This window comes from Ammonifex thiophilus (assembly GCF_003368535.1).
Classification (GTDB): domain Bacteria; phylum Bacillota; class Desulfotomaculia; order Desulfotomaculales; family Ammonificaceae; genus Ammonifex; species Ammonifex thiophilus.
Window position 1 is genome coordinate 56,434 of record NZ_QSLN01000004.1, and the last position, 55,404, is coordinate 111,837.

Genomic DNA, 55,404 nt, shown 5'->3' on the forward strand with positions numbered 1-55,404 from the left:
AGGAGCCCTGAAGGAGTATGTTTAACGCCGCGTTGGCGTCTGCGTGCCACACGCGGCCGCACTCCTCGCACACAGCTTTATGCCGGACGGGCCGCCTGACAGGATGCCCGCAGACGGCGCACCGGGAAGACGTCCCGCGCGGCTCCACGGGGACGACCTTTATCCCAGCCCGAGTCGAGACTGCCTCGATAAGGTTCCTTAACATGCGGAAGGCCCAGAAGTTGTGCACCAGCCAGTTCTTCGGCCCGAAGTCCATGTCCTCCCGGATGCCCGTCAGGTCCTCAAGGAACAGCGTGGTCACCCGGTGCCGCTTCAAGACACGGGCAATCTCTGCGGCCAGGGCTACAAAGGCGTGTCTCAGCCTGCGGGCGCGGAGCTGATAAAGCCTCCTCAACTTCCTGGAGGTTTCCCTTCCCGCCCGGTTGAGCCTCGACTGCTCCTCTGCAATCTGATTGGTCCAGTAGAGGAAGTCCTTGATGACTTCCCGGGCGGAGAAGAGGAGCTGGCGGTCGAGCCCTTCGACGGCCAGGGCGGCCAGGACCCTCGCACCCAGATCGCAGGCGGCATACTTTTCGGGCCGGGCTGGCCTTTTCGGCTCCGGCACCTCCACCACCTGGTGGGCGTACCAGCGCTTCTTTACAGGGTCGTACTTGAGTTCCAGGGTCTTAGGTCGGCCGTGGAAACGCAGGACACCCTTCGTGCGCAGGACCAAGCGGTCTCCCTGCCTTTTCCGGAGGTCCCGCGGCAGTGTGAGGGAGAGGCAACGAGCATCCAGGGAGTAGGACGTAGGCGCCTTAATAGGGATGACGCGGAATATACGCTTTCCCGTCCGGCGGTCCTTCCAGTAGCGGGGTACGCGCGGCGGCCTTGACATATCGCCCTTACGGTACAGTCTCAGGCAGGCGAAGTAGGAGTACCACGCCTTCCTTGCTTTCTTGATGACCTCCTGCCCGATGTGGGCGGGCAGGGCTTTGTACGCCGGGTGCTCCTTGAACTCGGAGCACAGGGCCTCATAGGAAGGCACGGGTTCTCCTTTGAAGAACGCCTGCCTGCACCTGTATGTCACGGCGTTGTAGAGGCTAGCCGAGCGGTCCCCGATGATCTCCAGGACTCGCTCCTGCTGTTTATCCGGAAGGATCCGGACGACGTTGGTGCGTTTCATGCTTCCATTGTAGCACAATCTGAGGGCACGATCTGAGGCCGCTTTCATCCCCAGGCTTAAAAGCCGGGGCCTTCAGCGGCGGACTTTTTGGTAAATTGCTTCTATCCTCTATTCTACCCGGATAGTGAAGGAATCGCTGGTGATCTTTTTCCAGCAGGTTAGGTAGCACCAACCGTTCTCATACTCGGCCCGCCAGCCCGGAGGGAGCCTGCGCAAGGAATGACCGGGGCCGAGGTAAAAGGCCAAGGTTAGGCCGTTAAGCCCCTCCGGATTGGCCAGTTCCACCTTGTAACCGTTCCGGCCCTGGCGGGTAAACCGCCAGGTGGTGAGGGCACGCCGGTTAAGAAAATCCGCCACTTCTTCCATGGTGGCCACCCGGAGCCTTCCCTCCTGGGAAAGTTCCAAGAGCCGGTCGTGAAGGTGCTGCAATACCTGATGGGCATAGGGGTAAGCGGCGGCGTGGGTGTATATGGTACGTATTACCCGGCGCCGGGCGCAGAAGGTAGTGAGCTCGTCTATCCACCCTTTAACTTCGTCCGCCGGCACGTGATGCCGGCTTAGTTCCTCCAGACAGGCCCACCGACCGCAGGGGGTAACAGGGAATTCCCAAAGCTTGCCTTCTAGGGGCTGGTCATCGAGCCAAGGGCGCTGGGGAGCGGAGCCGCCGTTACCCGGGCTGTAGAAGGCCACCACTCCGTGCTCCGCCAGCCAGCGGGTGACCCAGGGTGGATGGTTCCCTCCCGGGGCGCTGTACTCCCGAACCGGTCTTCCGGTGATGGACTGCAAGCAAGTGAAGTTCCGCTCCAGGTACTCCTTGGCCCTATCAGAAGGGGTATTGACCAGGTGGTAGGCAAAGTAGTCGTGAGCCCAGCCGCCGTGTGAGCCGACAGAAGCTCTGACAGCCACCTTCCGAACGAGCTCTGCCCTGTCCGGTCTTTCGGCGTGGAAGCCCAGGCCGTCGCCTGGCTGCCGGCAGTCGGGCCCGGCCGTTATGTGCACGGAGTAAGGAAGGCGCCGATCGAGCAATCCCTCTTCCACCAGGCGGGCTAAAGAAGAGGCCCAAGCGCTGCTGCAGACGTGTAAGTTCACCACCAGTGTGCCCTTGCCTTCGGGAGCATTAACCAGGTGGGGCAGGTGAGCATAGCTCGTAAGGAAGGTTTGCAAAACCGCTCTCAGCGGCAGGTCATCGGTACGCTTCTTGTGCCAGGCCAGGGGAACGTTCACATAGACCACCGCTCCCCCGGATTCGCACCGCCGCGCGGTTACCACCGGATTCCTTCCGTCCCAGGCCAGCACCGAAGCCGTGGTGGCGGTGGCCCGCAGGTGGCGATATTTAAGCCGCCCGTAGCCATATCCGGTCACGAACCCTCGCCCATCATACTTGCCCGGCGTAAAGCCCCAGAACCGGGCCCGCCCCGGACTGCCGAAGGACCAGTAGCCGTCGTAAGAAAGGTTCTGCAGCCGAACCCCTAGAAGCTCCCAGAAAGCAGGCTGCTGAAGGCCGGCGTCGTAAACAGCCAAGAGCTGCCCCCCCTTTTCCACGTAGCGGCTCAAAACTTCCACTTCGGAGACGGAAAGATCGGGGTTTTCGCCCTCCAGAAGGATTAAAGCGCCGCACCTTTGCCTCAGCGCTTCGGGGGACCACTTGGCTAGCTCCTGGCGTGTCAGCACCTCGTAGGCGAAACCCTCTTCCTTTAAAACGCCCGCATAAGCGGCCAAAACCGAAGGATCCCTTACCGGCAAGTCCACTACTAGACCTACGGAAGTTCCCGAAAGGGCAGCGTCCGTCCTGATGGGGGAGTAGGCTGTAGCGGCCAGGCCAGCCAGGAAGACCACCGTAAGGAGAGCCAGTCCTATCCCAAAAGTACGAGCACGCCAGCGCACTCAGATCACCTGAAAGATGCCACATTTTAGATAGTATGTCTCGGGAACGGTGGGAAGAATGGCGTGGTCACGGGCCTGGCGGCGGAATTCCACCAGGCGCAAAGTGCGGCGGGCATCTCGGGCGGCGGAAAGTACCACTTCCCAGAAAAGGGGCTCGGTGAGGTGGTAGGAGCAAGAGCAAGTGAAGAGTAGCCCGCCGGCACGCAAGAGTTTTAAAGCCCGCAGGTTTATCTCCTTGTAGCCGCGCATGGCAGAAGGCAGCGCCTCTTTGCTTTTGGTGAAGGCTGGTGGGTCGAGAATCACCAGGTCGAACTTCTCCCCCGCCTTCTCCAACCGGCGCAGCTCGTCAAAACAGTTGGCCTCCCGCCAGGAAATTTTCCCCTCCACGCCGTTCAGGACAGCATTTTCCCGCGCCAACTCCAGGGCCTGCTCCGACACGTCCACCGCCAGAACTTCTTCGGCTTTACCTTTAGCCGCTGCCACGGCAAAGCCGCCGGTGTAGCAGAAGCAGTCGAGTACCCGCATCCGGCGGTAAGGGTACTCAAGATCTGCCGGTTCTCCCGCTGGTCGAGGAAAAAGCCGGTCTTTTGCCCCTCGTAGATATCCACCAGGAAGGAGAACTCCCCTTCGGTAATGGTCACCCGGCGGGGAACTTCACCGTGAAGAAGGCCGGTAGCAAGAGGCAAACCCTCCTTCTCGCGGCTGGAGACGTCGCTGCGCTCGTAAATCCCCCTGGGAGAGAGGAGCTCCACCAGCAAAGGGAGGAGGAGGGGACGCAGTTTCTCCATACCCAGAGTGAGAATCTGAACCACCAGGTAATCGCCGTAGCGGTCCACTACCAGTCCCGGTAGGAGGTCCCCCTCTCCGTTTACCAGGCGATAGGCGCTGGCTCCCTTTACCACCCGCTGGCGGAAGGCAAGGGCCGCTTCCAATCTCCGGCGCAGAAAGCTTTCGTTTATCTCCTCATCCTCCCGGGTAAGCAGCCGGACGGTTATCTGGGAATAGGGATTGAAGTAGCCCCGGCCCAGAAATTTCCCCTTAGAACTACAAACGGAGACTATACCCCCCGGCTCGACTTCCCCTTCCACCTCTTTTATCTCTCCCTCATAAACCCAGAGGTGTCCGGCCAGCAGACGCTTTTCCTTCCCCGGTAGAAGGATTACGCGGGCCACCGGCATCCCTTCCCCTTTTAAAGCAAACTCCGGCGCGGAGGCTTGCCCACCAGGCGGCGGGCCGACTCACGGCAGCGCGCCATTATCTCCCCCAGATCCAGGGTGATGAGCCTCCCCCCTTCCACCACAATGCGGCCGTCCACAATGACCGTGTCCACGTCGGAAGCCCGGGCAGCATACACTAGATGAGAAATGGGGTCGTGCGGGGGCTGGAGGTGCGCCCGCGCCAGGTCCACCAGCACGATGTCGGCCCGTTTACCCACTTCCAAAGTGCCAATCTGATCAGCCAGCCCTAAAGCTTTAGCCCCGCCCAGGGTGGCCATCTCCAGCGCCTGGTAGGCGGGCAAGGCTTCGGGATCTTTGCAGCTCACCTTGGCCAGTAAAGCCGCCGTTCGCATCTCCTCCCACATGTCCAGGTTGTTGTTGCTGGCCGCGCCGTCGGTTCCTAGGGCCACCGTCACCCCGGCCGCCAGAAGCTCGGTCACGGGAGCAATACCGCTGGCCAGCTTCATGTTGCTCTCCGGATTGTGCACTACCGCTGCCTTATACCGCGCCAAAATCTCCATGTCCTCACGGGAGAGGTGTACGCCGTGGGCGGCCAAGACGGGAACCCGGAAGACTCCGGCTTTCTCCAGCATCTCTACCGGCGAGCAGCCGTACTGCCGCCGGATTTCCTCTACTTCATGAGCAGTTTCGGAAACGTGGATGTGAATGCCCACCCGAAGCTTTTCAGCAAGCCCAACTACTTCCTCCAGGTAAGCAGGAGGGCAGGTGTAAGGGGCGTGGGGTCCCAGCATACAGGTAACGCGCCCTCCTGCCCCGCCGTGCCAGCGCCGGACGAATTCTTCGCTTTCTTTAAGGGCTTTATCCGCGCCGGGCAGGGTACCGATGAGCCCCCGGGCTAAGGAGGCCCGCATGCCACTTTTATCCACGGCTTCCGCCACTTCGTCCATAAAGAAGTACATGTCGGCAAAGGTGGTAGTCCCGCCCAGCAGCATCTCGGCGCAGGCCAGGAGGGTACCCCAGTAAACGTCCTCCCCCCTAAGCTTGGCTTCCAGAGGCCAGATGGCTTCTTCCAGCCAGCGTTTGAGCGGCAGGTCGTCGGCGTAGCCCCGGAAGAGGGTCATGGCGGCGTGAGTATGGGCGTTTACTAGACCCGGAAGGGCCACGAAATTCGGCCCGCGTAGAACCCGGTTAGGCCGAAAATCTGAAGGTGCTTCTTCGGCCGGCCCCACGTAAGCGATTCGTCCGTCCTCCACCGCTATCGCTCCGTTCTTTATGATCTCTTCCGGGCCAGTCATGGGGATAACCGTGACCTCTTTAATCAGCAGCCGCATCCTTTATCCCCCCGCACCTTTCTGTCCGTAGTTACGAAGGAAATTTTCCCGCAAAGAGCGCACTTCCTCCTCAGAAAGCAGGACCGGACCGCCCAGAAGGCGTGCCCAGAGATAAATCTGGGCGCTTTTCTCCACCACCTGACAGGTAAGCAGGGCTTCCTCTACTGTCTTCCCCACCCCCACCAGGCCGTGGTTGGCCAGAAGAACCGCCTTCCCCTCCCCTAAAGTGGCGATGGCTGCCCGTGCCAGCTCCTCCGTACCCGGCGGAGCATAGGCGGCCACCGGCACTTCGCCGCCTATGAGCTGCGCCTGCTCCTCGGTGAAGGGGGGAAGAGGGTGGCGGCAGGCGGCTAAAGTCATGCTCCCTACGCTATGGGTGTGCACAATCCCGCCCACGTCGGAGCGCTTCCGGTAGATGGCCAGGTGCAAGGGCAGCTCGGTTGAGGGGCGCCATTTTCCTTCCACCGTTTTCCCTTCCAGATCCACTACCACGATGTCCTCCGGCGCCAAGGCCGAATACGGGAGGCCGCTAGGAGTTATGGCTACCAAGTCTCCTTCGCGGGCCGAGACATTGCCCCAGGTCCCCAGGACCAGTCCGGAGGCCGCCAGTTCCTTTCCCACCTGCACCACCGCCACGCGCAGCCCTTCCAGCAGCATTACTCCCCCTCCCAGGAGGCGAGGTAAGCTTCCTGCTCCGGTGTGAGGCGATCGATCTCGATACCCCAGGCGGCCAAACGGAGCTCTGCCACCTGCCGGTCTATTTCCGGCGGCACCGGGTGGACGCGGGGAGGGAGCTCCTTCCCCCGCTCTAAGACGTAACGAGCCGCCAGAGCCTGCAAGGAGAAAGAAAGGTCCATTATTTCTGCCGGATGCCCGTCCCCCGCCGCCAGGTTCACCAGCCTCCCTTGCCCCAGGAGATAAAGCCGGCGCCCGTCTTCCAGGTAGTAGGCGGTGATATTTTCTCTCACCTCTTCCTGACGCACGGAGAGCTGGGCCAGGTCTTTGAGGGAAATTTCCACGTTGAAGTGGCCGGCGTTGGCCAGCAGGGCCCCGTCCTTCATCTGCCGAAAGTGCTCCGCCCGCAGGACGTCCCGGCAGCCGGTAGTGGTGATGAAGATATCTCCCTTGGCGGCGGCCTCCAGGGAAGGCATAACCTCAAAACCGTCCATAACCGCCTCCACCGCCTTGATGGGGTCGACCTCGCAGACGATAACCCTGGCTCCCAAACCCCGCGCCCGGAGGCTCACCCCTTTGCCGCACCAACCATAGCCGCAAACCACCACCGTCTTACCCGCCACCACCAAGTTGGTGGTGCGCATGATGGCCGCCCAGACCGACTCCCCGGTCCCATAACGGTTATCGAAAAGGTACTTCATCTGGGCGTTGTTCACCGCCACCATGGGGAAAAGGAGCTTGCCCTCTCTCTCCAGGGCCTTAAGACGCAGGATCCCGGTGGTGGTCTCCTCGCACCCCCCGATAACCCCCTCCGCCACGCCCCGGAGTTCGGTGTGCAGAAGGTGGACCAGATCCCCGCCGTCGTCGATGACCAAATGAGGGCGGGTTTCCAAAGTCAGGCGCAAGTGCTCCCGGTATTCCTCTGGCGTGGGATTGTACCAGGCGAAGACCCGCACTCCCGAAGCCACCAGGGCGGCCGCGATGTCGTCTCGGGTGGAGAGGGGATTGGAGCCGGTGGCCACCACCTCGGCCCCCGCCGCCTTAAGGGTCAGGGCCAGGTTGGCCGTCTTGGCCTCCAGGTGAATGCACAAGGCCACCCTCACCCCGGCGAAAGGGCGCGTTTTCTCCATTTCCTGGCGGATGGCCGCCAGTACGGGCATGTGCGCCGCCACCCAGGCTATCTTTTTCTCCCCCGCCGGGCTCAAGTTCGGATCGCGGATAAGACTCTGCAAGACTCAATCACCTTCTTCTTTACGCTGGTGTTGGGCAAAGAGGCGGAGATTTTCCCCTAAGGGAGGATAGACTACCCCTCTTTCCGTAATGATGGCCGTAATAAGCTCGGCCGGGGTGACGTCGAAGGCGAAGTTGCGGGCCTTAACCCCTTCCGGCGCTATGCGAACCGCGCCACAGTGGGTGACCTCCTCCTCCCCTCGCTCCTCGATGGGAATGGCCTCCCCCGTAGCGGTTTCCAGATCTACGGTAGAAAAAGGAGCGGCCACGTAGAAGGGTATCCTGTGGTGCCGCGCCAGTACCGCTAAGGAGTAGGTGCCGATCTTGTTGGCCACATCGCCGTTGGCGGCTATCCGGTCGGCTCCCACTATCACGGCGTCGATCTCGCCTCGGGCCATGAGGTAGCCCGCCGTACTATCGGTTATAAGGGTCACTGGTATGCCTTCCTGCAGGAGCTCCCAGGTGGTGAGACGTGCCCCTTGAAGCAGAGGCCGGGTTTCGTCGGCGTAGACCATAGCGATCTTACCCGCCGCGTGCGCCGCCCTTATGACCCCCAGGGCCGTGCCGTAGCCGCAGGTGGCCAAGCTTCCGGCGTTGCAGTGGGTTAAAACCCGGGCCCGGAAGGGCAGAAGGGCAGCTCCATAAGCACCGATGGCCCAGTTGGTCCGGACATCCTCCTCTTGCATGGCCTGCGCTTCCCGCTCCAGGGCGGCCACCACCGCCTCCGGCCCCTTTTCCCGGTGACAAGCCGCCACTTTCATCTGCCGCCTGACCGCCCACTGGAGATTTACCGCCGTGGGCCGCGACCCCTCTATGTCACGTGCCGCTTCCTCCAGCTTGTCCCAGAAAACTTGCTGGGGGTTCGACGCGGCTTCCCGTGCTGCCAGCACCAGAGCGTAGGCCGCCGCTACCCCGATGGCCGGAGCTCCCCGGACGCTTAAGCGCTTAATGGCAGTAACCACCTCTCGGTAATCGGTCAGGCGCAGGTAATGGACTTTGTGGGGAAGGAGGGTCTGGTCGAGAAGGTAAAGGGCTCCTTCTTCCCAGTAAAGGGGCTTCACTTTTCCCCCTCCTTGACCTTCACCGGCCCGGTGACAGCCTGGTGGCAGACGGAGCAGGTACGCGTCTCCTCGATCCAGTAAACCGTCTGTAAAAGGAGCCTGCGCAGCTCCTCCTCTTTAGACTTCATCATGGCCACTACCTCTTCGTGGCTGAGACGGTAAGGAGCGATGCCGGCCGCGAAGTTGGTGACCAGTGCCACCGTTGCGTAGCAGATCTCGGCCTCTCGAGCCAGAACCACCTCCGGCACCCCGGTCATGCCCACCAGATCTCCCCCTAGGTGCTGGAACATCTTGATCTCCGCCGGCGTCTCAAAACGGGGACCTTCGGTGCAGACGTAGGTACCCTTGTCGTGTACCGGCAGGCGCAGGGTCCTGGCTGCCCGCACCAATAACTCCCGGAGCTCCGGACAGTAGGGCTGGGTAAAATCCACGTGCACTACTCCCTCCGGGCCCCCGTCGAAAAAGGTACTTTCCCGCCGCTTGGTGAAGTCCAAGAACTGATCCACCACCACAAACTCTCCAGGCTTGAGCTGGGGATTCAAAGAGCCTACCGCCGCCGTGGCCAAGATAAAGCGCACGCCTAGTTTCTTAAGGCCGGCTATGTTGGCCCGGTAGTTTATCCGGTGCGGCGGCACGCTGTGAGCGGTACCGTGGCGAGGAAGGAAGGCTACTTCTTTTCCCCGCCATTTGCCGCAGAAAACCCGGACCTCCCCGTAAGGAGTGACCACCATCTCCTCTCGGGGGTCCTCCAGCAGGTGCGGATCGTAAACCCCTGTACCCCCGATGACGGCAATGGCAGGCACCTCCTCACCCCCTTTAATCGAAAATGGCTTTCACGAATTCGGCCGGGTTGAAGGGGGCCAAATCTTCGATCTTCTCTCCGGTTCCGATGAACTTCACGGGTAGTCCTAACTCCTTCCTTATGGCGATCACCACGCCCCCTTTGGCCGTGCCGTCGAGCTTGGTGAGAACGATACCGGTGACTCCGGTGACTTCTTTGAAAAGACGGGCCTGGCTTAAGGCGTTCTGGCCCGTAGTGGCATCTAGCACCAGCAGGACTTCATGGGGCGCCCCCTCCACCTCCCGTGCCGCCACCCGCACGATCTTGCCGAGCTCCGCCATCAGGTGGCTTTTGGTATGCAGCCTGCCGGCGGTGTCGGCGATGACCACGTCCACCCCCCGCGCCTTGGCCGCCTGCAGGGCGTCAAAGACCACCGCCGCCGGGTCGGAGCCTTCCTTCTGCCGTACGAAGAGCGAGCCCGACTTCTCGGCCCAAATCTCCAGCTGGTCGATGGCCGCCGCGCGAAAAGTGTCGGCAGCCGCCAGTAGCACCTTCTTCCCTTGCTGACGGAAGAAGTAGGCCAGCTTTCCCGCCGTGGTGGTCTTGCCGGTGCCGTTGACTCCCACCAGCAGGATCACCGCCGGCGGCGAAGGGGGCAGAAGGAGAGGAACCGGCTCACCTAAAAGGCGAAGGATTTCCTCCTGCAAAAGGCGGCGCAAGTCCTCTGCTTCCTCCACGCGCTCGGTCTTCACGCGCGCCCTGAGCCTTTCCAAAAGTTCCTCGGTGGCCGGCACACCCACATCGGCCAGGATGAGGGTGTCTTCCAGCTCCTCGTAGAGTTCCTCGTCTATTTTCCGGCGCCTAAGGACGTTGTCGATCTTGGCCGTAAAGGTCTCCCTAACCTTCCCCAGACTGGCCTTCAGCCGGTCGAAAAGCCCCATTGACACCCTCCTCTCCGCCTAAAAGCTTAAGCCAGGCTTCGCGCGCTGCCCGCTGCTCGGCCTCCTTTTTGGAACGCCCTTCGCCGCGCCCCAGGCACTTCCCCCGGTAGTAAACCCCCACCAGGAAGCGCTTGGCGTGGTCCGGCCCTTCTTCCTGCAAGACCTCGTAGATTATCTTATCCGGCGAGCCCTTTTGCAGGAGCTCCTGCAATTCGGTTTTGTAATCCCGCTCTATCCGCCCCTCCAGGACGTCCTGCAGCACCGGCTGGAGAAAGCGGAGGGCGAAGACAGAAGCTACCTCCAACCCCTGGTCGAGGTAAATGGCCCCCAGAAGGGCCTCGAAAGCATCGGCCAGCAAAGAAGGCCTTTTTCTTCCTCCAGTTTTTTCCTCTCCCCGCCCCAGAAGCAGAGCTTCCCCGATTCCCAGCTCCTCGGCCGCCCGAGCCAGGCTGGCCTCGCAGACCACCGCAGCCCGCAACCGAGTGAGTTCTCCCTCGCTCTTTTCGGGAAAGGTGCGGTAAAGATAATCGCTTACTACCAAGGAAAGGACGGCGTCGCCTAAAAACTCCAAACGCTGGTTATGCTCCACCCCCGGGTGCTCGTAGGCGTAGGAGGGATGGGTTAAAGCTAGACGAAGGAGTCTCTCCTCCTTCCAGCTTATCCCCAGCTTGTCCTTCAACTTGGCAAGTTCCACCAACGGTTCGACCCCCGAAATATTACTTTGGGGCCAGCGACCGGGTTCTCGTCCGGTCGTGCCCCTTTTAAAAGGCCGGAAGATAAATTCCTCAACCGGAATAACGCTTAAAAATCAGGGTGGCGTTATGTCCCCCGAAACCAAAACCGTTGGAAAGGGCCACTTCTACCCGCATCGACCGGGCTCGGTTGGGCACGTAATCTAAATCGCACTCGGGATCGGGGTGCTCGTAGTTGATGGTGGGGGGAACGATACCGTGCGTTATGCTTAGCACGCAGGCCGCCGCCTCCACTCCTCCGGCCGCCCCTAGCAAGTGGCCGGTCATGGACTTGGTGGAACTCACCGGTATACGGTAGGCTGCCTTGCCGAAGACCTTCTTTATGGCCAGTGTTTCCACCTTGTCGTTGAGCGGGGTGGAAGTGCCGTGGGCGTTGATATAGCTTACCTCTTCCGGCTTAATCCCGGCATCGGCCAAAGCCCGACGCATAGCCTTGGCCGCTCCCTCCCCCTCCGGGTCGGGAGCGGTCACGTGGTATCCGTCACAGCTCTGCCCATAGCCCACCAGCTCGGCGTAGATGCGGGCCCCCCGCGCCAGAGCGTGCTCCAGTCGCTCCAGCACCAGGATACCCGCGCCTTCACCGATAACGAAGCCGTCCCGGGCGGCGTCGAAAGGGCGGCAAGCGCGCTCGGGCTCTTCGTTACGCGTGGACATGGCCCGCATAGCGCAGAAGCCGGCTATGGCCAGCGGGGTGATGGCCGCCTCGGTACCCCCGGTCAGCATGACGTCGGCCTCCCCCCGCTGCAAGACGCGGAAGGCTTCCCCGATGGCGTGGTTGGAAGAAGCACAGGCCGTTACCACCGTGCTGTTGGGCCCGTAGAAGCGGTGGGCAATGGCGATCTGCCCCGCCGCCATATTGGCTATCATCATGGGAACGAAAAAGGGACTTACGCGCGCAGGACCTTTTTGGAAAAGGATCTGCGCCTGCTCCTCGAAGGTGGCGATGCCCCCAATACCGCAGCCCAAAATTACCCCTACCCGGTCGGGATCCACGTCGCCGGGCTTTATCCCCGCGTCCTCTAAAGCCATACGGGCTGCCACCAGGGCGAACTGCGAGTAGCGATCCAAGTGCCGTATCTCCCGCCTGTCCAGGTAAAGGCCAGGGTCAAAGCCTCGCACCTCGGCCGCTATCTGGGTCCGGTAAGCCGAAGGATCGAAGTGGGTTATGCGCCCTACGCCCGATTTGCCTTGTACCAAAGCTTCCCAGAAGGCGTCTTTGCCGATGCCTACAGGGGAAACCACCCCAAGACCAGTAATCACTACCCGCGCTGACAAAGTTCTAAAGACCTCCTGAACTTCTTTTACAGGCGCTCCTGAATGTAGCGGACGGCATCCCCCACCGTCTTGATCTTCTCCGCCTCTTCATCGGGGATCTCCATCTCGAACTCTTCTTCCAGCGCCATCATGAGCTCCACCAGGTCGAGTGAGTCCGCCCCCAGATCGTCCACGAAGGAGGCGTCCATGGTGACTTCTTCTTCGTCCACACCCAACTGCTGGACGATGATCTGCTTCACTTTCTCGAAGATGGCTGCCGTCGACGACATGCGCTTCCTCACCTCCTTCCCAAGATTATGATTTTATTAGAGGGAAAGCCCGCCGTCTATACTTATGACCTGGCCGGTGATATATCCGGCTTCCTCGCTGGCCAGGAAAGCAACCAGCGCCGCCACTTCCTCCGGCCGCCCGAACCTGCCCAGAGCGCAGCGGCGCAGGAGCTCCTGCTTGATCTCCTCGGGCAAGGAGGCCGTCATGTCGGTGAGGATGAAGCCGGGAGCAACCGCATTTACCGTGATGTTGCGGGGTCCCAGCTCCTTGGCTAGGGCCTTGGTGAAGCCTATGAGCCCTGCCTTGGCTGCCGCATAGTTGGCCTGGCCCGCGTTGCCGCTGAGCCCCACTACCGAGCTTATGTTTATGATGCGCCCCCAGCGAGACTTGACCATGAAACGCGCCGCCGCCCGGGTGGTGAGGAAAGCCCCTTTGAGGTTTACCTCCAGCACCTTGTCCCAGTCATCGTCCTTCATGCGCAAGAGAAGGTTATCGCGTGTTACCCCGGCGTTGTTCACCAGAATATCTATTTTGCCGTAATGCTTTACGGTGAACTCCACCAACTCCTGTGCCTCCGGTGCTCGGGCCACATCGGCCCGGCGGGCCACCGCTTCCCCGCCTGCGCTCTTAATGCCATTCACCACCTGCAGCGCTTCTTCCTCCCGGGCAAGATAATTAACCACCACTTTAGCCCCGGAAGCAGCCAAAGCTTCGGCTATTGCCCGCCCGATACCTCGCGAAGCCCCGGTCACTAGGGCTACTTTACCCTCCAGCTTCATCCTTCCCCCTCCGTCAACACCCGCAAGGTATGGCGCAGAGAAGCCTCGTCCTCCACATTAAGGCAGGTGGCCGAGGCGTGAATGCGCCGGATGAGACCCGTCAGCACTTTGCCCGGCCCTATTTCCACGAAAGTCTTTACTCCATCCTTCACCAGGCGTCGCACGCTCTCCTCCCAGCGCACGGGACTGGTCATCTGCCTCATGAGCGCCTTCTTTATCTCGCTTGCGCGGTAAGCGTAATCGGCGGTGCAGTTCAGCACCACCGGCAAAACCGGCTTCTTTATCGTCACCTGCTCCAGCTCCTGGGCGAAAAGCTCCGCCGCCCGCCGCATCAAGGAGGAGTGAAAAGGGCCGCTCACGGCCAACAAAACGGTCTTTTTGGCTCCCTCTGCCCGTGCCGCCTGAGCCGCCGCCTCCAAGGCCGAGATGTGGCCCGAAAGCACTATCTGACCGGGGCAGTTATAGTTGGCCACTTCCACCACCCCGGCCTTCTTCCCGGCCTCCAAAACCCGCTCCAGCTTTTCGGCGGGCAACCCTAGCAGGGCTAGCATACCTCCTTCCCCCAGAGGAACGGCCTCTTGCATGAGCTCTCCCCGCCGCCTCACCAGGCGAAGGGCGGTGGGGAAGTCCAAAGCGCCCGCTGCCACCAGGGCAGAAAACTCCCCCAAGCTGTGCCCCGCCACCGCACTAGGTTTCCTCCCCCCCTGGTTGAGATACACCTGCCAGCAGGCCACGCTCACCGTCAAGACGGCTGGCTGGGTGTTCATGGTCTGGGAAAGGAGGCTGGCTGGCCCCTCGAAGCAGAGCCGACTTAAGGGAAAACCCAGAATGGCGTCGGCTTCGGCGAAGACCTCGCGGGCGACCTTGTAGCGCTCGTAGAGGTCTTTGCCCATGCCGACATACTGCGAACCCTGTCCCGGAAAAACACAAGCCAAAGTCATAAGACCACCTCAGTAGCGCATTAATACCGAGCCCCAGGTGAGGCCAGCCCCGAAGGCCACCATGAGCACGGTGCTTTCTCCCGGTTTTATCTTGCCTTGAGCCACCGCCTCATACAGGGCTATGGGGATGGAAGCGGCCGAGGTGTTGCCGTAGCGGTCGATGTTCACCATTACCTTCTCCGGCGGGAGGTCGAGCCGCTTGGCCGTTGCGTCGATTATGCGAATGTTGGCTTGGTGAGGTATAAAACAGTCGATTTCCCGGCTGGAGACCCCCGCCCGGTTAAGCGCTTCCAGAGCGGCTTCTTCCATAGCCCGCACGGCAAACTTGAATACTTCTCGTCCGTTCATGGCGATGAAATGGAGCTTTTTCTCCACCGTTTCTCGGGAGGCAGGAAGGCGAGCCGCGCCGGCGGGCAACTTGAGCAGCTCCCCTCCGCTCCCGTCCGAACGCAGGTAAAAAGAAAGAAGGCCACGCGGGGGAGAAACGGGGCTGAGCACGGCCGCCCCTGCCCCGTCGCCGAAGAGAACACAGGTAGAACGGTCCTCCCAGTTCGTGAGCCGCGAAAGGGTCTCGGCCCCTATCACCAGCACGTGGCGGCAGCTGCCGGTAGCTATGAACTGCGCTCCCACTGCCAGACCGTAGATGAAGCCGCTGCAGCCCGCCTCAAGGTCAAAAGCCGCCGCTCGCGATGCCCCCAGGTTGGCTTGGACCAGGCAGGCGGTAGCCGGAAAGAGCATGTCCGGAGAGGCGGTGGCCACTATGATGAGGTCGATCTCCTCCGGAGAAAGATTGGCCGCTTGCAAAGCCTCTTGGGCCGCCCGGGTGGCCAAATCGGAGGTGCTCTCCTCCGGGGCGGCGATACGCCTTTCTCTTATGCCCGTCCGCTCCCGGATCCAGGCGTCGCTGGTATCCACCATTTTTTCTAAGTCGAAATTGGTCAGTACCCTTTCTGGAACGTATATTCCCAGCCCCGCAATTCCCACCCTTAAAGGCCAGCCGCTCAACTAACCTCTACCCCTTTCTCCTGCTTAAGCAAGGTCATTCCTTTGGCAATGGTGGCTATCAGGTTGCAACGCACCGCTTCCGCAGCCACCCGCAAGGCGTTCTTTATGGCGTTTCCCCGAGAACAGCCGTGGGCCGCCACCACTACTCCGTTCACCCCCAACAGGGGGGCACCGCCGTATTCGGCGTAGTCCAAGCGCTTTCGAAAATTGCGCAGGAAAAAGAAAGTGGCCAGGGCCAGAATCCTGGCCGGTAGGTTGCGGGCCAACTCCTGTTTCAGCATGACCTCCAGCGCCTGCACCAACCCCTCCCCGGCTTTCAAAAGCACGTTGCCCACGAAGCCGTCGCAGACCACCACATCTGCCCGGCCATTGAAAACATCCCTTCCTTCTACATTGCCTATGAAATTTAGAGGGAGCTCGCGCAGGAGAGGGAGGGTGGCTAAGGTGAGCTCATTGCCTTTGGTCTCCTCTTCACCGATGCTCAAAAGACCTACGCGGGGGGAAGCTATTCCCAGCATATCGCGCGCATAAATGGAACCCATAACGGCAAACTGCGCCAGGTGATGAGGCTTCACGTCCACATTGGCTCCCACGTCTAAAAGCACGGTGCGTCCCACCGGGTTGGGGAGCTGGGCCATCAGGGCCGGTCTTTCCACGCCGGGGATGCGTCCCAGGTAAAGAGAAGCCGCCGCCAGCAAAGCGCCGGTGTTGCCGGCCGATACGGCAGCATCCACCTGCCCCTCCTTGAGCAACTCCACCGTCTTAACCAGAGAAGAGGCCCTTTTGCGCCTGACCGCTTGAACTGGCGACTCTCCCATCCCGATGACTTCCGAAGCGGCAACGAGCTTTATTTTTTCTCCAAGGTTGGCGGGAATTAAGGGCCGCAAGCGCTCCTCCGGCCCCACCAGGTAGACTTCTATTCCTTCAAAGCTTTTAACGGCCGCCACGGCTCCTTCCACCGTGGCCTCCGGAGCGTAGTCTCCTCCCATGGCGTCAAGTGCTACCCGCAAACCTTTAACCTCCACTGAGGAAGAGTCTTTACGGCAATCTGGTTGCATTATACAATCATTATCCTCCGATGCAAAGTACCATTCCCCCGCCCGGCGCGACTAAAAATATTTCTTCGCCTGGCCACTCCTCTCCTGCAAAAACAACAAGGCCACTGGAAGTGGCCTTGCAACTCGAAAACAGGAATACAAGTTCCAAAACTTTTTGACTAGGCTTGCTCCTCCGCCAGGACCTGCCGCCCTTTGTAGTAGCCGCAGTTCGAACACACGGCATGGGGGCGCTTGAGAGCCTTGCAGCGGGGGCAGGCCACCAGAGTGGGCGCCTCCGCCTTGTAGTGCATGCGGCGCAAACGCTTCCTCTGCTTAGAAGATCTACTCTTCGGTACCCCCATCTTTGCCACCTCCTTCTTGGGAGTTCAGCAACTTGGTCAGCTCCGCCCAGCGGAGGTCAATAGGCGTCCGGGAGCAGGAGCAGGGACCTCGGTTCAAATCCTGACCGCAGTGGGGGCAAAGGCCGGGACAATCCTCCCGACAAAGCGGCTTCATCGGGAGAGCCAGCAAAAGGCTTTCCAGCACGTAGGGAGTAAAATCTATTTCCTCCTCCACCGGAGGCATCTCTTCCCCTTCCTCTGCCTCAGCCGTCAGGCGGAATTTTTCCTCAAACCGGCCCCGCAAAAGAAAGGGAAATTTTTTGAGACAGCGGCTGCAGACGAGCTCCACCGTGGCCGCCACCTCGCCCACGGCCCAGAGGTAGCTGCGGGCGTTGGTCAGCGTCAGATCGAGCTCTACCGGGGAAAGGAGGGGCAGTTCCTCTCCCCCTTCGCCCGGAAGGGAATCCAGCCGCTCCCGGAGCACATAGCGGCGGCTCTCCGCCGGTGTTTTCTTGAGCTGCGCGACGTTAACCGTGAACAAGGCCTTCTCACCTCAATCAGGAGTTCATTATAACCCCCCATCCCGCTCCCGTCAACGAAGGCTTTAATTTTTCTCTTTGGGCTCGGCCAGCTCAATGAGTTCCTGCAGCTCCTCGCGGCTGAAACGGTACACCCGGTTACAAAAGCCGCATCTGGCTTCCACCTCACCCTGTTCGGCTAGCAAAGTTTCCAGTTCTTCCCGCCCCAGCGCCAGCAGGACTTCGGTCAAGCGCTCCCGGGAGCAGTCACAGATGAAAGCGAAGGTTTGCCGGGCAAGAACGGTGGGGGTAAAGCCCCTCAAGAGCAAAGCCAAAACGTCCTCGGGCGTGCAACCCTCGGCGAAAAGGCGCGACACCGGGCCGGTGGCCTCCACATTGGCCTCCAGTTGCGCCACTACTTCTTCGCTGGCTCCGGGTAAAAGCTGGAGGATGTAGCCTCCTGCCGCCTGCACCTCCCCGTCCGGATCGAGTAGAACCCCCAGTCCCACCGCTGCCGGTACCTGCTCCGAGACGGCGAAGTAGTAGGCCAGATCCTTCCCTATCTCGCCGGAAACCAGCGGAACGCAGCCGTTGTAAGGCTCCCGCAGCCCTAGATCCTTGGTGACGTAAAGCATCCCCTTACCTATGGCTTGCGCCACGTCGAGCTTACCCGCCGCATTCAGGGGAAGATAAATGTGAGGCTCACGAATATAGCCCTTCACCCGCATATCTCTGACCGTGGCCACTATCCAGCCCGCAGGGCCATCTCCCACTACCCGGAGGGTAAGGGTCTGTCCTTCTTTGAGGGTAGCTCCCATAAGCGCCGCGGCCGTTAACACCCGCCCCAGAGCTGCCGTGGCGGTGGGAGAAGTGCCGTGCAGGCGGCGGGCTTCTCGTACGAGCTCCGTGCTCCGGGCCACCAAGGCCAGAATCTGACCCCCGTTGGCCACAGCTCGCACCAGGTAGTCTCCCTCAAAACTGGTATCCGTCAAAGCAGGATCACCTTCCTTTCCGATAAGCCCATTTTAGCACGAAGAATCCGCTCTCAAAGAGTACGTCGGGAACGGAAAATTTTCTTTGGGAAGAAGGAAAAAGCAGGGGAAAGAAAGAATATAGAGTGCAAAGTTAAAATCAGTTCAATTTAAGGGGGCAAAGAGAATGACCGAGTTGTATCAGGTCTACAAGTGCAACGTCTGCGGGAACATAGTGGAAGTCCTACACACCGGGCGGGGACAACTGGTGTGTTGCGGCAAACCCATGGAGCTCATGGCGGAAAAGAAGGAGGATGTGGGTCAGGAGAAGCATGTGCCCGTAATCGAGCCGCGCAACGGCAAAATTAAGGTGCGCGTGGGCGAGGTGCCTCACCCTATGGAAGAAGCTCACTACATCGAGTGGATCGAGCTACACACGGGGGAACATGTGGAGCGCGTACACCTTAAGCCGGGAGATCAGCCCGAGGCCACCTTCCTCTGCCCTTTCGGCACCCCGCTTTACGCGCGGGCCTACTGTAACATCCACGGCCTCTGGCGGCAGGACACCTTCCCCAAGAAGTAGGGGGGAAGCGCATGAAGTGGCGCTGCCAGGTTTGCGGCTACATTTACGATCCGGAAGAAGGCGACCCACCCGATATCCCGCCCGGTATCGAGTTCGAAGATCTGCCGGAAGACTGGGTCTGCCCTATGTGCGGTGCCGACAAAAGTTACTTCGAGCCCCTGCGCTAAAGCTCGAGAAAAGAAGGCTTCTCTACTCGGAGAAGCCTTCTTTTATAGCGGCGTTGAGCTTGGCCAGCATCTCTTCCAGAGGGAGGTCTAGGCGCCGGGCCACCGCCTCCAAGGTCTCAAAAAGAGCGGTGCAGCAGATGCAAACTCCTGTTTTGGCCTCGTACTCTCGGAAAATCTTTATCGTTTGTGGAAAATTGGCCACTACGTCGAACACGGTCTCTTGTGGTCCGATGACGACCATCGTTTATCCCCACCCGGCTTTTTAGCCTTTTTGAAAAAGTATAATCTTACAATTACGAGAGTGTTTCCGTTTTTCCTTCTTTTTGCGTCCCCATGAGATGCACCAAGGGGCGTAGCATTTCAAGTGGCAACGGGAAAACGATGGTGCTGGCGTTTTCCGCCGCTATTTCCCTCAGCGTCTGCAGGTAACGCAGCTGGATGGCGGCTGGCTCGGACTGGATGATGCGGGCCGCCTCCGCCAGCTTCTGCGCCGCCTGCAACTCGCCCTCGGCGTGAATTATCTTGGCCCGGCGCTCGCGCTCCGCTTCGGCCTGGGCCGCCATAGCCCGCTGCAACGAGGCGGGGAGCTCTACATCCCGCACCTCGACCAGACTCACTTTTACCCCCCAGGGCTCGGTCCCCTCGTCTATAATCCGCTGCAGGCGCTGATTTATCGCCTCCCTGTGGGCTAAAAGTTCGTCCAACTCCGACTGCCCCAGCACCGAGCGCAGGGTGGTCTGGGCGAGCTGAGAGGTGGCGTAAACCGGATCGAGCACTTTGATCACCGCGTCTACCGGGTTGATTACCCGGAAGTAGACCACGGCGTTCACTTTCACGGTGACGTTGTCTCGGGTGATGACCTCCTGAGTAGGAACCTCCATGGTGACCACGCGCAGGTCTACCTTGCGCATCTTTTCAATAAAGGGTATCAACAGGAAAAGCCCAGGGCCACGCGCTCCCACGCAGCGCCCCAGCCGAAAGATAACCCCGCGCTCGTACTCTTGGACTACGCGTACTGAGGCGGCCAGGAGCATGAGGGCCAGCACAAAAAGGGTAGCTAGGAAAGAAAACATTTTCTTACCTCCTTTTTACTTTAAGCTTTAATCCTTCCTTGCCTACCACTATTACTTTCTCTCCCACCTCGGCTTCACCTTCATCTATCTCCGCTTGCCATAGCTCCCCCTCCAGAAAGACGATGCCGGTGGGGTTCAAGGGAGAGCGGACTTCCGCCAGCTTGCCGATCAGTTCCTCTTCTCCGGTCTGCACCCGTCGCTTCTGCCCCCGCACCACCGCGGTAACCAGGAGGGTCATCAGGCCCGCCAGCGTGACGCTCATGGCAGCAATAAGGCCCGTGCTTACCTTTACTCCCTGGGGGCGGGTGCTGAAGAGGAGGAGCGAGCCCAAGATAAAACCTATTACCCCGCCGGTGGCCAGGATGCCGTGCGTAGGGGCAAAAACTTCGGCTACGAAAAAGCCGAAGGATAGTAGCAGGAGCAGAAGTCCTCCCCAGTAAGCATCGAGCGTCCCCAGGCTGTAGAGGGCCACCAACAAGGCGATTCCGCCGATCACCCCGGGGATTATAAGCCCAGGATGGTAAATCTCCACCAGCAAGCCGATCATGCCGATGGTCAGAAGGAGATAAGCCACATCCGGGGTGAGAATGGCGGAAAGGATCTCTTCGGAACGGGTGAGGGAGACCTCCTGCAAGGTAGCCCCCACCAAAGCAAGCTTGACCTTCTGCCCGGAAGCCAGGATTATTTCCTTACCCTCCAGCTCCCGGAAAAGAGTTGCCTCGTCGGGAGCTATGAGATCTACGAGCTTCTCCCTTAGCGCCTCGGAGGCCGAGAAGGAACAGCTTTCGGTGACCATCTTTTCGGCCAACTCGGCGTTGCGCCCCCGCATCTGGGCCAGGGAGCGCATCCAGGCCGCTGCGTCCGCAGCCGCCTTCTTCAGAGCCACCTCGTCCCGGTCCTGCCCTCCCGCTACCGGGTGGGCTGCTCCGATGCGTGTCCCCGGTGCCATGGCCGCCACGTGCCCGCCCATGGTGATGAAAGCCCCTGCCGATGCGGCCCAGCCCCCAGCCGGGGTGACGTAGACAATCACCGGTACGCGGGCGTTGACTTCCCGCGCTACGATCTTCTGGGTAGCGCTGTAAAGCCCGCCTGGAGTATTGAGCTTTATAAGGCAGGCCGCTGCACCCTCGCGCTCGGCCAGTTCGATCCCCCGATCTATGTAGTGGGCGGTCACCGGCATGATCGGGCCGTCCACCGTGAGCACCACCACCTTGTGGCCGGAAGCCGCCCCCACACTGGGAAGCAAGAAGAGAAGCAAAGCCAGTAAGAGCCACTTACGCATCCGTCTTCATACCCCCTAGGTATTGCTTCGCCCTCAAAGGGGTAAAACCCTGCGGAGAGAGCAAGGGAAAAAAGCTTCGATAGGAGAAAACATCTACCGGTGGGAGGGGAAAGCATGGCGACGCCCAAGATCTTGCTCACCGGTCCGCCTGGCATAGGAAAGACCACAGTGATAAAGCGGCTGGCCTCTTCCCTAGGGGAGCGGGCGCGGGGATTTTACACCGAGGAGCAGAGGGAGGGAGGGAAGCGGGTCGGCTTTGTCGCCGTCACTCTGAGAGGGAGAAGGGCGGTTTTGGCCCATATCGGCTTCCCTTCACCGCTCAAAGTGGGGAAATACCACGTAAACCCCCAGGGGCTGGACGAGGCTTTGGAGGAACTGGAGGAAGCCCTGGTCGAGGGGGGAAAGATTCTGCTGGTGGACGAGATAGGCAAAATGGAACTCCTCATCCCCCGCTTCCGGGAGGTGATCGAGAGGGTTTTGTCTTCCCCCTGGCCGGTCGTGGCCACCGTCCCCGCCAAACCGGTACCTTATACCGATGAAGTGAAAAAACGGCCCGGATTCACACTCATAGAGGTGAACCGGGACAACCGCGACCTTTTACCTTCAAAACTCCTTAACCTTCTTGTAGTTCCCCCTGAGCTAGAGAAACAAGGGCGTTGACTACAGCAGCCGCCACTGGGCTTCCTCCGCGCGTCCCGCCCAGCACCACAGCTGGTAGGTCGGTGAACCAGAGGGCTTCCTTGGCCTCCGCCGCTCCCACCAGCCCCACCGGCACGCCCACTACCAGTGCCGGCCTTATCCCTTCCCGGTAGGCCTCCAGCACCCCCAGAAGAGCCGTGGGGGCATTGCCTACCGCTACCAGGCTTCCCGCCAGCTCCCCCTTCAGCAGGCGCATCCCCGCCAGGGAACGGGTAACACCATCTTTATCGGCGAGCTCCGCCGCTCCCGGGAGGCTAACCGCCACCTTTACCGGCCCGGGGTAGCGGTTCCTCACTCCCGCCGCCACCATCTCCACATCGCATATAAGTTTGGTGCCTTTGCTCACCGCCTCTATCCCGGCCGCCACCGCCCCCGGCCGGAAGAAGAGCTCTTCTACCAGCGACACGTCACCGGTAGCGTGGATCACCCGCTTGACTACCTCTAGCTCTTCCTTGGTGAAGCGGTGGCGGTAAGGAGCGAGCGCCGCCTCCACGCGGTGAAAACTCTCGGCTTCTATGGTTCGAGGATCGAGCAAGAAATTCATCCTCTGACCTCCGCCAGGCGATCGGCCAGGATGTCTACCAGGCGCGGATCGAACCCTATGGGCCGGGCCAGCGTAAAGGAGATCCCGGGATACTTTTGGCTGAGTTCAACCAGCATTTCCGGGATATCTTCTTTGAGGTGCAGACCCGCCGTGAGAAAGACCGGTAGCACGATTATCCTTTCCACCCCTTGAGCCGCCAGCTTGGCTACCGCCTCTGGTAGCTTCTGGCGGGGGGTGCGGGGGTTCATCCAAGCCGGCTCCAACGAACTCTCCGGGTGAATAGCCTTTAAAGCTTCGGTTACCTCTACCAGAAACTGATTGGCCTCGTCCACCGCTCCCCGGCTCCCATGTCCCAAAACCACGATCCCTTCCTTCACCCTATCTCTCCTTTCCCCAGTTTTTCTACAGCCTGCAGAAGGTCTTCGAGACGATAAAAAGCCCCTTCCGGCTCCGGTGGCCGTCTCACCAGCACCACCGGCAGGCCGAGTGTCCAGGCGGCCTTTAACTTCTCTTCCACTCCCCCCGGAAAACCGCTCTCTTTGGTCACCACCACGGTGGCACCGTAGGCCCGGAAGAGAGCCCGGTTCAGCTCTTCGGTAAAGGGGCCGGTGAGGGCCACGATATCCCGGTGGGAAAGCCCAGCTGCCAGGCAGGCGGCCACCGCCTCTGGATCGGGCAGGCAGCGCACCACCACCCGGCATCCTGCCATCTTTGCCCGGGTGGTGAAGAGAGGAAGGGTTCTGGTGCCGGTGGTGAGGAAAAGCACCGGACCCCTCCGCACCGCCTCCTCAGCCGCCGAGGTGAAGTCGGGGCAAAGTACGAGCAGCGGGTGCTCGGGCAAAGGAGGGGAAGGACGCGCCAGGCGAAGGTAAGGAAGGCCGGCCAGGGAACAGGCCTTTCGGATCTGTCGGCGCAGCTCGGTGGCGAAGGGGTGGGCAGCATCTACTACCAGCCTCACCTTCTTTTCCTGGAAAAGGGCTAAGAAGCCAGCCACGTCCCGGCGCCCCACCACCGTCTCCACCTCCCCGGCAAAGGCTTCCCCCACCGGCGTGGCCAGGCTTACCAGCACCGACCAGCCGGCCGCTTTGAGCCGGGCCGCCACCTCCCTCCCCTCGCTCGTCCCCCCTAGCACCAGGATCATTTGCGCTCGTACCCCCGGGGAGTTATCATCAAACCGCCGGCCACGTAGGTCTGAGAGTTGCCTACGATGACCAAAGAGCGCATGTCCACCGGGAATTTCTCCATCTCCCCCACCGTGGTAAGCACCTTCCTTTCGCCGGGGCGGGTGGCCTCCCAGACGATGCCCACCGGCGTGTTAGGGTCCCGCCCCTCCTTTATGACCTCCACCGCCTCTTTCCACCTTCCCTGCCGGCGGGAGCTGGAGGGGTTGTAGAGGACCAGCACAAAGTCGGCGGCCAAAGCCCCTCTCAGCCGCTTTAAAATGAGGGGCCAGGGGGTGAGGAGATCGCTGAGACTCATAACGGCGAAGTCGTGTCCCAGCGGAGCCCCTAGGCAAGCGGCCGCGGCTGTGGCCGCTGTGACCCCCGGTATTACCTCCACTGCCAACCCCTTCTCCAGTGCCGCCTGCAAAACCGGCACGGCCATACCATAAACCCCCGGATCACCGCCGGAGACTACCGCCACCCTTTTCCCTTTCTGCGCCTGAAGCACCGCCTCGCGCGCCCGCTCTAGCTCCTCCCGCATCCGCCCGGCGAACACTTCTTTTCCCTTAAGATAGGCAACTATGCTCTCCAGATAAGGGCGGTAGCCTATGATTACTTCCGCCTCCTCTAGGCAAGTAGCAGCGCGGAAGGTGAGGTCAGATAAACTTCCGGGGCCGATCCCCACTACGGCCAGTCGAGCTCGGCCAGGGCCACCGTCACCGCGGGGAACACCCTCTTGGGCACCAGTAATCTCCTTCCGCCCGCCGCCAGGGCCGAAGCCGTGCATACATTTCCCACCCCTACTTTTTCTTTAACGAAGGCGCTTGCGGGCAAAGGATCGGGCCAGGATTTTTCTACCTCCGCCAGCTCCTCCGTTGAGAAGTAGCGCAGTTTAAGACCCATAGAAGCCGCCGCCTCCTCCAGGCCCTTCTCGCCCTGCTTTAAGGTCACCGTGGCCAGCGCTTTTAGGGCCAGCAGAGAAAAGCCCGCTTCTTTTACCGTCTCTTCAAGGGCCAGCATTACCTGCTCCGCCTTCACTCCCCGGCGGCAGCCCACCCCCGCCACCAACTTGCGCGGGCAAAGAACGAGGAAAGGGGGCGGTTCGGGCAAAATCCTGGCCGAAACCCAGACGGTGAGGGGATATTTCTGAGGGAAGGTGGTTCCGGGACGCCAGGGGTACACCTTAACCGAAGGAGGCCAGGGGAGGGGTAAGCGGGGGAGATCTTCATCCCAATAAAGCCAGACCTCCTCCCCCTCCAGCAAGGCCCGGGTGGCGCGGGCAAGGTGCTCGCGGGGATAAAAAGCGAGGTCGTGCCGCCGGGCAAAGACGTCCCAGGAGGTGACACCGAGGGAGTCACTGGCGGTAGTGATCACCGGCACGGCCCCTAAGACACCCGCCACCTTCTCTGCCAGTTCGTTGGCCCCGCGGTGCCCCCCCAGGAGGCTCACCGCGAACCGACCCCCCTCGTCCACCACTACCACCGGCGGATCGGAAATCTTGTCCCGCAAAAGGGGGGCCAGGAGCCTCACCGCCGCCCCCACCGCTCCCACCCAGATTATTCCTTGCGCCTTGGGGAAGAGGTCCGCCAAAAGCTCGCCCAATGAGTCGTAGGCTTCCTCTCCCTCCGCCAGTCGCCGGGGAAGGCAAACCTTTACCGGAAAGGGCAAACCTTCTTTTAAACTCCGGGCCAACTCTTTTCCCCTTCTGCCCAGGACCACCACGGCCAGCTCTTTCATTTCTTCCCCCGACGATAGCTGTGGCTAAAGTGGGGATCGTAGAGACAAGAAGGGGCACCCTCCCCTTTAAGAAAATCTCCCACCAGCACAAGCGCGGTGCGGGTCACTCCCTCCCGCCTGGCTACCTGGGCCAGCTCCGCCAGCGGGCAGGTGAAGATTCGCTCCTCCGGCCAGGTAACCCTCTCCACCAGAGCCGCCGGTGTATCCGGCGGGTAGCCTGCCAGCAAAGCGGACACCGCCTCCTCGGCCAAGGAAGCACTGAGAAAAAGACACAGGCTAGCCCGGTGCTGGGAGAGAGCGCGCAAATCTTCCGGAACCGGCGTCCTCCCCGCCACCCGGGTGAGGATCAGGGTCTGGGTAACACCAGGCAACGTGTACTCCCTTTTAAGCCGGGCAGCCGCCGCCAAGAAAGAGCTCACCCCCGGCACCACCTCACAAGGGATTCCCCTTTTCTCTAGCTCCGACACCAACTCTGCCAGCGCTCCGTAAAGGCTGGGATCGCCGGAGGAAAGGCGCACCACCGTTTTGTCCGCCCGCGCCCCTTCCTCCAGCAGGCGCACTATTTCTTCCCGGTCGAGTTCGGCGCTGTTGTAAAGGGCAGCCTGCGGAGAGACGTACTGCAAAAGCGCCGAAGGAATGAGCGAACCGGCGTATACCACGAGATCAGCTTCTCTTAAAAGCCGCGCCCCCTTCACCGTAATGAGTTCCGGATCTCCTGGCCCCGCCCCCACGATGTAAACCGGCCGCAAAAAAGCCACCTCCTAAAAGCGCGACCTGTGCACTATCACCTGCGAAAGGTAAGGCGCCTTCTCCACCTCGGCCGCCAGACGGACCTTTTCTTCCGGCGTGCTGCAGCGCTCCACCAGCCGCGCCTGGGCAAGGAAACCCCGCGCGGCCAGGAACTCCCGCAGCCTTCCCCAGTGCCTTCCCCCTTTGAGGAAAACCAGACAGTCAAACTCATTAAGCCAGCTGTCGAAGGAGAAATCACCCGTTACCGGGATCACCGCCAGGCGCTCGTCTTCCTGCACCCAGACCCCTCCCAGCGCCATGCAAGACGAAAGGGAGCTCACTCCCGGCACCACCGCTACCCTGGTCTCCGGAGCCAAAGCCAGTACCGCTTGGCGCAAGTAAGGAAAGGTGCTGTAAAAAGAAGGATCTCCCAGGGTGACGAAGGCCACATCCTTTCCTCGCCGCAGCCGAGCCACCACCTGAGAAGCTGCCTCCCGCCAAGCTTCCTCCAGAACCTTCCGGTCCCGGGTCATAGGGAAATAGAGCAGCAGGAGCTCCTTTGACCGAAGCTTTTCCCCTAGCAAGGAGGCCACCACCTCTCCGGCCAGGCTTTCCCCTTCCTCCCGTGAGCGGGGAGCGCAGATGACCGGCACTTCCTCCAAAAGCCTTAGCGCCTTGAGGGTAACGAGCTCCGGATCACCCGGTCCTACCCCCACGCCGTAAAGAGTGGCCATTCATCTCCCCTCCCCCGGTTTTTCGGCCACCACCAGAAAGATGGGGTTTCCTCCCTTGAGAAGGCAGCGGGATCCCACTTTTTCTCCTCGGACAAGCATCATCCCCAAGAGCTCCGCTTCCCAGCCCAAAGCATCGGTCCAGCGGTAGGCCTCCCAGAGAGTATCCAGGGTAACTCCGGTTATTGCCACCCGCCCCCCGGGTAAAAGTCTTTCCCCCACCACTTTCAGGATGGCTCCCAGCTTGCCCCCACTCCCCCCCACGAAAACCCGGTGGGGCGAAGGAAGGGAAAGCAGAGCCTCCGGCGCCTCCCCTTCCAGTATCGCCAGGTTGTCGAGTTCCCAGGAAGATGCGTTGGCCCTGGCCACGGCTACCCGCTCCGGATCCCGCTCCACCGCGTAAACTTTCCCTTCGGGCCGGATCAGGCGCGCCGCCTCCACTGCCACCGCTCCCGTCCCCGTCCCCACATCCCAAAAGACCTGCCCCGGTGCCAAGCGCAGCTTGGCCAAGGCTACCACCCGGACCTCCTGCCGGGTAAGGGGAATCGCTTGGCGCCGGAAGCAAGAATCGGGCAGGCCAGGAGTGATAAAAGGGAAATCAGGCAAAGATGACCACCACCGCGTTCGACCAGTCTCCCTCAAGTTTCGCCAGCTGCCCGGCCTCTCCCTGCTCAAGAAGCTTTTCCTCCGCAAGCGTGAGGTCCGCTCCCACCGCCACCGGCAAATCACCGTAGCCGGCAGCCGCCAGCACCTCCCCTATTCGCTGGGGAGGGAAAGCGGGGCCGGTGAGGACCACCACCGTCCCCCCTCTTTTCACCTCGGCCAGCAACTCTTCCTCCGTGCCCCGCCCGTGTAGGCTCAGAAAACGGGCCTCCTCGTAACCCTTACCCAGGCGGGCGAAAAGGGTAGAAACCGCGCTTATGCCCGGCACCACTCGGAGAGGGAGCTGAGGAAGCTCGCGCCTGAGCGTCTGAAGTATGCTAAAGAGCCCCGGATCGCCCGAAACCAGCACCGCTACGGGGGAGGTGGAGCTTTCTCTTTCGAGCAAGGTGAAAAGGGAGGCGAAAGGGGGAAGCAAGGGCTCGCCGGTAAGGCCCAGGCGCTTCAAAACCTTGGGAGCTCCTACCACCAGCTTAGCCCCACGGATCACCCGCCAGGCTGCCGGGGTAAGATAGGCCGGGTCGCCCGGCCCCACCCCCACCAGGTAAACGCCGGGAGAAAGAGAAGAAAAGGGAAAAGCAAGATCTACTCCCAGCTGAGAAGCCAGAGTACAGGCCTCCTCACTGCAGCCCAAGATCTTTCCTTCCCGGTCGAAAAGGACCGCTCCCACCTGCAGCTTTCCCTCCGTGTATTCCCGGGCTTTTAAGGCCGCCCGCGCAGCCACCCGGTGCCACGTACGCTCCAGGTTTTCTTTAGCCAGCCATTCCGCCGCCTCCTCTACCGTGGCCGCCTCCAGCACCCGTCCTACCAGGAAAGGCGAAGCCCCCTCCGCCGCCGCCAACGCCGCCAGCACCTCCAGGCGGGCATCGGCCACCCGGCTGTGGGTGTTAAAAATCCCTCCCGCCACTTTTAAAAGCTTTCCCGCTTGCCCCCAGAGGAGCACCCCCTCCACTCCCGCCTCGGCGCAGTGCTGCAAGAGAAAGCCCACGTAATTAGCCATGGGCACCACCGCCGCTGCCGGGAAGCCGTAACCTAGGGCCAGCCTCTCAGCAGAACGCCCCGGAACCAGGACTAAGATACGCTGCCCCTCCGCCACCGCCACGTTTACCGCCGCCTTGAGGCTTTCCCGGTAGGCCTCTTCGGAGAAAGGAACCACTATTCCGGTGGTGCCCAAGATGGAAATTCCTCCTACTATACCCAGCCGGGGATTAAAGGTGCGGGCCGCCACCTCCTCCCCGCCCGGAACGCTTACGGTGATGACCGCCCCTTGCCCGGGAGGCAATACTTCTCTTACCGCCTCCAGGATCATCTGCCGCGGTCCCGGGTTTATGGCCGGCTCTCCTGGGGGCACGGGCAGACCGGGGCGCGTCACCACCCCTACCCCCGGCCCTCCTTCCAACCGGAGCTCAGGAGCAGGAGCCACGGTGGCGTAGACGGTAAGCCCGTGAGTGACATCAGGATCGTCTCCCGCGTCTTTCACCACTCCGCAGCGCGCCCATCCTTCCCCCTTCTCCGCCGAGGCTACGGGCAGCACGAGCTCTTTGCCCTGAGGGGTTTTTATTCTTACCTCCTGCACCAAAACGCCGTGGAAGAGAAGGAGAGCCGCCGCTTTGGCCGCTGCCGCAGCACAGGCGCCGGTGGTGTAGCCGTGACGCCAGGACTTCTTCAACTCTATCCCTCCAGAAGCGCTACTAGCTCCTCCCAGCGGGTGGGAGGCGAACCGCCGGAGTTTATCTTGCCTCTTTCTTTAAGCGCCTGGTATAGGCGCAGGACCACTGGCACAGCAAGCCCCACCTCTTCCATAGAGGCACCACTTAGGAGGAAGAAATCCCTCCATGATATGCATGGCGTAGGCCGGTGAAGCCGCACCCAGCAAAAAGAAGAGGACGAGGCTGCCGGCCATCTTTTTCTTCGCCAAAGAGCACCACTCCTTCTAAGAAATTTTAAAACCCCGGTGCATCCCCTGCAGGCCAACCGGGGTTTAAAGCCAAGAGGCACAAAGACCCTTCTCCCGGCCTCCTTCCCGCGAAGGATGCCACAGGACGCCACCGGGGCAGGTCTCCTGGCTTCCGTTCCTCGCCGCCGCCCGGCCTTCCCAGGCAGTCATCGCCCAGTGGCTTGGCAATTGGGCGGCAGCTCCCGGTTACAGTGGCGGGGCCGCGCAGGATTTGCACCTGCTTCCCTATTCTCCCCTCAAAAATAGGGGCACCCCGGTGGAACCTATGAACTTCTAGCTCGCCCGCACCCGGCGCTTCTTGGAAGGAAGCGACCGGGCCACCAGATGGCAGAGGGTCAAATTCACCCTTTCGTGCTCCGCTGTCACCTCCCTCTCGGTGAAGGTGGGCCAGGGATGGCGGGGAACCGGCTCCCCGCAGACATCCATGCCTACCAGTTGGTAACGCCGCAGGAGCCAGCGTAGGAAAGAGAAAAAGAAGGAAACCGGCACCTTTCCCTTCCCCCAGCTACCACCTCCCAACTCCAGCACGTCCTTGTCCAAGCTGAGGTAAACCCTGGTGGTCGGAATAAGGGCGGCAATTAGGCGGGGGTCGTGTCGAAACCAGTATTGCCAGGCGGCAGGGGAAAGGGAGACTATTGACTCAGGCCTTTCCGGCGGCTTCTCCTCACAGCCTAACACTATTATTTTTCTAACCCCCGGTAAGCGCAGAGCAGAGTTCAGCCAAGAACCACAGGTGATATACCCCTCCGGTGCTGGAAAGCTATCGAGATGCCGGTCGCACACCAGCAAGCAAAGAGGGCCCTCACCGGCCCGGCGGGCCAAGAGAGCTAAGGAAAGGTGATGATAAGAGCCCTCCCCTAAGAAGAAAAGCTTGCCTGGGAAAGAACGCACAAGCTTTTCCCAGCGCCGCAGGGTGAAGGGGGTGGACAGGTACTTAAGGCCGGAGAAATGGGGCACCAGCCGGAAGGACGCCAGCTTCCGGAATTGCGGCTGCCAAGTATAAGTCTCTTCCAGGTCCAGGTACCCGACCATCCTGCTTTAGTCCTCCTCTCCCCCCGCCAGGATCGTGTTCTCCAGCCGGTAAATGCGCCCCTTGCAGTCTATAAGGGTCCAGGTGATGTGCCGCTTCCCCAGGCGGGGTATGAGCTCCGCCGGTATAGGGGCCAGCTGGTACTGCACCTGGGTGACGATCGCCTGGCGGGGGCAGAAAATGGTACAGGTCATGCAGTCCCAGCACTCCCCCGGATCGCGGCAAAGCGCTTTCGAGGTCACCGGGTCGATCACGAAGAGATTCCCCGGGCAAACTGCCACGCACCAGGGGTCAGCTTCGTTTTTGCAGCCGTCGCACTTGTCGGGCAGGACATAGGGGGGCAAGAAAACTCACCTCTGTTTCAGATGGTCTCTTTGGTGCGATCCCCGGGCACGATCTGCTCGTAAGGGTACTTTTTAAAGACCAGGGTATCGGTCTCCGGATGCCAGACGGAGCAGATGAAGCAGTCGTACTCGGCGTCGTTGCGCTCGGGATAGTCGGTGCGGGTGACAAAGCCCAGGTAGCGCGTTTCCTTGCGGTAGCTTATGTGCTCGATCACCAACTGGCAGCAATCGAGCCGGTTGATCACGTCCCAGGCCCGCTCCAGTTCGAAAAGATCACGGGCCACCAGATAGCGAAGCTGATCCCGGCGCAGCCGGTCGATGCGCCGTCTGGCTATCTCCAGGTAGGGTTCGCTCACGGTGAAGTAGTGGATGCGCCCGCCGCAGTAGTCCTCCATGACGTTCTGCATATGGGCTTCCATTTCCCGGGGAAGGACGCCCCGCACGGGCTTGCCGTTGGTGAAGAACTCTTGCTTGCTCCAGCGCTCCAAGGGAGCAAAAGTTCGCGTCTCGAGCTGGGCCACCAAGCCCGGATCGAGTTCCGGTACCTCCGTTCCCTCTCCCTCCAGCCACTGCACCATGTGGCGCCCCGCTATGCGCCCGCAGGTCCAGCAGCCGGAAATGTAGCGGGAAGGGGCCTGCCCTAGCGCTTCTCCGCTGGCGAAAAGTCCAGGGATGGTGGTCATGCGGGTAATACCGATGGTCCAAGCTCCACAGCAGGCGGCGTGTGCCCCTACCAGGAAGGGAGAGTCCGCCTCAATCTCAATGGGCTCACGGGCCGGGTCTATGTCGTGAGCTGCCCAGTAAAGCACGGTGGTGGGGGACATATCGAGATACTGCTCTCGCAGGCCGGCCACCTTCTCCGGATCCCCTCTGGTCGTGTCCATGAAAATGGGCCCTCTGCCGGCAGCAATTTCCCGGTAGCAGGCCCAGACCCGCACCGGAGTGGGAGCCGTGTGCCCGCCCATCCGCACATACTCCTCCTTCTCCAGCATGAATACCTCGCCCAGAGCGTTTACCATAGGAGCGTTTACCCCTATGGCCAGTGTTCCAGCCGGGGCGTAAGTGTCCTTGATCCGCAGGGGGATCATGCGGGTGTCAAAACCGGTCATCTCCGCTCCTATCCGCTTCATCATGGCGTAGCTGGCCCCGTTGTTGAAGGGAACATACCACATGCGGTGGTGAGCGTCTCCCTCGTAACGGGAACGCCAGATCCCGGCTGCGCCGCCGGCGGCCATGAGCACGGCCCGGGCCTTTATGACGTAAAAGCGCCCGTCCCGTACCCCAAAGCCCACCGCCCCTACACAGCGCCCGTCCTGCTTGATGAGCTCGGTGACGTAAACCCAGTTGAGGATTTGGGCCCCTGCCTTCTCCGCCATCTTGGCCGTTATGGGTTTTAGCCAGCGGCCGTTCACCTCGATGTTCCACTTGCCCCGGCGGAGGTAGCGTCCCTGAGCATCCTTCTTTATGGGCAGCCCTTCTTTTTCCATGAGGGCCACCGTCTCATTGAGCTCGTAGCCCACGCTTAAGAGGATGTCCTCCCGCACCGGTGCCCCCAGTAGGTCGTAGCGCACGTAGGCCACCCAGTCTTCCGGCGTCCCCTGGTTTATATAAGCGTTAAGCGCGTTTTGCCCAGCGGCCAGCGAGCCGCTGTGGCGGATGTTGGCCCGATCCACCACGGTAATCCTGAGTTTGGGCCCGCCTACCTTTCGTGCCTCCCAGGCGGCCAGGCAGCCCGCCGTACCTCCGCCGACGATGAGGATGTCGGTATCGATATGCACCCTCTCGCGCATTCCGTTTTTCTCCTCACCTTTTTGCCCGAAGCTTAGTAGAAAGTAGGCTAAAAGGCAAGGGTTTCTGGCTTAAACGCCTGATTTCCCCCCTAAGCGGCGCCGCAAGACCAACCAGATCACAAGAGTCAACCCCAGCAATATAAGACTTGCCACCTGACCTAGGTTAAGCCAGGAACCCGCCGGTGGAGTAACGCGGAAAAACTCAATGAAAAAGCGATAAATGCAGTAAAGGACGAGGTAAAAGAGAGCCAGCTCCCCAGGAAAGCTCTCCTTTGAGCGCCAGCGCCAGAGGATGAGGAAAATGATGAGCCCGGCCAGAGAGGAATAAAGTTGGGTAGGGTGGCGGGGAATGCCGTCGAAGGGAAAGGCCACCGCCCAAGGAAGATTGGTAGGCTTACCGTAGCAGCACCCGTTGAGAAAGCAACCGATCCTGGCTATGGGGTAGCCGGCCGCCGCCGCTATGGCCACCAGATCGGCTACCGTGCCGAAGGGCAGATGGTGGCGGCGGGCAAGCCACAAAACTACAGGGACGGCCAGAATGACTGCCCCGTAAAAGGTCAGCCCCCCGTCCCAGATGAACAAAATCTCTATCGGATTAGAAGCGAAGTGGGGCCAATCGACCACTACGTAAGCCAGACGCGCGCCAATAAGCCCTGCCAAAACCACCCAGAAGGCCAGGGTTGGCATAAAGTCGGGATCGATCCGGCGCCTCAAAGCCTCCTTCTGCGCCACCCATAAACCCACCAGCACTGCCAGAGCCAGCATAACGCCGTAGCTATAGATGGTAAAGGGGCCAAAGCGAAAAAGTATCGGATGCATTAGCGTTCACCACACTCCCCCGCCCGCCCGGTCAGAACGTCCAGACCATGCCCCAGAACGGGCAAGATGACTCCCAGGCACTCGCGTACCCCCTTGGGGCTTCCCGGCAAATTGACGATAAGGGTTCGGCCCCTGATGCCAGCCCTACCCCGGCTTAGCAAGGAACGGGGAGTTTTGATGGCGGTCAAAAGGCGCATTCCCTCGGCCAACCCCGGTACTTCCCTCTCGATGACTGCCAGGGTAGCTTCGGGGGTGTTGTCGCGGGGAGAAAAGCCCGTTCCGCCGGTGGTGAGAATGAGGTCGGCTGAAGAGCTAAGCTCGATCAAAGCCTGCTTTATCTCCTCCAGGTCGTCGGAGACCACCCGGTTCTCCACCACCTGCCAGCCCTGGGCTTCCACCATCTCTTTAATCGTCTTGCCGCTCAAATCTTCCCTCTCGCCACGGAAACCCTTATCACTAACCGTCAAGACAGCTACTCGGTACAAGCCTCTTCCTCTCCTTCCCTGACAAAATCACCGCTTCGGCCGCCGCTTTTGGCCACCAGGCGGATATCGGCGATGATCGCCCGGCGGTCCACCCCCTTTATCATGTCGTAAACCGTCAGGGCCGCTACCGCCACCGCCGTCAGGGCTTCCATCTCCACCCCTGTGCGGTCTACCGCCGTGGCCCGGGCTTCGATCTCCACCCGGCTCTTCTGCTGGTCAAGCTTTAGCTCCACCTCCACCGAAGTCAACCGTACCGGGTGGCAGAGGGGCAAAAGCCGAGGGGTAAGCTTGGCCGCCATAATGCCTGCCACCCGGGCTACGGTAAGAACGTCTCCCTTGGGTAGAGCTCCCCGCTCAATGAGCCTTAAGGTGGCCGGGCTTACCACCACCGCTCCCCGGGCCACCGCCTGACGCACGGTTTCCCCTTTCTCTCCCACCTCTACCATGTGTACCTCGCCCAAGCGTTTTCAGCCCTCCTGCACGTAGAGTACCCGGCCGCAGTCCCGCAGGTCGTAGCCTCCCCGCGCCTCTACCGCCTGCCGGAACTCCGGGTGGTCCAGCACCGCCCGCAGCCACTCTCCCACTTTCCCTTCCCAGTAGGGGCGCAGAAAACAGAGGTCGTAGCGCTCTTCTGCCACCGGGACAAAGTCGCACCCCAGAGCCAGAGCCGCCGCCCTTATGCCTAACCCCACGTCCGCCACCCCGGAAGCTACGGCGGCAGCCACCGCCATGTGGGTGTACTCCTCCCGCTCATAGCCCTGAATCCGCCGAGGATCTATTCCCCGCTGGCGCAGGTGGTAATCGAGTAGGACCCGCGTGCCCGCCCCTTTCTGCCGGTTGACTAAGCGCACGTCTTCGCGTACCAGATCTTCAAAATCCTTTATCCCCTTAGGGTTGCCCGGGGCTACGATGAAGCCTTGCTCCCGGTAGGCCAGGTTGACCAGAACCACCGGCACGCCGGCCAAGTAGCGCTTAATGTGGGGCACGTTGTATTCCCCGGTCTCCTCGTCCAGAAGATGGGTCCCCGCCAGGTGGGCCTCACCGCGCTTCAAAGCCATAAGCCCTCCCAGGCTCCCCACGTGGGCGGAGGAGAGGGAGGCGCGGGGGAACAGAAGGCGCAGGAAGTTGGCGATGATGTCCAGCGCCAGGTCGTGGCTGCCGATCACCACCACCGTGTTCTCTATCTCTTCCAGACGCCGTAAAAGCTCTACCTCCACCTGGCTCCCCGCCTCAAAACCTTCGGAGAAACGGGGCACGCGCAAGATACCGTCCGCCCGCACCAGGGTAAGCAGCATCCCCGCTCCTCGCCCCAAAGGTGTGGCCACTATGCGCTCTCCTATCCGTCCCAGTTTCACCCTCACGAACTCCTCCACTCCTGCCGGCGAGACTACCCGGCGGGAGAGCACCGCCCGCACCTTGTCACGCGCCGGAACCTCCTGCCCGGTTAAGGCCGCCAGCACGGGGCGGAGAAAGAGCTCGGCCGCCAGCACCGCCGAGACGGGGTAGCCGGGAATCCCCAGAACCGGCTTTCCGGCCGCCTCCCCCAGAACCACCGGCTTCCCGGGCTTTATAGCCACCCCGTGGGCAAAGACCTCTCCCAACCTCCGCAGTACCGGTGCCGTAAAGTCCTCCCGCCCCGCCGAAGACCCGGCGTTCAGCACCACCACGTCCCCCTCCTCTAGGCCCCGGCGCACCGCCTCCTCCAGTTGGGCTATATCGTCGGGGACGATAGAGTAGCGTACCGGCTCCCCTCCCCACTCCCGCACCAACTCCGCCAGCATAGGAGAGTTAAAGTCAATTATCCTTCCTGGTGCGGGATCGGGCGTCCCGGAAGGAACCAACTCGTCCCCCGTGGGGATGATCACCACCCGGGGACGAGGATAAACCAGCACTTCGTTTACTCCCCCGGCCAAAAGCGCTCCTATGTCCACCGGCCGGAGAAGATGGTTGGCGGGAACGATCATCTCGGTAGCCACAATATCCTCCCCCACCACACGCACGTTCTGGTAGGGGAAAATGGGCTTGATGATCTCGATTTCGTCTGGCCCAAGCTGGTGCACATCCTCCACCATGATCACGGCGTCGGTCCCTTCCGGCAGAACGTCACCGGTATCCACCGGGAAGGCCTCCACCCCCAGCTTTAGCCGACGGGGAGCGAGCTCCGAAGCCCCGAAGGTCAAAGCCGCTTTCACCGCGTAACCATCCATGGCCGCCTGGTGAAAATGGGGGTGAGAAAGGCGGGCAAAAACCGGGGCAGCCGTCACCCGGCCGCAGGCGGCCTCTGCGCTAACCTTCTCCGGCAAACGCTTGAGCTTGAGCGCTCCCTTTTCCCGAAGGAAATCGAGGTAGCCTTCTTGAGCCTCGGGCAACGGCTTCTCTTCCAGGTAAATGTTGCGCTGCACTTTTATAAACCCCCTTAAACCAGGAAAACGTCCACCCAGTCCCCTGCCGCCGCCCCTTCGGCGTCCAGGGGAAGGTGGATCAGAGCCTGGGCACGGGCCAGCCAGGCAATAAGTCCCGACTTCCCCAGGATGGGGCGGGCTATTGTCACCCCTTCCTCCACCCCGAGCTCCGCCGGAACGAAGTCCTCCCGGCCGGGCGCCGAGGAAAGGGAGCGTGTTAGGCGGGCGCGCAAGGGAAGGGGATTTTCTTTCTCCGGTTCCAGCAGGGGACGGAAGAGAAAGTGGAAGACCACCAGGGCCGAAACCGGATGCCCGGGAAGTCCCACCACCGGCTTCCCGTTTACCACCGCGCCCAAAGTGGGCTTGCCGGGTCTAACCGCCAGGCCGTGGAAGAGCACCTTCGTTCCCGGCAGATCCTCAATGGCCTCAAGGGTCAGATCCCGTACCCCGACCGAGCTACCGCCAGCAAGGCACACCCCATCGCACTCCTCCAAGGCCCGAGCAAGCATTTCTTTTATTTCCGGCAGGCGATCCCGCACCACCCCGTAGCGCACAGGCTCGCCACCGGCCGCCGTCACCGCCGCCGCCAACGACCAGGTGTTCACGTCCCGCACCTGTCCCGGCCCCGGCACCTGACCGACTTCCACGATCTCGTCCCCCGTACCGATAACCCCTATCCGGGGCTTCCGGAAGACGGGTACTCGATCCCAGCCGCAGGTAGCCAAGAGCCCCACATCGGCAGGGCGGAGCCGGCGCCCTGCCGGTAAAATAACCCTCCCCGCCTGTACATCATCTCCGCGCCGCACCACATTTTCTCCTGGCGCCACCGGGCGGTAGATGGCCACCGTTTCCTCGTCTAGTTCTTCGGTGTACTCCACCATTACCACGGCGTCCGCACCCTCGGGTAGCATTCCTCCGGTAGAGATGCGCCAGGCCTCGCCGTGGGTTAGCCCTTTTTCCGGAGGACTACCCATACAGACCTCGCCGGCCAACCTAAGAATAGCGGGCAGCCCCTCGGAAGCTCCGAAGGTGTCAGCTGCCCGCACCGCATAGCCGTCCACGGTGGAGCGGTCAAACCCCGGAACATCTTCTTTGGCCGCCAGGTCCTGCGCTAAAACCCGGCCCAGAGCATCTCCTAGCCCCACCTCTTCCACCGGCCAAGGACGCATAGATCGGCGCAGCTTTTCCCGTGCTTCGGCAAGTGTGAGCGTGGTGAAAAGCAAGGCTTTCTCGCCTCTCATACTTTTTCCCCAACTCTGCCATGATAGTAGCACTCCCTGAGCTTTAGCGTCAATGCGGAGGAGCAGGATTACCCGTTGCCGGAAGCGAATTCCTGGGAGTAGGAGGTGAAAAGATGCTCATCGATCGCCAGATCATAGCCAACCTTTTGGAAATGGAGAGGGACGATGTCTTGAGTATCTACCTCAACGTGGATCCCACGCGTCCGGAAAACCAGACTAGTCCTCCAGCTTACCGCATTTGGCTCAAAAACGCTCTGGACGAATTGGAGGAAAAAGTGGCACCTTCTCTTTCGCGCGAGAAGCGAATGGCCTTGCGAGAGCTGAGGGAGCAAGTTACAAGCTACGTCAACACTTACCTGCCTCGGGGAAGAAGTCTCATCCTCTTTACCGCCAACGATTTTCAACAAGAATTCTCTTTGCTAGCCCGGGTCAACGAGAACTATTTACACTATGGCCGGCCCGACGTCACCCCTCTTCTGTGGCTGTTAGACGAATACGAGCGAGTCGGCATCGTACTAGTAGACAGCTTTCAGGCACGTTTTCTTTCCGCCTACCTGGGCAAGGCTGCCGTATACGGAGAAACTGAGCTTTATCTTGACACCACCACCTGGCCCCGGTACGACTTGCGCGCCCCCACTGCTAGAGGGACACATGGAGCCCACATTAAAGGGAGCAACGTGGACGCCTTCGAGGACCGGGTAGCCGAAAAAGTAGCCGGTTTCTGGCGCGAAGTGGCCGACCGGATAGCCAGGTGGCAGGCCGAGGAAAAGTTCGGCTATTTACTGCTGGGTGGCGAAGAGAAAGCCGTAGCCGGAGTAATGGAAAACCTACCGCCGGAAGTGGCGCGCAAGGTGGCCGACAAGCTGATAGCCCCCCTTTACGAGTCGGAACACGAGATCCTTCTGCGGGCCAAACCCAAGCTTACGGCGGCAGAGAGACGTCGTGAGGAAGAATTGATAAGGAAAGCTTTGGATGCCGCCTTAAGCGGCGGACAAGGCGCAGTGGGGCCAGCAGACGTGCTCAACACCTTGCGGGAAGGGCGAGTGCACACCCTCATAGTAGTCTGGCCCGTAAAGGGCGAAGTCCACCGCTGCCGCGCCTGCAGCTTTTTCTTCCTCGAAGAGAAAAGCCGCTGCCCCCTGTGCGGTGGAGAAGTGGTGAAGGAAGCTTTACGTGAAGTGATACCGAGACTGGCCTTCTACCACGGGGCCGAGGTAGAGCTCGTGGCTGGTGAGCCAGCCAGACAGCTCGGAGAATACGGTGGTATGGCCGCCATCTTGCGGTACTAAAAACATCGGGGAGCCACAAGGCTCCCCGATTCCTCTCTAAAAGCAAGGCATCAGGAGACAGCCCCCTGATGCCTTGCTTAGAGAGATTTACTCTACGCCCTGGAACTGGTGATCCACGTTGACCCCATCGGGATCGGCGTGGCCGCCACCGGGAAGGCTTTCATCTTCCCCGAACTTGACCGCTTCGCCTTCGGTCTGAACCGCTTTCTTTTCCGTGTCCGTTCCGGCGGCGTCTTGAAGCTGGGCCTCCGCCTGCACCTGACTCACTACTGGGTGGGCGCTCTGTTTAGACACTGTCGCAGCATGGGCTATTCCTAGCGCCGAACTCAGAATCATTAACCCGCTCCCCAAACCTACCAGCCACTTGCGATTCATCTTTTCCATCCTCCCTTGGTTAGTTTTTAAGTCGGTGGCCACCGACGACTAAAGAATAACTCCTTATCCTTAGAAAACCATTAAAGTGCCACTAGAAGTGGATTAAAAATTACCGGCGAGAAGAGCTTGGGAGAAAATGTTATAAGGCCCGGCCAAGAGCCGGGCCTTATATGTGAAGGCCCTTTCCGGGTTACGAAACTTTCGCTACTTCAGAAGTTGCTTGCTCTCTTTTCTCCAGGCGGAAAGCGTAAACCGCCAGGAAGCGGTAGAGAGCATGGGCAAACTTGCTGTAAGGCGCTGTCAGAATAAGAAGGAACACCACGATCAGGTGAAGGGCATAGAGCAGGTAGCTTGCCATAGGCAGATTCAGAGCGACGAGCAGCTCCAGAGCGAGCCCGGTAAGTCCCGCCAGCAGGACCAGTTCCAGAAAGATCCAGTCGGTAAAATGGTTGTAAACCTCTTTACCGGTAAAGCGCCGCCAGTTGGCTACCAAAGCGCCGAAGACCAAGGAAAAACCTCCAACCGTCCCTAGCAGCCGCACCGCCAGCGGCAATTTCTCCGGATCCCCTTCCGGGTTAAGGAGGAAGGCCAATGCCGTGGTCAGGAAAAGAAGCAGGAAGCCGTTCACCATGGACGCGTGCATCATCCATTTAGATTTATCCTCACACTTTTGGTAGCGTCTCTGTATCACCACTTCCTCCCAGAAGGTGCGTAGCAACTCCCTTACATCCAAGGGCAGCGAGCCGTACTCCGACCTGTACCAGGAGTTCATGCGGTAAAGGTTGATACCTAAGGTGAAGAGCACCAGGGCTCCCAACGACAAGCCGCACACATCTATGAGGTGGGTGGGCAGGAAGAGGTGAAGCCGAACCTTCTCCATGTCCAACGGGCCATGGAAGAAGTAAAACACCAGACCAGCCAGGGCAGCCGCGGCCAGGTAGAAAACCAAGCTTAACCAAGGAGAACGGTAGAGTATCTTACCTAGTCCCGTCCAGTCATACTGAGCTATGGCCCAGCGCCTCAAAGACATCACCACTTCGCCCGGATCGGCCTGGCGCGGGCACATGGTGGTGCACTCGCCGCAGTGGTAGCAGAGCCAGATAGCAGGCGAGCCCAGGATCTTCTTCGTGGCTCCGAGCTGGGTGTAGCGGATGACCTGGCGCGGATAGAAGGGGTTGGTTTCAGCCAGAGGGCAAATGGCCGAGCAGTTACCGCAGTTGAAGCAGGCTTTTCCCCGGAGGGCTCCCCAGCGAACTAATTCTTCGGCCAGAAATTCGGGCTGTGCTTCCAGGCTCATAACTCCTTCTTCACCTCCACCAGAGTATAGGTATAGTAGTCACCCTTGGTGAACTCTTCTTTGACCTTTCCGTACTTGCGCAAGGAAGCCAGGTGGCGCATGATCCTCTCTGTGGGGAGACCGGTTTTGGCCGCTATCTCCGGAACAGTCAGAGAGGTTCCCGCCTCCTTGATGGCGGCCAGAATCTGGTTCTTTTCCTTAGTTGCCACCCGCACAACCTCCCGCTTCTCCTCGGGCACTGGACGCCGCGCCCGCATGGCCGCCACTGTGCTTTTACGCTCGTTTTGTTTTTCCTCGGCCATCTAGCGCACCCCCTCCTCCACCGCCGCATCGATCATGGCAGCAAACTGATCTATGGTGTACCCCCTCACCCCTAGAGCTTTCTGAGGACACATAGCGGCACAGGCCCCACAGCCCTGGCAAACCGCCTCATTTACCTCTACCTTCCCGTCCTTCAATCTGAGCGCTCCATAGCTGCACTCTTCCAAGCAGATGCCGCAGCCGTTGCAGCGTTCTGAATAGACCTCGGCCACAAAGGGTTCGAGTTCCACCTGCCCCCGCGCCAGTAGGACAGAAGCTCTAACTGCCGCTGCACCGGCCGATAGAACCGTTTCGGTAATATCCTTCGGTCCTTGAGCGGTGCCGGCCACAAAGAGCCCCTCCACCCCCACTTCCACCGGTCTTAACTTGGGATGAACTTCAAGAAGAAAGCCATCTTCGCCCACCGGCAGCCTGAGCTTGGCCGCCATTTCCTTCGTTCCTTCGCTCGGCTCCATCCCCACCACCAGCACCACCAAGTCGGCGGGAGCAGTTACCGTCTCACCAAAAGTCAGCTGATCCCTAACTTCTACTACCAAACGGCCGTTCTCGCGCTTGACTATCGGTGGCTCCTCAGGTAGATAACGAAGGAAAATAACCCCGTCATTAGAAGCCCCTTCATAGTAGTCTTCGCAGTCCCGACAATAGGTGCGGATGTCTTGGTAAGCCATAAAAACTCGGGTTTCAGGGTAACGCCGCCTTATCTCACGGGCCGCCTGCAAAGCCGCCGTGCAACAATAGCGAGAACAATATTTGTTGACCTTCTCCCCTTCTTTGGGAAGCTGCCGGCTGCCCACGCAGTTGATAAAAACCACGTTCTTTATCCGGCCGTTCTGAGGCAACCGGAGCTCTCCCCGGGTGGGACCGGAAGAGGAAAGGAGTCGGATCAGCTGGGGAAGAGTGATAACCTCAGGGAAAATTTTATATCCGTACTCCCCTTCTTTGGGCTCATAGGGAGCGAAACCCGTAGCCAGAATAATGGCTCCCACCGAAAGGGAAAGAACCTTTTCCTCTTGGTCGAGCTTAATAAGTCCCCGGGGACAAGCTTTCACACACGCTCCACACTTGGTACAGCGATCCAAATCGATGGCATACCGGGAAGGAAAAGCATCGGGGTAAGGGAAATAAATGGCCTTGCGTGAGGAAAGCCCATAATTAAAGGGGTCGGGAACTTCTACAGGGCAAACCTCTTCGCAGCGGGCGCAACGGTCACACTTTTCGTCCACTAAAGAAGGACGCTGCTTTATCTTCACCTCCCAGTTGCCGACAAAACCTTCTACCGCTTCCAGAGTGGTAGCGGGATAAAGTTTTATCTTGGGGTGCTGGGCCACTTTTTTGCAAAGTTCTTTGAGTAAAGCAGGGGCTTCCTCCTCGGTAGGGTAGACACGCGCAAGTTGCGCCATCCTTCCACCCAAAAATGGGGATTGCTCGATCAGGTGCACCTGGAAGCCCCGCTCGGCCAGATCCAGCCCTGCTTTTAGGCCTGCTACGCCTCCACCTACCACCAAAACTTCAGGACGAGCGGGTACCCGAACGTTTTCCAGAGGCTTGGCCAGCTTCACTTTGGCCACCGCCATGCGGACGAGATCCTTGGCCTTCTCGGTGGCTCGGTAAGGATTGTCGGGATGAGCCCAGCTACACTGTTCTCGAATGTTGGCGATTTCCAGAAGGTAAGGGTTGAGCCCCGCCCGGGCCAGCGCTTTGCGAAAAGTAGGTTCGTGTAGCCTGGGCGAGCAACAGGCTACCACTACCCGGTTTATCCGCCCTTGGCGGATGTGCCTTTCTATTAAACCCTGCCCGGGATTGGAACACATGAAGATATAATCCCGAGCCACCGCCACGCCTTCAAGACCGGAAGCGTAAGCAGCGACCTCGCTGACGTTTACCACATCCGAGATGTTGCCGCCGCAGTGGCAGACATAGACTCCTACTTTTATTTCTTCCGACACGCCTCCCCCACCCCTTTTAACCAATATGATTTTAAAGTCCGGAAATGTAAGCTGAAGCCCGCATGGCACAAGCCGAAGCCTGCATGACCGTATCCACTATGTCTTTGGGCCCCTCTGCCACCCCGGCCACGAAAACCCCCGGAATATTGGTGGTAGTGGGATCCAGCTTGGGGGAAACGGTTTTCACAAAGCCGTACTCATCTATACCCAGATCCGGCAGCAGCCGTGCAAGGGCTTTGTGCTGGGGTCGAATGCCCAGGGCAAGGACCACCATCTCGTACTCTTCCTCCACAATGCGCGAATCCTTCCCGGCGATGATTTCGGCTCGTAGAATGAGGTTGCCGTTTTCCTTCTCCGTGATCCGGGCCACCCGTCCCTTGATAAAGCGTACCCCCACCCCCTTGGCCCGCTGGTAAAACTCCTCAAAACCTTTACCGTAGGCGCGAATGTCCATGTAATAAACGTCTACTTCCACCTTACGCAGATTTAGGATGGTGGATTGAGCCTGCCTGATGGTGTACATGCAGCAAACCCGGGAACAATAAGGATAGCCCACCAGCGGGTTGCGCGCCCTTGAACCGACGCAGAGGATAAAAGCCACCCGCCTGGGTATCTTGCCGTCGGAGGGACGAACCAGCGCCCCGTAAGGGCCGTTGGGGATTAGGAGCCGGTCCATAGTCAGCGAAGGTATGACGTTGGCGTACTTTCCTCCTCCGAAGTGCTCCAAACGACTGAGATCGTAAAGTTTAAATCCGGTAGCGATGACTATTGCCCCCACCTCGACCTTGATGGTTTGCGGCCTCTGGGTAAAGTCCACGGCTTTGGCCGGACAGACCCGCTCACAGACCCCGCAGAGCACGCAGTTATCTATATCCACCACCGCCACCTTAGGCACCGCCTGGGCGAAAGGGATGTAGATGGCCTTACGCGCTCCTAAGTAGTTGTCAAACTCGCTGGGAACATCTACCGGGCAGTTGTTCTCGCAGATTCCGCAACCTACGCAGCGCTCTTCATCCACGTAGCGGGCCTTTTTATAAAGCGTTATTCGAAAAGTTTTACCTTCTCGCTTTATTTCATCCACTTCCGTATAGGTGAGCAACTCTATCTGGGGGTGGTTAGACACGGCCACCATCTTAGGGGTGAAGATGCAGCTTGGACAATCCATGGTAGGGAAGACTTTTTGCAGTTGGATCATCCGGCCGCCTATGCTGGGTTCCTTCTCTACCAGGTAAACCTTGAACCCCTGATCGGCCAAGTCTAGAGCCGCCTGCACCCCGGCAATACCCCCACCGACAACCAGCACATCTTTGACACCCAAGTTACCCTGCCCCCTTCTCTTTTCTCAGTCTCATCCGCTCTTCGGCGTAGGGCGTGGGCCCCAGCAGTTTGAGGATCTCCGTCATTTCCTCCGTCACCTGCTTAAAGACGTTGGTACAGACGCTGCAGATGGCTTCTACCCGCAAGCGGTCTATCTCGATCCCCATTTCCCTAAGCTTAGGAGCCAGCTTCTTCATGCGCTCGCGGGTCCGCTCCACTCCTTCCTTGAAGGCGCAGTCCGGAGGATAGCAAGTGCCGATGATAATCCCATCTACCCCTTTGCGGAAAGCTTCCAGCACCAGATCTGGAGAAACCATAAGACAGCACCGCACCCGGATAAGGCGAATATTTGGCGGGTAACTTATCTTGCTGAGTCCGGCAACGTCGGCACAGGGATAAGCGCAACGTTCGGTGGCGAACATCAAAATTAGGGGTTCGTACTCTTCTTCCTCCATCTCTTCCTCCCGAACCGTATCTTCTGCCAATTTCTCCCCCTCCCTTTAAAGCGTCTAAGCTCTGGGTTATGCAAAAAAGGCGGCTTCACCCCTTCCGCGGGACTTTCGGGCTTTCGTTGCCGCCTTCTTCGCGCTCCGGGTTTCAAGTGCGACTAAGTGGTCGCTCTAAGTTTACTTTTAAATACCTTTTTAACTCCTCCCCTCCCGCCTGTCAAGGGGGATAAGCGACAAATTACTGTCGTACAGATAGCAAATCCCTTTCCTTCCGCTGTTTCCAATTGATAAAATAATTCGAAAGTGGTTAACTTAACTTCTTGGAGGTGGTTAAGCAGATGCTGCGAAAGCTCATAGCCCCGGCTCGCTATGTCCAGGGAGCCAACGCCCTACAAGCCCTGGGGGAAGAAATCAAGGCTCTAAAACTTGGTACCCGGGTGTTTACCTTGGCCGACCGCCGGGTTCTAGAGATAGTCCAGAGCAAGATAGAACAGGCCCTGCAGGCCGCCGGTATCGAGGGCTCTTTCGCCGAATTCCGAGGAGAGTGTTCCAAGCAAGAAATAATGCGCCTTAAAGAACTGGCGGAAAAAGAGGGCGCGGACGTAATCCTGGGAGCTGGAGGCGGGAAAGCCCTGGATACTGCCAAGGCCGTGGCCTACTACGCCCACAAACCCGTAGTAATAGTTCCTACCATCGCTTCTACCGATGCCCCTTGCAGCGCCCTCTCGGTCATCTACACCGAGCAAGGAATATTTGAAGAGTACCTGGTTTTACCCCGCAACCCAGACCTCGTTTTGGTGGATACCGCGATCATAGCTCGGGCGCCGGTAAGATTCCTGGTAGCCGGTATGGGCGACGCCCTGGCCACCTGGTTCGAAGCCCGTGCCTGCGCTGAAAGTCGGGCGAAAAATCTGCCTGGAGGGGACTCCACCCTCGCAGCTTTAAATTTGGCCCAGCTCTGCTACGAAACCCTGCTTGAGGACGGATACCAGGCGTGCTTGGCCGTGGAACGTCAAGTAGTAACCCCGGCAGTAGAAAGGGTGGTAGAAGCCAATATTTTACTGTCAGGCCTGGGGTTTGAGAGCAGTGGCCTGGCCGCTGCACACGCCGTGCACAACGCTTTGACCACCCTCGAAGAGACCCATGCCTACTACCACGGTGAAAAGGTGGCCTTTGGAACACTGGTACAACTGGTTCTGGAGGGCAGGCCGCTTGGGGAAATCGAAGAGGTGCTCGAGTTCGCCGTATCTGTAGGCCTGCCAGTGACACTAGCCGACATAGGACTTGGGGAAGTAAGCGAAGAAAAATTGAGGAAGGTAGCGGAAGCAGCAGTTCGCCCCGGCGAGACCATCCACAACGAGCCTTTCCCGGTTACGGCGGAGGACGTACTAGCGGCCATCATCGGGGCCGACGCCTTAGGCAAAGATTTCAAAGGCTTCTAAGCTTAGCCTTTGTCCCTAAGGTAAACGCTATGCGGAAAAAGCTTGGCCTGCTTTTTCAGCTCGGCGGCTTTTTCCGCAATTTTCTTTATGTCGTAGCCGTAGGCGCTGCCCACCTGGTCGACAATGACCAGAGAAACGGTAACGAAGGGAAAGAAAGTCTCCCGGCCGCTGCGGTCGAAGCTCCTGATTCCTCCGGCCAGGCGGTCCTCCGGGCTGTAGAAGCGTTTAATCAAACGGTCAAAACGTGCTACCAACTGTTTGCAGAACTCCTCGGCCATCTCTGGCCGGGTGATTACAATGAAATCGTCTCCCCCTATGTGTCCTATAAAGCCTTCCGGGTCGCCCACCCGCTTCAAAGTGGCCCGTAAAAGGTTGGCCACCAAGAGTATCACCCGGTCCCCTTTTTCGAAGCCGTACTTGTCATTATACGACTTGAAGTGGTCCAGATCCAGAAAAACAACGGCGCACTCTTCCCCCACCTCTGCCCGGCGCAGCAGCTCCCGCTCAATACCCACCCTGCCCGGCAATCCCGTGAGGGGATTCGCTCCCCTGGCCATCTCCAGCTGGATACGGGTGAAGGCGTCGAGCAGCGCCTGCACCGAGACCACTCCCCGAAAGAGCCGGTTGCGGGTGACCACTATCCAGTCGTAGAGACGTAGGCGCTCGCGGCTCATGGCCAGCTGGGAAACCACTTCAATGGGGGTGTCTTCTTCCACGGCTAAGAAAGAAGTATCCATGAGTACGGAGATGGGCCGCTCGAAATACAAAGGCACGCCGTACTGCAGCCCCAAATACCGGTCCAAGTTATAGCGCATAACTAGACCCACCGGTCTCCCTTCCTCCACTACTACCACCCCATCCAAGGACTCGTCGTCTTCGAAGATCTTTTTTACCTCGCGCACCAGGGTATTTCTTCCCACCAGCACCGTACTCTCCGCTATGCGTCCCACAGCCAAAAAACCCCGCGTGCTCCCTGGGAAAGGACCGGACTTGCCGGCCAATGCGACTATCTTGTGCTCTACCCCTTCCGCCGACTCCCCCAGCCGACGGAGTAAAGGGCCTTGAGCCGCCTCTACCCGGAGATTTACCAGGGTGAGGAGCTCCTTTTCGTCCGTGATCCCCTCGGCTATAAGGGAGCATTTTAGCTTTTGGGCAAAAGCTACTATAGCTTCCAGTAAAGCTCTTTTACGGGGGTGAAGGTGCAGCTGGGCGGTGAGCGAAGGCTCCAATTTCAAAAACTGGAAGGAAAAATCGCTCAACAGGGAGAAGGGGTTCATCCCCCAGCTGCGTAGGGCTAGGGAAAAACCTTGAGCTTTATATTGCTCCAGCGCCTGGCGTAGAACCGGTAGCTGGCCTAAGCAGCGAGGTTCTTCCAGGATCAGGACCAGGTTGGCAGCCCTCATGCCCTTCCCCTCCCACCATCGGGTAACCTCCCGCCAAAGGAAGCTTTCGTCCTTCTCTTCCCCGACCGGTGCCAGAAGGAAGAGCTTCTGCCCCTTTTCCGCTCCTGGTTTCTCCTCCAGTACCAGCCGATAGTAAAGGCCTTCCAGCCAGCGGAGATGGCCGGTCTCGCGAGCCAAAGCCAAGAGCAATTCCTGGCTCATCAGGTAGGTTGGCCCCCGGGCTCGCAGTCTGGCCTCCCAGCCCACAGGCTGCCCAGTAGTAAGAGAAACGATCGGCTCGTAATCCACAGCCAACTTTTCTTGCCCGAGGAGCGCTTCAAACTCTTCTAGTAGAGCTTCGCGAGCTTCCTGGGCTTCCTTCAAGTTGAAGACGCTCGCTTCCAGCAAGGCCAGACGGATGATTTCCTCTATCTGCCCCGCCTTGTCGTGCAGGAAGGCGGCACCCACCTGCACCTCCGGCTTTTGGCCCCCTAAACGCAGGAAAGTCAGCCCGGTCTTTTCCTCAACCAGAAGGGCGAAGGCGGCGGAAAGCTTGTGCAGTTCCTCCCGTCTCAGGCTTTGGTCAAAGGAGAGAAAGAAAAGAAAGCTTCCGTTCCACAGGTTCTTCACCAAAAACGAGGAACCAGAAGGGAAGAAACTTGCCCCTATCCTTTCTAGAGCTTCTTGGATCTGACCCAGCAGGTGAGAAAACTGCTTGTGCTTTCTGACTCCCGCCAAGGTTTCTATATTAGCAAACATCAGAAAAATAAGAGCCAGCGGCCTTTGCTGCCTAAGGCCGTCCAGAAGCTTACCCACCATCTCACGCTGGCCCAGAGAGAGCTCCCTTAAGAGGGGCTCGGCCATCTCCCAGACTTTATTCGCTCCGGGTACCATGACCTCCCACCCCGACCTTGCCCCGGCCGCAAGTTCGCAAACCTTCCAAGCGCAAAAGCAATCTCTTGGCAGGCCCTACCAGCAAAGGGTCAAACTGTTTTCCCCCTCCCTCCTCTATCTCCTTTAAGCATTGCCGAAGAGATAAGGGAGGGCGATAAGGACGGGGAGAGAGCATGGCGTCGATGGCATCAGCCACCGCTATTATTCTGGAGCCTAATGGTATGGCCTCGCCGCGCAAGCCCTGAGGGTAACCTGAGCCGTCCCAGCGTTCGTGGTGGTAAAGCACCATCAACGCCACCTCTTTGAGGCAAGCAGAGCGGCTGATAATGCGGTAACCTATAACCGGGTGCTGCTGGATCTGCGCCCACTCGAGGGGTGAAAGTCTGCCCGGCTTGCGCAGGACTTCATCGGGTATGCCGATCTTGCCGATATCGTGCAGGCGGGCCGCCAGCTTGATAAGTTCCGCTTCTCTTCCCGCGATTTCTAACTCCCGCAGCAGAAGTTCGGTGAGCTTGGCCACCCGAGAGGAATGCCCCTGGAGATAGGCATCGCGCGCCTCCAAAGCCGCGATGAGGCAATCTATGGCCCCCTGTGTCGCCTGGTAAAAGAAATGGTCGATCAAATTTTTTCCCCCGTGAATTTCGGCTCTTTACGACATGATAGCAACCGGGGGTTAAGAGAGCTTTAGGAGGAGGTTAAATTGCCTTTAAGCTGGCGCTTGAGCACCACAATAGGGGTCTGTTCATCTTCGTTGCCGAAGGGGTTGTCCCGAAGAGCTTCTTCTATCTCCTTGGCGAGCTCCGGACAGGTTATGCCCAAGATATCCACGCAGCCGAGATCGTTAACGTCGGCGATGACCGCCTCCGCACCGGTGCTCTCTTTAACGGCTTCTACCACCTTCTGCGGCTCCTTCGGCCCCAGAATTATATGGCGCTCGTAGGGATACATGGTGCCGGCTATATCGTCGATCAAAGCCAGCTCCCGCCCGGCCACCAGGTAAAACCACCCTTTGCGCCGCAGGAGTTTACCTGCTGCAGCGGCGGCGCAACCGGCCAGCACCCGCAAAGGCCCTACCTCTTCTAAAGCAAGCTGCATGGCAGCGGGAGTGGCCAAGCTACCAGACTTGTTGGGGAAGCGGCAGAGAAAGCGGGCCAACCAGCCCGGCTTTACGGTCTCCGGCAGTATAGCCCGGCCTTGCGATATGGCCACCACGCTTTCGGCCAGGGCAATGACATCCCCCGGCTCAGCTATGCCCTCGGTGTACCTGCGGGCCACTTCCACGATGTTGTCCCGGTCGGTGATGATATGGGTCCTGATGGGTATTTTAGCCACAAACATGGTTGGCTACCTCACTCACTTCCCGACCGAAGCGAAAGAAACTAGAAAGGGTGGCTAGCACTAACTTGCGGTGGAAATAAGGATTGCGCAACAAGCCTTCATCCACCCAATTAGTGATGGTTACCATTTCTATGGTAAAAGCCGGACGCCTGTCGAGCAGGGTGAGCTCCGAGGAAGGGAAAACCCCCCTGCCCGGTACCTTGGTCTTGGCTGTTATCTCTTCCAGCATGGTCTGGGCCAAGCGTTCCCCCTGGGGAAAGGTGGGGTTATAAAGCACGGCCGCTCCGCGCACCCGGCGATCGGCCTCACCGTGGGTGTGCAGGCTCAAGAAAAGATCGGCTTTCTCGCCCAGCCTTACCCGCTCCACCCAAGAAGGGTTTTCCTCTCGCGATCTGGTGAGGCTAACCCTCGCTCCCAGCCTCTCTAGCTGGCGCTTGAACTCTTGGGCTGTGACCCAAACCACATCCTTTTCCCACAGGTCCACCGGACCGCGGTGCCCGCCGTCCGTTCCCCCATGTCCCGGATCGATCACTATGTGCCTGTCCCGGAAAAAGTCGCGCCAGCAGGAGCGGTTGAGGCGTAAAATGAGGCGCACGGGAAGCTTCCCCGTCTGGAGCTCCACCTTGGCCTCCGCCGGCGCCTCCAGACGGACAAAAAAGCTTAGACCTTCTCTCTCTGTGTTTATGCTCACTTCCCGCACTACCCCATCCCGTACCGCCAGAGGCCCGGTGTACATATTGGCTCGTCCTTTAACTTTCAGACAGTAAACCAAGGGCTCGGGGCGAAGGAGCTCCCAGACCAATGGCGCTGTAGCTTCTATTATTACCCAACTTTCGTCCTCGGTCCCTTCCTGTATTTTACTATAAATGTTAGTTATCCTAGATATTTCTTCCAAAGTACGGCCCTCCAACTTTTCTAGCCTCGAAACTTCAGTTTTCCGCCCTCTCATTACCTTCCTGCCGGTTACACTTTTTTTACAAGAAGCTCCTAAACCCCCACAGCGTGAAAGCCGCAATCGACAAAGATTACCTCTCCAGTTACGGCGCTGGCCAGGTCGGAAGCTAGGAAGAGCGCTACCTTACCTACCTCCTCCTGGGTTACATTGCGCCGCAGGGGAGCTTTTTCTTCCACCACCTTCAGAATGGAGGAGAAACCGGACACCCCCCGGGCAGCTACGGTCTTGATAGGGCCGGCGGAAATGGCGTTAACCCTTATATTGAAGGGGCCGAGGTCGGCAGCCAGGTAACGCACTGCCGCCTCTAACGCTGCTTTGGCCACGCCCATGACGTTATAGTTTTTCACCGCCCGCTGCGAACCAAGGTAAGTTAAGGTGATAATACTGCCTCCCTCCTTTTCTAGCAGAGGCTTGGCATGTCGGGCGCACAATACCAAGGAGTAAGCGCTCACCTCTAAGGCTATGTTCCACTGCTCCAAGGTGGTTTTGTAAAACTCTCCTTCTAGGGCCTCTTTGGGGGCAAAGGCTAAAGAATGCACCAATATGTCAAGCTTCCCCCAGCGCCTCTCGATTTCAGCGAACAGGTTGCCTACCTGCTCCGGCTTGGTAACGTCGCACTCCGAGAGAGGAATATGGGGATCGAGTTCTGCCGCCAGTTCGGCCACGTTTTTGTAGAAACGCTCGTTCTGGTAGTTAAGCCAGAGCGAGGCCCCCTCCCGGTGAAGCACCTGGGCTATTCCCCAGGCGATGGAGTGCTTGTTGGCCACCCCTAAGACCAGTGCCTTCTTACCCGTCACCAATCCCAAGATCTTTCCCTCCCCATTCGCGTCTTTATTCTGGAAAAGGAAGCCCAAAGGTGGCTTCGTAGCGGTTCTTAGCCTCCTCCAGCGAAGGCATACCCGCTCGTGCTCCCCAGTTCTCCACTACAAAAGCCGCTACTACGCTGGCCAACCGGTGAGCCAGTTCCAGCGGCCAGCCCCTAAGGTAGCCGTAAAGCATACCGGCCGCAAAACCGTCGCCCGCACCAGTAGTGTCCACCACCCTCTGGGCCAGGGCCGTCTGGTAGTCACAGCCTCCGGGAGTCACCACCACACTCCCCTCCCCACCCAACGTTACCACCACCACGCGCACTCCTAGATTGAGCAAGAGGCGGGCACCGTTTAAGAGTACCCCTTCCCCCGTCAAGGTCTCCAGCTCCGCCTGGGTGAGGAAAAGAAGGGTACAGCGGCAAAGCATAGGCTCAAGCTCTTTTAAGCCTCGGCGGGCATAAAGCGCCCCTGGAGCGAAGCTAAAACCGATGTCTTCGGGCAGGCGACTTACGAACTCACGCTGGGCTTGAAAGGGAGAGTCACCGGCGAAGGAGGAGCAATGCACCCAACGCACTTCCGGCGTTAAAGCCTCTAACATGTCGTCCAGGGTCAGGGTGAGGTTGGCGTCGGGAGAGACGTAAAGAGCTCTCTTCCCTTTAGGATCGACGAAGGCAAAAACCTTGCCCGTTCCCCTCCCTTCCCGCACCTTCACAGCTTGCGTGTTTACCCCGACTTCCGCCAAGGCCTCCAGAGCTAGGCGCCCATCGGGATCGTTCCCCACCGCCCCTACAAAGGCGCAGGGAAAAGAGAGTTTGCTCAGGCCGTAGACGGTATTGGCGGCCGAACCGCCTGGCTGACGGGTTACAGGATGGCAGAAGGTCTCCCCGTCGGTTACTAGAAGCTCGGCAGCGAAGAGATAATCCACATTAAGCGCGCCGCACCCTAAAACCATGCTCCTTTCATCCTTTCAACCGAGTTGCGCCGCCCGCCCCCGCAGGCGCGCCCGGAAACGAGCATGCAAAGAAATGATTTCCTCCCCGGGAGACCGGTCGAGTAGCCAGTGGTAGAAAGGACCTTCCTCTCCGGAGCTCCGCGAAAGCTCCCCTATCTTTCGCTCTACTGCCGTAAGCCCCCCTTGGACAAAGGCCTTTATCAGCGGGAGGATGGCCGTAAGATTCGAAGAAGCCACAGCGCAAGTGCCGTAGGGGAGAGAGTAGGCGTTGCCATTAAAGACTAGGCTCAAACCTCCCGCTTCCCGCACTGTTCGCAACATATGAAAGTCGGTGATACTGTCCCCCACCGCTACCACTCGATCGAGCGACGCCCCGGCCCGGCGGGCAAAGTCGGTCAAAGCTTCAGTCTTACGCGTTCCTCCCACCACCCGCACCAAACCAAAAAGCTTCCCCAGCTTGGCACGCCGCGGCATCTCCTCCCAGAAAAAGTTATCACCCAGCCGCTTCAAGGCCTCGTCGTCTTCCAGCGGTACCCCTAAAAAGGACCGAGCCACCTCCAGAATCCACTCCCTGTCCTCGGGGGGAAGCTCATCCTGCCAGGTGTCCAGAGGAAGATGGGTACAGGCCACCCGGTCTTCCGGCAAGCCGAGCTCCCGAGCCACACGACAAGCATGCTGACAGTAACTGGTGGAGATTATGCAGGAAGGTAAACCCAGGGCGGCAAGCTCCGCCACGGTCTCCTTAGCTCCGGGGGTAAGAAAAGCGGTGCGAGATACAGCCCATATATCCTCCTCCTTCACTCCGTAGGCCAGGAGAAAAGGGACGATAAGGGCTAGGGTATCTCCCGGCTCGTAATCCGGACGCCCTTCCAGGGTCAGGAGGTCATCGTAGCGGCTTAATCGCTCGAACAACTCATAACCTTGGGGCAATCTCCCCATGATTTCGTAAGCGTTGTCCTGGGGGGAGAGGGGTCCCTCCAAGTCAAAGGCGACGAGGAAGCTCAACTTTCTTTCACCTGCCCCAAACGAGGTAGTAAAGCTTCGACCTCAGCGGAAAGATCTATGCCGGGGAAGGGTTTGCCCTGATAGATCACCCCTCGGTCGGTAAGTACGATCTCCCGCAAAGCCAGCTTACGCAGGGTAAGCCAAATGAGGGGAAGCTCCCGTATAAATTCCTGCCTCCTTATCTCGCGAAAGAGAGGCTCCTTTTCCCCTTCTTCCCGCCGTATCTCCTCCAGAGTGCGGGTTTTTAACTTCTTCTCAAACTCTTCCCACAGGGGTTTTAAAGCAGGCGTGTCCAAGGGGAAGCGGCAGTAGGTGACCGGGGGCCCGGCGTCAAGCTCCGGGGTCACCAAGTGGATCATCGCCCCCGCTTCCCGTGCTCTGGTGGCCAATAGGGCCCAGATTACCTCCTGCCAGGTTCCTTTAGGTCCTCCGGGGAGGGCCGGATGCAGGTTTAGCATGCGGTGCCGCCGGCACATACCCTCCCCTACGATGAGCATGTAGCCCGCCAGGAAGGAGAAGTCCACTTCAAACTCCTTTATCTTCTCCCACACGGCCTCGTGGTAGGCCTCACGCCAGGAAGCGCGGTCTGCCTGCCATTTCTCCGGAGCAAACTTGCGCGAAGAGAGGGTTATGAGTTTGAGACCAGCCGAGCGCACTAGGTCAAGAAAGGCATCCGTCTCAGGAGATTCCCCCTCCTCCCGGTTGCAAAAGACAAAGGCGATCTCCAGATTGAGTTCTTTGTCCTCGATTCCCCGTAAGATAAGCTTCAAAAGCTCGCGAGCCGCCTGATCCCGACCGGTCGAAAACCAGCCGATGCGCAAGGGTTGCTGCAACTTCCTTTCCTCCGGCTACTTTTTCCTAAACTCATCTTCCTATCAGGAGCCCCATTTGTCAAGCTTTCTTACTCTTTGCTACAATGAGCTCTGGGTAGCACTCATTTAGAAGGTGGGATGATGAAACCGGGGATTCTGGCCCTCATCCTAGCCGAGAGACTCAGCTTGATAGCCACGGCGGCTTTCCTCCTTTCCCGCATGCCCGCCCTGGGCCGCATCCTTTCCCGCCAGCCTTCTCCCCGGGACAAGCTGCTGCTCACCCTGGTGATGGGTGGCCTGGGCATACTCGGGACTTACGCTGCCGTTCCTATTCACGGGGCCCTGGCCAACTCGCGGGTGGTAGGCGTCATGGTAGCCGGACTCTTGGGCGGACCGCTGGTCGGAGCAGGAGCTGGACTCATAGCCGGCGTACACCGTTACTTTTTAGGAGGATTTACCGCCTTCGCTTGCGGCCTGGCCGCTGTAGTGGAAGGAACGCTGGGAGGATTGGTACGGCATTACTACCGCCGGAATCTCGTTCCCTGGCACATAGCCTGGCTTACCGGCTTGGCGGGCGAGATGCTGCAGATGGGTATCATCCTGCTGACGGCCCGCCCTTTTCCTGAAGCCCTGGCTCTGGTAAAGATCATCGGCCTTCCCATGATAACGGTTAATTCCATCGGCGTGGCCATCTTCATGCTCATCGTGAAGGCGGCGGTGGAGCAGGAGGAAAGGGTGGCCGCCCTGCAGGCCCAGCAGGCTCTCAAGATAGCCAATCAGACCCTTCCCTACTTGCGCCAGGGATTAAGTGAGCACTCGGCCCAACAGGTGGCCTCCATCATCTACCACTCCTTGAAGGTGGCTGCAGTGGCCATCACCGACCGGGAGAAAATCCTGGCCCACGTAGGCACCGGCAGCGACCACCATCACTCAGGACATCCCATACTCACCAGCGCTACTCTAAAGGCTTTGGCGACAGGAGAGATCCAGGTAGCTCAGACCAGGGAAGAGATCGGCTGCTGCCACCCCAACTGCCGCCTAGGATCGGCCGTCGTGGTACCGCTCAAGTTGCGCGAAAACACCATAGGGACATTAAAACTTTACCACACCCAGGAAAACAGCGTCACGCCGGTGAACCTGGAGCTGGCACGAGGCCTGGCCCGCCTCTTCTCTACTCAACTGGAAATAGCCGAACTGGAGTACCAAGCGAGGCTTAAGACCCAGGCCGAGCTCAAGGCCCTGCAGGCCCAGGT

The 55,404-nt window shown here is 59.7% G+C and carries 61 protein-coding genes and 1 riboswitch (2 of these 62 cut by a window edge); of the genes, 6 read left to right on the forward strand and 55 right to left on the reverse strand.

The genetic code is table 11. The annotated features are described in order from the left end of the window. From DXX99_RS04685 to hslO, 20 genes are all read right to left on the reverse strand, one after another. On the reverse strand, nucleotides 1-1,162 hold the 5' portion of the coding sequence (locus DXX99_RS04685) for an RNA-guided endonuclease InsQ/TnpB family protein (RefSeq protein ID WP_115792361.1). The gene continues 134 nt to the left of window position 1, outside the view; the window shows 1,162 of its 1,296 coding nt (coding positions 1-1,162); the start codon lies at nucleotides 1,160-1,162; the stop codon falls past the left edge of the window. Nucleotides 1,163-1,270: 108 nt separating this feature from the next. Then, entirely contained in the window at nucleotides 1,271-3,046 is a 1,776-nt protein-coding gene (locus DXX99_RS04690; protein ID WP_115792362.1) for a polysaccharide deacetylase family protein, read from the reverse strand. After that, nucleotides 3,047-3,529, reverse strand: coding sequence for a class I SAM-dependent rRNA methyltransferase (locus DXX99_RS12220; protein ID WP_240610819.1), 483 nt, complete (start codon nucleotides 3,527-3,529; stop codon nucleotides 3,047-3,049). It lies immediately after the preceding gene. Then, nucleotides 3,439-4,218 (reverse strand): class I SAM-dependent rRNA methyltransferase, encoded by a 780-nt coding sequence (locus DXX99_RS12225; protein ID WP_240610820.1) that lies wholly within the window; start codon nucleotides 4,216-4,218, stop codon nucleotides 3,439-3,441. The genes DXX99_RS12220 and DXX99_RS12225 overlap by 91 nt, the downstream gene beginning before the upstream one ends. A gap of 17 nt (nucleotides 4,219-4,235) precedes the next feature. Further along, nucleotides 4,236-5,555, reverse strand: a complete 1,320-nt coding sequence (locus DXX99_RS04700) for an amidohydrolase family protein (protein ID WP_115792363.1) — start codon at nucleotides 5,553-5,555, stop codon at nucleotides 4,236-4,238. Between the two features lie 3 nt (nucleotides 5,556-5,558). Further along, nucleotides 5,559-6,212: a class II aldolase/adducin family protein gene (locus DXX99_RS04705; RefSeq protein ID WP_115792364.1), complete on the reverse strand. Its 654-nt coding sequence runs from the start codon at nucleotides 6,210-6,212 to the stop codon at nucleotides 5,559-5,561. Next, the gene (locus DXX99_RS04710) at nucleotides 6,212-7,462 is read right to left on the reverse strand and encodes an adenosylhomocysteinase (protein WP_115792365.1); all 1,251 of its coding nucleotides are present in this window, start codon (nucleotides 7,460-7,462) and stop codon (nucleotides 6,212-6,214) included. The genes DXX99_RS04705 and DXX99_RS04710 overlap by 1 nt, the downstream gene beginning before the upstream one ends. Before the next feature lie 3 nt (nucleotides 7,463-7,465). Next, complete coding sequence (gene mtnA, locus DXX99_RS04715) at nucleotides 7,466-8,521, reverse strand: S-methyl-5-thioribose-1-phosphate isomerase (RefSeq protein WP_115792366.1); 1,056 nt, start codon at nucleotides 8,519-8,521, stop codon at nucleotides 7,466-7,468. Continuing rightward, complete coding sequence (gene mtnP / locus DXX99_RS04720) at nucleotides 8,518-9,324, reverse strand: S-methyl-5'-thioadenosine phosphorylase (protein ID WP_115792367.1); 807 nt, start codon at nucleotides 9,322-9,324, stop codon at nucleotides 8,518-8,520. The genes mtnA and mtnP overlap by 4 nt, the downstream gene beginning before the upstream one ends. A gap of 13 nt (nucleotides 9,325-9,337) precedes the next feature. Beyond that, nucleotides 9,338-10,243, reverse strand: a complete 906-nt coding sequence (ftsY, locus tag DXX99_RS04725; RefSeq protein ID WP_115792368.1) for a signal recognition particle-docking protein FtsY — start codon at nucleotides 10,241-10,243, stop codon at nucleotides 9,338-9,340. Beyond that, entirely contained in the window at nucleotides 10,200-10,937 is a 738-nt protein-coding gene (gene rnc, locus DXX99_RS04730) for a ribonuclease III (RefSeq protein WP_115792427.1), read from the reverse strand. The genes ftsY and rnc overlap by 44 nt, the downstream gene beginning before the upstream one ends. A 91-nt stretch (nucleotides 10,938-11,028) precedes the next feature. Next, a complete protein-coding gene (gene fabF, locus DXX99_RS04735) occupies nucleotides 11,029-12,270 on the reverse strand; it encodes a beta-ketoacyl-ACP synthase II (RefSeq protein ID WP_115792369.1) in 1,242 nt (413 codons plus the stop codon). A 26-nt stretch (nucleotides 12,271-12,296) separates the two neighbouring features. Then, entirely contained in the window at nucleotides 12,297-12,539 is a 243-nt protein-coding gene (gene acpP / locus DXX99_RS04740) for an acyl carrier protein (RefSeq protein ID WP_015738971.1), read from the reverse strand. A 36-nt stretch (nucleotides 12,540-12,575) separates the two neighbouring features. Further along, nucleotides 12,576-13,319, reverse strand: coding sequence for a 3-oxoacyl-[acyl-carrier-protein] reductase (gene fabG, locus DXX99_RS04745; protein WP_115792370.1), 744 nt, complete (start codon nucleotides 13,317-13,319; stop codon nucleotides 12,576-12,578). Further along, nucleotides 13,316-14,260 carry an ACP S-malonyltransferase gene (gene fabD / locus DXX99_RS04750; protein WP_115792371.1) on the reverse strand — a complete coding sequence of 315 codons (945 nt, stop codon included), beginning with the start codon at nucleotides 14,258-14,260 and terminating at the stop codon, nucleotides 13,316-13,318. The genes fabG and fabD overlap by 4 nt, the downstream gene beginning before the upstream one ends. A gap of 9 nt (nucleotides 14,261-14,269) precedes the next feature. Then, entirely contained in the window at nucleotides 14,270-15,265 is a 996-nt protein-coding gene (locus tag DXX99_RS04755; RefSeq protein ID WP_115792372.1) for a beta-ketoacyl-ACP synthase III, read from the reverse strand. Next, entirely contained in the window at nucleotides 15,262-16,275 is a 1,014-nt protein-coding gene (gene plsX / locus DXX99_RS04760; RefSeq protein ID WP_115792373.1) for a phosphate acyltransferase PlsX, read from the reverse strand. Before plsX ends, DXX99_RS04755 begins: the two co-directional genes overlap by 4 nt. Before the next feature lie 206 nt (nucleotides 16,276-16,481). Then, complete coding sequence (gene rpmF, locus DXX99_RS04765) at nucleotides 16,482-16,664, reverse strand: 50S ribosomal protein L32 (protein WP_115792374.1); 183 nt, start codon at nucleotides 16,662-16,664, stop codon at nucleotides 16,482-16,484. After that, nucleotides 16,645-17,184 (reverse strand): YceD family protein, encoded by a 540-nt coding sequence (locus DXX99_RS04770; RefSeq protein WP_115792375.1) that lies wholly within the window; start codon nucleotides 17,182-17,184, stop codon nucleotides 16,645-16,647. Before DXX99_RS04770 ends, rpmF begins: the two co-directional genes overlap by 20 nt. A gap of 63 nt (nucleotides 17,185-17,247) precedes the next feature. Then, entirely contained in the window at nucleotides 17,248-18,153 is a 906-nt protein-coding gene (gene hslO, locus DXX99_RS04775) for an Hsp33 family molecular chaperone HslO (RefSeq protein WP_115792376.1), read from the reverse strand. 166 nt (nucleotides 18,154-18,319) lie between these two features. Here hslO and DXX99_RS04780 point away from each other — a divergent pair, with 166 nt between their 5' ends. Together DXX99_RS04780 and DXX99_RS04785 are read left to right on the forward strand one after the other, a co-directional pair. Then, nucleotides 18,320-18,715, forward strand: coding sequence for a desulfoferrodoxin (locus tag DXX99_RS04780; RefSeq protein WP_115792377.1), 396 nt, complete (start codon nucleotides 18,320-18,322; stop codon nucleotides 18,713-18,715). Between the two features lie 11 nt (nucleotides 18,716-18,726). Beyond that, complete coding sequence (locus tag DXX99_RS04785; RefSeq protein WP_115792378.1) at nucleotides 18,727-18,882, forward strand: rubredoxin; 156 nt, start codon at nucleotides 18,727-18,729, stop codon at nucleotides 18,880-18,882. 22 nt (nucleotides 18,883-18,904) lie between these two features. Here the strand turns inward: DXX99_RS04785 and DXX99_RS04790 are convergent, their stop codons facing one another. Genes DXX99_RS04790 through DXX99_RS04800 form a run of 3 tightly spaced genes read right to left on the reverse strand, consistent with a single transcriptional unit; the run spans nucleotide 18,905 to nucleotide 21,237 of the window. Continuing rightward, nucleotides 18,905-19,123: a hypothetical protein gene (locus tag DXX99_RS04790; protein WP_115792379.1), complete on the reverse strand. Its 219-nt coding sequence runs from the start codon at nucleotides 19,121-19,123 to the stop codon at nucleotides 18,905-18,907. 52 nt (nucleotides 19,124-19,175) lie between these two features. Beyond that, nucleotides 19,176-19,955 carry a slipin family protein gene (locus DXX99_RS04795; RefSeq protein WP_115792380.1) on the reverse strand — a complete coding sequence of 260 codons (780 nt, stop codon included), beginning with the start codon at nucleotides 19,953-19,955 and terminating at the stop codon, nucleotides 19,176-19,178. 4 nt (nucleotides 19,956-19,959) lie between these two features. Further along, nucleotides 19,960-21,237, reverse strand: coding sequence for an NfeD family protein (locus DXX99_RS04800; RefSeq protein WP_115792381.1), 1,278 nt, complete (start codon nucleotides 21,235-21,237; stop codon nucleotides 19,960-19,962). Nucleotides 21,238-21,351: 114 nt separating this feature from the next. On the opposite strand from DXX99_RS04800, the gene DXX99_RS04805 reads away from it, so the two are divergent. After that, the gene (locus DXX99_RS04805) at nucleotides 21,352-21,897 is read left to right on the forward strand and encodes an NTPase (RefSeq protein WP_134642953.1); all 546 of its coding nucleotides are present in this window, start codon (nucleotides 21,352-21,354) and stop codon (nucleotides 21,895-21,897) included. On the opposite strand, the gene DXX99_RS04810 is transcribed toward DXX99_RS04805, so the two are convergent. The 18 genes from DXX99_RS04810 to DXX99_RS04895 all read right to left on the reverse strand — a co-directional run bounded on the left by DXX99_RS04810 (nucleotide 21,851) and on the right by DXX99_RS04895 (nucleotide 37,568). After that, on the reverse strand, nucleotides 21,851-22,480 hold the full coding sequence (locus tag DXX99_RS04810) for a precorrin-8X methylmutase (protein WP_115792383.1): 630 nt from the start codon (nucleotides 22,478-22,480) through the stop codon (nucleotides 21,851-21,853). The genes DXX99_RS04805 and DXX99_RS04810 overlap by 47 nt on opposite strands. Beyond that, nucleotides 22,477-22,857: a sirohydrochlorin chelatase gene (locus DXX99_RS04815; protein WP_115792384.1), complete on the reverse strand. Its 381-nt coding sequence runs from the start codon at nucleotides 22,855-22,857 to the stop codon at nucleotides 22,477-22,479. The genes DXX99_RS04810 and DXX99_RS04815 overlap by 4 nt, the downstream gene beginning before the upstream one ends. Next, nucleotides 22,854-23,621 (reverse strand): precorrin-6A reductase, encoded by a 768-nt coding sequence (gene cobK, locus DXX99_RS04820; protein WP_115792385.1) that lies wholly within the window; start codon nucleotides 23,619-23,621, stop codon nucleotides 22,854-22,856. The genes DXX99_RS04815 and cobK overlap by 4 nt, the downstream gene beginning before the upstream one ends. Beyond that, nucleotides 23,618-24,430: a precorrin-3B C(17)-methyltransferase gene (gene cobJ, locus DXX99_RS04825; RefSeq protein WP_240610821.1), complete on the reverse strand. Its 813-nt coding sequence runs from the start codon at nucleotides 24,428-24,430 to the stop codon at nucleotides 23,618-23,620. Before cobJ ends, cobK begins: the two co-directional genes overlap by 4 nt. Then, nucleotides 24,328-25,380 (reverse strand): cobalt-precorrin 5A hydrolase, encoded by a 1,053-nt coding sequence (locus tag DXX99_RS04830; RefSeq protein WP_115792387.1) that lies wholly within the window; start codon nucleotides 25,378-25,380, stop codon nucleotides 24,328-24,330. The genes cobJ and DXX99_RS04830 overlap by 103 nt, the downstream gene beginning before the upstream one ends. After that, nucleotides 25,377-26,129 (reverse strand): precorrin-4 C(11)-methyltransferase, encoded by a 753-nt coding sequence (gene cobM, locus DXX99_RS04835; protein WP_115792388.1) that lies wholly within the window; start codon nucleotides 26,127-26,129, stop codon nucleotides 25,377-25,379. The genes DXX99_RS04830 and cobM overlap by 4 nt, the downstream gene beginning before the upstream one ends. Nucleotides 26,130-26,141: 12 nt before the next feature. Next, on the reverse strand, nucleotides 26,142-26,843 hold the full coding sequence (gene cobI, locus DXX99_RS04840; RefSeq protein ID WP_115792389.1) for a precorrin-2 C(20)-methyltransferase: 702 nt from the start codon (nucleotides 26,841-26,843) through the stop codon (nucleotides 26,142-26,144). After that, nucleotides 26,844-27,446, reverse strand: coding sequence for a precorrin-6Y C5,15-methyltransferase (decarboxylating) subunit CbiT (cbiT, locus tag DXX99_RS04845; RefSeq protein WP_165847721.1), 603 nt, complete (start codon nucleotides 27,444-27,446; stop codon nucleotides 26,844-26,846). Then, a complete protein-coding gene (gene cbiD, locus DXX99_RS04850; RefSeq protein WP_115792391.1) occupies nucleotides 27,439-29,169 on the reverse strand; it encodes a cobalt-precorrin-5B (C(1))-methyltransferase CbiD in 1,731 nt (576 codons plus the stop codon). The genes cbiT and cbiD overlap by 8 nt, the downstream gene beginning before the upstream one ends. Before the next feature lie 2 nt (nucleotides 29,170-29,171). Further along, complete coding sequence (locus DXX99_RS11995; protein ID WP_276308327.1) at nucleotides 29,172-29,303, reverse strand: hypothetical protein; 132 nt, start codon at nucleotides 29,301-29,303, stop codon at nucleotides 29,172-29,174. A gap of 232 nt (nucleotides 29,304-29,535) precedes the next feature. Next, nucleotides 29,536-29,728: riboswitch (cobalamin riboswitch) on the reverse strand. A gap of 2 nt (nucleotides 29,729-29,730) precedes the next feature. After that, on the reverse strand, nucleotides 29,731-30,489 hold the full coding sequence (locus DXX99_RS04860; protein WP_115792392.1) for an arginase family protein: 759 nt from the start codon (nucleotides 30,487-30,489) through the stop codon (nucleotides 29,731-29,733). 6 nt (nucleotides 30,490-30,495) lie between these two features. After that, entirely contained in the window at nucleotides 30,496-30,831 is a 336-nt protein-coding gene (locus tag DXX99_RS04865) for a 4Fe-4S dicluster domain-containing protein (protein ID WP_115792393.1), read from the reverse strand. A 17-nt stretch (nucleotides 30,832-30,848) separates the two neighbouring features. Then, nucleotides 30,849-32,621 (reverse strand): adenylyl-sulfate reductase subunit alpha, encoded by a 1,773-nt coding sequence (locus DXX99_RS04870; protein WP_115792394.1) that lies wholly within the window; start codon nucleotides 32,619-32,621, stop codon nucleotides 30,849-30,851. Nucleotides 32,622-32,690: 69 nt separating this feature from the next. Continuing rightward, nucleotides 32,691-33,440 (reverse strand): prolipoprotein diacylglyceryl transferase, encoded by a 750-nt coding sequence (gene lgt / locus DXX99_RS04875; RefSeq protein WP_115792395.1) that lies wholly within the window; start codon nucleotides 33,438-33,440, stop codon nucleotides 32,691-32,693. Beyond that, the gene (locus DXX99_RS04880; RefSeq protein ID WP_115792396.1) at nucleotides 33,440-33,925 is read right to left on the reverse strand and encodes a MogA/MoaB family molybdenum cofactor biosynthesis protein; all 486 of its coding nucleotides are present in this window, start codon (nucleotides 33,923-33,925) and stop codon (nucleotides 33,440-33,442) included. The genes lgt and DXX99_RS04880 overlap by 1 nt, the downstream gene beginning before the upstream one ends. Continuing rightward, entirely contained in the window at nucleotides 33,913-34,386 is a 474-nt protein-coding gene (gene moaC / locus DXX99_RS04885; protein WP_115792397.1) for a cyclic pyranopterin monophosphate synthase MoaC, read from the reverse strand. The genes DXX99_RS04880 and moaC overlap by 13 nt, the downstream gene beginning before the upstream one ends. A gap of 6 nt (nucleotides 34,387-34,392) precedes the next feature. After that, nucleotides 34,393-36,327, reverse strand: coding sequence for a molybdopterin biosynthesis protein (locus DXX99_RS04890; protein ID WP_205664638.1), 1,935 nt, complete (start codon nucleotides 36,325-36,327; stop codon nucleotides 34,393-34,395). Nucleotides 36,328-36,341: 14 nt separating this feature from the next. Then, complete coding sequence (locus DXX99_RS04895) at nucleotides 36,342-37,568, reverse strand: molybdopterin molybdotransferase MoeA (protein WP_240610822.1); 1,227 nt, start codon at nucleotides 37,566-37,568, stop codon at nucleotides 36,342-36,344. A gap of 113 nt (nucleotides 37,569-37,681) precedes the next feature. Between DXX99_RS04895 and DXX99_RS04900 the strand changes: the two genes are divergently transcribed. Beyond that, the gene (locus DXX99_RS04900) at nucleotides 37,682-38,857 is read left to right on the forward strand and encodes a VLRF1 family aeRF1-type release factor (RefSeq protein WP_115792399.1); all 1,176 of its coding nucleotides are present in this window, start codon (nucleotides 37,682-37,684) and stop codon (nucleotides 38,855-38,857) included. 87 nt (nucleotides 38,858-38,944) lie between these two features. Here DXX99_RS04900 and DXX99_RS04905 read toward each other — a convergent pair whose 3' ends face one another. From DXX99_RS04905 to DXX99_RS04930, 6 genes are all read right to left on the reverse strand, one after another. After that, nucleotides 38,945-39,232, reverse strand: coding sequence for a hypothetical protein (locus DXX99_RS04905; protein WP_115792400.1), 288 nt, complete (start codon nucleotides 39,230-39,232; stop codon nucleotides 38,945-38,947). Nucleotides 39,233-39,422: 190 nt separating this feature from the next. Beyond that, the gene (locus DXX99_RS04910; protein WP_115792401.1) at nucleotides 39,423-40,529 is read right to left on the reverse strand and encodes a 4Fe-4S dicluster domain-containing protein; all 1,107 of its coding nucleotides are present in this window, start codon (nucleotides 40,527-40,529) and stop codon (nucleotides 39,423-39,425) included. Beyond that, nucleotides 40,526-40,831 carry a helix-turn-helix domain-containing protein gene (locus tag DXX99_RS04915; RefSeq protein ID WP_115792402.1) on the reverse strand — a complete coding sequence of 102 codons (306 nt, stop codon included), beginning with the start codon at nucleotides 40,829-40,831 and terminating at the stop codon, nucleotides 40,526-40,528. The genes DXX99_RS04910 and DXX99_RS04915 overlap by 4 nt, the downstream gene beginning before the upstream one ends. Further along, nucleotides 40,832-42,796, reverse strand: coding sequence for a CoB--CoM heterodisulfide reductase iron-sulfur subunit A family protein (locus tag DXX99_RS04920; RefSeq protein WP_115792403.1), 1,965 nt, complete (start codon nucleotides 42,794-42,796; stop codon nucleotides 40,832-40,834). It lies immediately after the preceding gene. A 31-nt stretch (nucleotides 42,797-42,827) separates the two neighbouring features. Beyond that, nucleotides 42,828-44,114 (reverse strand): CoB--CoM heterodisulfide reductase iron-sulfur subunit A family protein, encoded by a 1,287-nt coding sequence (locus tag DXX99_RS04925; RefSeq protein ID WP_115792404.1) that lies wholly within the window; start codon nucleotides 44,112-44,114, stop codon nucleotides 42,828-42,830. A gap of 1 nt (nucleotide 44,115) precedes the next feature. Next, a complete protein-coding gene (locus DXX99_RS04930; protein WP_115792405.1) occupies nucleotides 44,116-44,598 on the reverse strand; it encodes a hydrogenase iron-sulfur subunit in 483 nt (160 codons plus the stop codon). Between the two features lie 302 nt (nucleotides 44,599-44,900). Between DXX99_RS04930 and DXX99_RS04935 the strand changes: the two genes are divergently transcribed. Beyond that, a complete protein-coding gene (locus DXX99_RS04935; RefSeq protein WP_115792406.1) occupies nucleotides 44,901-46,004 on the forward strand; it encodes a glycerol dehydrogenase in 1,104 nt (367 codons plus the stop codon). 2 nt (nucleotides 46,005-46,006) lie between these two features. Here DXX99_RS04935 and DXX99_RS04940 read toward each other — a convergent pair whose 3' ends face one another. The 8 genes from DXX99_RS04940 to purN all read right to left on the reverse strand — a co-directional run bounded on the left by DXX99_RS04940 (nucleotide 46,007) and on the right by purN (nucleotide 54,172). Next, the gene (locus DXX99_RS04940; RefSeq protein ID WP_115792407.1) at nucleotides 46,007-48,280 is read right to left on the reverse strand and encodes an EAL domain-containing protein; all 2,274 of its coding nucleotides are present in this window, start codon (nucleotides 48,278-48,280) and stop codon (nucleotides 46,007-46,009) included. After that, entirely contained in the window at nucleotides 48,261-48,902 is a 642-nt protein-coding gene (locus DXX99_RS04945) for an HD-GYP domain-containing protein (RefSeq protein WP_240610823.1), read from the reverse strand. The genes DXX99_RS04940 and DXX99_RS04945 overlap by 20 nt, the downstream gene beginning before the upstream one ends. Before the next feature lie 62 nt (nucleotides 48,903-48,964). Next, nucleotides 48,965-49,618 carry a coenzyme F420-0:L-glutamate ligase gene (locus DXX99_RS04950; protein WP_115792408.1) on the reverse strand — a complete coding sequence of 218 codons (654 nt, stop codon included), beginning with the start codon at nucleotides 49,616-49,618 and terminating at the stop codon, nucleotides 48,965-48,967. Then, on the reverse strand, nucleotides 49,605-50,513 hold the full coding sequence (locus tag DXX99_RS04955; protein ID WP_165847722.1) for an N-acetylmuramoyl-L-alanine amidase family protein: 909 nt from the start codon (nucleotides 50,511-50,513) through the stop codon (nucleotides 49,605-49,607). The genes DXX99_RS04950 and DXX99_RS04955 overlap by 14 nt, the downstream gene beginning before the upstream one ends. Before the next feature lie 92 nt (nucleotides 50,514-50,605). Continuing rightward, on the reverse strand, nucleotides 50,606-51,370 hold the full coding sequence (locus tag DXX99_RS04960; RefSeq protein WP_338065869.1) for an SDR family oxidoreductase: 765 nt from the start codon (nucleotides 51,368-51,370) through the stop codon (nucleotides 50,606-50,608). Nucleotides 51,371-51,404: 34 nt separating this feature from the next. Beyond that, complete coding sequence (locus tag DXX99_RS04965) at nucleotides 51,405-52,334, reverse strand: carbohydrate kinase family protein (RefSeq protein WP_115792410.1); 930 nt, start codon at nucleotides 52,332-52,334, stop codon at nucleotides 51,405-51,407. A 15-nt stretch (nucleotides 52,335-52,349) separates the two neighbouring features. Beyond that, entirely contained in the window at nucleotides 52,350-53,339 is a 990-nt protein-coding gene (locus tag DXX99_RS04970; RefSeq protein WP_115792411.1) for a hypothetical protein, read from the reverse strand. Further along, entirely contained in the window at nucleotides 53,336-54,172 is an 837-nt protein-coding gene (gene purN / locus DXX99_RS04975; RefSeq protein WP_205664639.1) for a phosphoribosylglycinamide formyltransferase, read from the reverse strand. Before purN ends, DXX99_RS04970 begins: the two co-directional genes overlap by 4 nt. Nucleotides 54,173-54,289: 117 nt before the next feature. On the opposite strand from purN, the gene DXX99_RS04980 reads away from it, so the two are divergent. Continuing rightward, nucleotides 54,290-55,404, forward strand: the 5' portion of a protein-coding gene (locus DXX99_RS04980) for a sensor histidine kinase (RefSeq protein WP_240610824.1). Its footprint extends 607 nt past the window's final position; the window shows 1,115 of its 1,722 coding nt (coding positions 1-1,115); the start codon lies at nucleotides 54,290-54,292; its stop codon lies beyond the right edge, outside the window.

Bases quoted from the DNA above. Each gene is read 5' to 3' on its own strand.
- DXX99_RS04700 (WP_115792363.1), bottom strand. From the start codon at position 5,555: ATGCGGCTGCTGATTAAAGAGGTCACGGTTATCCCCATGACTGGCCCG.
- DXX99_RS04705 (WP_115792364.1), bottom strand. From the start codon at position 6,212: ATGCTGCTGGAAGGGCTGCGCGTGGCGGTGGTGCAGGTGGGAAAGGAA.
- ftsY (WP_115792368.1), bottom strand. From the start codon at position 10,243: ATGGGGCTTTTCGACCGGCTGAAGGCCAGTCTGGGGAAGGTTAGGGAG.
- acpP (WP_015738971.1), bottom strand. From the start codon at position 12,539: ATGTCGTCGACGGCAGCCATCTTCGAGAAAGTGAAGCAGATCATCGTC.
- fabG (WP_115792370.1), bottom strand. From the start codon at position 13,319: ATGAAGCTGGAGGGTAAAGTAGCCCTAGTGACCGGGGCTTCGCGAGGT.
- fabD (WP_115792371.1), bottom strand. From the start codon at position 14,260: ATGACTTTGGCTTGTGTTTTTCCGGGACAGGGTTCGCAGTATGTCGGC.
- rpmF (WP_115792374.1), bottom strand. From the start codon at position 16,664: ATGGGGGTACCGAAGAGTAGATCTTCTAAGCAGAGGAAGCGTTTGCGC.
- DXX99_RS04780 (WP_115792377.1), top strand. From the start codon at position 18,320: ATGACCGAGTTGTATCAGGTCTACAAGTGCAACGTCTGCGGGAACATA.
- DXX99_RS04785 (WP_115792378.1), top strand. From the start codon at position 18,727: ATGAAGTGGCGCTGCCAGGTTTGCGGCTACATTTACGATCCGGAAGAA.
- DXX99_RS04790 (WP_115792379.1), bottom strand. From the start codon at position 19,123: ATGGTCGTCATCGGACCACAAGAGACCGTGTTCGACGTAGTGGCCAAT.
- DXX99_RS04795 (WP_115792380.1), bottom strand. From the start codon at position 19,955: ATGTTTTCTTTCCTAGCTACCCTTTTTGTGCTGGCCCTCATGCTCCTG.
- DXX99_RS04800 (WP_115792381.1), bottom strand. From the start codon at position 21,237: ATGCGTAAGTGGCTCTTACTGGCTTTGCTTCTCTTCTTGCTTCCCAGT.
- DXX99_RS04805 (WP_134642953.1), top strand. From the start codon at position 21,352: ATGGCGACGCCCAAGATCTTGCTCACCGGTCCGCCTGGCATAGGAAAG.
- DXX99_RS04810 (WP_115792383.1), bottom strand. From the start codon at position 22,480: ATGAATTTCTTGCTCGATCCTCGAACCATAGAAGCCGAGAGTTTTCAC.
- cobK (WP_115792385.1), bottom strand. From the start codon at position 23,621: ATGATCCTGGTGCTAGGGGGGACGAGCGAGGGGAGGGAGGTGGCGGCC.
- cobJ (WP_240610821.1), bottom strand. From the start codon at position 24,430: ATGCACGGCTTCGGCCCTGGCGGCGGGCGGAAGGAGATTACTGGTGCC.
- DXX99_RS04830 (WP_115792387.1), bottom strand. From the start codon at position 25,380: ATGAAAGAGCTGGCCGTGGTGGTCCTGGGCAGAAGGGGAAAAGAGTTG.
- cobI (WP_115792389.1), bottom strand. From the start codon at position 26,843: ATGGCCACTCTTTACGGCGTGGGGGTAGGACCGGGTGATCCGGAGCTC.
- DXX99_RS11995 (WP_276308327.1), bottom strand. From the start codon at position 29,303: ATGGAAGAGGTGGGGCTTGCTGTGCCAGTGGTCCTGCGCCTATACCAG.
- DXX99_RS04860 (WP_115792392.1), bottom strand. From the start codon at position 30,489: ATGGTCGGGTACCTGGACCTGGAAGAGACTTATACTTGGCAGCCGCAA.
- DXX99_RS04870 (WP_115792394.1), bottom strand. From the start codon at position 32,621: ATGCGCGAGAGGGTGCATATCGATACCGACATCCTCATCGTCGGCGGA.
- lgt (WP_115792395.1), bottom strand. From the start codon at position 33,440: ATGCATCCGATACTTTTTCGCTTTGGCCCCTTTACCATCTATAGCTAC.
- DXX99_RS04895 (WP_240610822.1), bottom strand. From the start codon at position 37,568: ATGAGAGGCGAGAAAGCCTTGCTTTTCACCACGCTCACACTTGCCGAA.
- DXX99_RS04900 (WP_115792399.1), top strand. From the start codon at position 37,682: ATGCTCATCGATCGCCAGATCATAGCCAACCTTTTGGAAATGGAGAGG.
- DXX99_RS04905 (WP_115792400.1), bottom strand. From the start codon at position 39,232: ATGAATCGCAAGTGGCTGGTAGGTTTGGGGAGCGGGTTAATGATTCTG.
- DXX99_RS04910 (WP_115792401.1), bottom strand. From the start codon at position 40,529: ATGAGCCTGGAAGCACAGCCCGAATTTCTGGCCGAAGAATTAGTTCGC.
- DXX99_RS04915 (WP_115792402.1), bottom strand. From the start codon at position 40,831: ATGGCCGAGGAAAAACAAAACGAGCGTAAAAGCACAGTGGCGGCCATG.
- DXX99_RS04935 (WP_115792406.1), top strand. From the start codon at position 44,901: ATGCTGCGAAAGCTCATAGCCCCGGCTCGCTATGTCCAGGGAGCCAAC.
- DXX99_RS04940 (WP_115792407.1), bottom strand. From the start codon at position 48,280: ATGGTACCCGGAGCGAATAAAGTCTGGGAGATGGCCGAGCCCCTCTTA.
- DXX99_RS04950 (WP_115792408.1), bottom strand. From the start codon at position 49,618: ATGTTTGTGGCTAAAATACCCATCAGGACCCATATCATCACCGACCGG.
- DXX99_RS04965 (WP_115792410.1), bottom strand. From the start codon at position 52,334: ATGGTTTTAGGGTGCGGCGCGCTTAATGTGGATTATCTCTTCGCTGCC.